We start from the raw sequence: 40,393 nt of genomic DNA on the forward strand, positions 1-40,393 counted from the left end.
GATAACCCCGCAGGACCGCCGCCCACGATCACGACGTCGTACTCCATGGATTCACGGGGACCGTACTGCTCGATGAGTGCTGCGTTATCCATTGTGTTTTATCGAAGGGCTATGTGATCTATCGCGACTGACACAAGCCGCGCACCCGGAGTTGGCATCGACGACCCGTTTCACGCAGACGGGAATTTTCGAGGTTACCGTCGAAACGATCAGGACACCGCACCTGAACCGTATTTGCCGACCAGCAACGCACCGCTCGCAAAACGATCGAGCGAGTACGGCGCGAGCGAGACGTCAGTAGTCTGTCCCAGCGCATGCTGCGCAAGAATTTTTCCGATCCCCGGTGACAGCTTGAAGCCATGCCCGGAAAAACCGAAGCCGACGGTCAGTCCTTCTATATCTCCAACTGGTCCGAGTACGGGATTCCAGTCCGGCGTGACGTCATACACGCCCGTCCACGATGAAGCGAGCCCCGCCATTTCGTAGGCGGAAAAGCGTTCGGCAACCTGCGCACCGACTTCACCAACATAGTCGAGCGAGATATCACCTTGCTCGGTTTCAGGAGCACTCAGCGTTTCTCCGACCACGCCTTCGGACACCAGCATCTGACTGCCGCCGTAGCTGCGGAAATAAAGCATGCCCGGCGAGCCGAGATCCTTGAAGGCGGGCATGCCGAATGTGTAGGGAGCACCGTCGCATTCCAGCGCGAGCACCGTATGCCGTTCCGGTTTGACGGGCAGCGGCACGCCAATCCACTCCGCGAGTTCCGGGGTCCAGATGTTCTGTGTGCTGATCAGCGTCCCGCAACTGAACGTGCCGGCCGACGTTTCGATGCCGGTCACCCGGCGGCCATTGCGTACGAGCCCGGTCACGGTTGTGTTCTCCATGATCTTCACGCCGCGCCGGCGAGCCGAGCGCGCGAAGCCGGTCGCGACCAGATAGGCATCGGCGAAACCCGCCTCGGGTTCGTAGCCGATCAAGGCGGCGTCGTCGAAGTGGGCAATCGGCAGCCGCTCGCGGGCTTCAGCCCTGGAGAGCAGTTGCACTTCGATACCCATGTTTTGCTGCGCGTCGAGCGAGGCTTGCAGCGGCGCGAGTTTGTCGCCTTCGGGCGCGCAGATCATATAACCGCACTTGACGAGACCGCACGAGGCTTCATCGTCGTCCACACAAGCGGCGAAGTTGTTGAACGCATGCCACGATGAACGCGCGAGCTCCACGTTCTGCCGCACGGAATAGTGCGTGCGCAAAAGTCCCGACGACTGCGAGGTCGTGCCGGCGCCGATCGTGCCGCGATCCACAACGAGCACGCTTTTCGCCCCGAGCGCCGCGAGATGATGGGCAACCGACGCGCCGATAACCCCGGCGCCGATCACGATGAAGTCGTAATGGCTCATGGCACTTCCTGAAAAAAGATCGATGAGCGGATTCTAAGGAGGCGACATGCTAAGCCGCTTTGCATTAGGCAAACTTATGCAGAGTGCACGGATCGCTGCAGACTTTTTTTGGCGGTGGTTCAAACGGCTGCGATGCAATCGATCTCTATGTCGAAATTTCCCGCCCATGCGGGCACGCAGACGAAGATCCGGGCAGGCGGGTCTTCGGGAAAATAGCGTACGTAGACCGCATTGATGGCCGCAAACTTCTCGACCGTCGTGCAATACACATTGCACTTCAAGACGTTCTCCAGTGACGACCCCGCCGTTTCGAGGCAAAGCTTCAGCTGCTCGAGAGCAAGCTCGGTCTGACGTTCAATCGATGCGTTGACGACCTCGCCCGTGTCGGGATCGAACGGGGGAAGGCCAGAAACATACAGGGTATCGCCATGTCGGGTCATGACGGAGGCGGGTGCGTTCCATCTTTCCAGATACGAGGAAAGGGGTTCGACGCGGATGATTTGTCTTTTCATTGGAACGCTCCTGCGGTGAGAGTCTCGGATGAATGCAGAGTACCCCTGACCTGGCGACCAACGTTTCAGCTTGTGATGAAATAAGCATGTTGCCGAGAGCGCGGACCCATCTCCCGACTCCCGCACGCTTTGCATAAGCGCTTGTGATGAACTTTATAAGCGGGCCACCCGGCAGTGTGCGTCGACGCACCAGGCAAGACAAACAGCGCACCGCCATAAGGCGGTCGCGTTTTCCATATGGCCGTGCGTGCCTTCTCCCATGCTCGCCAGATGGTTTCCTGCTATGAACTTTTAGTTCTCAAAGGGAAACGTGGCACGATCGTTGCATTGCTATATCGAAGAATGTCCGGAGTCTTTATTCGGCTGCAGCCGGCGGGTACAGGATGATCGACAGGAACTGGATGGGCATCTTGATGAGCTTCTCCGGACCGTGCGGAACATCGCCCTGGAACGTGAGGGTGTCGCCCGGATGCAGGACATAGGTTTGCTGGCCGTGCCGGTATTCAATCACGCCTTTCAGCATGTGAATGAATTCGGTGCCGGGATGCTCGAAGACCGGGAATCTCTCCGCTTCGTCATCCATCGTGATGAGGAACGGTTCGAAGAGTTTTTTGGGGCCCTGGTCATAGGCGAGCAGGTGGTAGGTATGACCGCGTTTGGTGCCCTTGCGGACCACCTCCATGCCTGCCCCCTTCTTGACGAACTGAGCGCCCCCGTCGGGAACGTCGTAGTTGCGAAATAGAGCTGACATTGACACGCCGAGGGCCTGGGCGATCCGGTTAAGCACGTCGAGTCCGGTCGAAGTCTGGGCATTTTCGATCTTCGACAGCATGCCGCGGCTGATGCCGGCCTGTTCGCAAACCTGCGCAATGGTCAGTCCATGGCGCTGGCGAAGTTCGCGGATGGTCGCACCAAGGTAATGCTCAAGCGGGTTCTTGCGGTCATCCTCGGTTTGCATTGCACGCCTCATGAGAAAACGGCAGGTTAGCAGATCAGTTGGGGTACGAACGCCGAGCTACGTTTGATGAGTTTCATGACATGAATTATTGTTGCATATCAATAAATTCATGAACATACTGCGAACTTGCTTGTGGATCGCCGCGATGGGTGACTTTCGAGTGGGTCGTAATCGGGCCATGCAAAAGGAGCATGGCTTTTTCAACCAACGATAGACGATGCAGGGAGTCACGATGAACCTGAACGATGGCAGCAACGCGCCGCTTACGGAGCTTGGCACGGAGTTCGGCACAGAGCTTGGTACGGTCCCGCGTTTTGAATCCGCGCGGGACGCGCAAAGCTGGCTCGTGCAGCAAGGCGTGAAATACGTGCTGGCGCAGTTCGTCGATATCCACGGCGTGGCCAAGGCCAAGTCGGTGCCGGTCGCGCACCTCGACAGCATTCTGACCGCGGGCGCCGGGTTCGCGGGTTTCGCGATCTGGGGCGTGGGCATCGAGCCGAACGGCCCGGACTTCATGGCGGTCGGCGATCTCTCCACCCTCACCACCGTGCCGTGGCAAAGCGGTACCGCGCGCATTGTCTGTGAAGGACATGTCAAGGGCGAACCCTGGGCCTACGACGCGCGCGTGACGCTAAAAAAGCAGATCACCCGCCTGACCGATCGCAAATGGACCTTGTTTACAGGGCTTGAACCGGAGTTCTCGCTGCTTAGGCGGTCGGTGACGGGCGTTATCGAGCCGTGCGACGCCAGCGATACGCTCGCCAAACCCTGCTACGACTACAAGGGTTTGTCGCGTACCCGCGCGTTCCTGGAAAAGCTCACCGAGTCCATGCGCGCGGCAGGTATCGACGTCTATCAGATCGATCATGAAGACGCGAACGGCCAGTTCGAAATCAACTATACGTACACGGATTGCCTGACTTCCTGCGATCACTTCGTGTTCTTCAAGATGGCGGCCTCCGAGATCGCGAACGAGATGGGCCTGATCTGCTCGTTCATGCCCAAGCCGTTCGCGAACCGCCCGGGCAATGGCATGCACATGCACATGTCGATTGGCGATGGCGCGAGCAATCTTTTCTCAGACAAAAGCGATCCGTCGGGCATGGGCCTGTCGAAGCTGGCCTATCAATTTACGGCCGGTCTGCTCGCTCACGCACCGGCGCTCACCGCGCTGTGCAACCCGACCGTGAACTCATACAAGCGGCTGGTGGTGGGCCGTTCGCTGACCGGCGCCACCTGGGCGCCCGCGTATATCAGCTACGGCGACAACAACCGCTCGACCATGGTGCGCGTGCCGGGCGAGCGCATTGAACTGCGTCTGCCCGACGGCGCGTGCAATCCGTATCTGGCGACGGCCGCCGTGATTGCGGCGGGTCTGGATGGCGTGGACCGCGAGTTGTCGCCCGGCGCTCCGGCTAATGAAAACCTCTACGAGTGGTCGCCGGCGAAGCTGCGGGAACATGGCATCGGCGTGTTGCCGCAGAACCTTGAGCATGCGCTGGACGCGCTCGAGAGCGACCGCCTGATCTGCGATGCGCTCGGTCCTGTCGCCGATGAGTTCCTCAAGCTCAAGCGCATGGAGTGGCTCGAATACATGCGGCATGTGTCGGATTGGGAAATGAAAAGCTATCTGGAATTTTTCTGAGGAGAAACACGATGTGCGGAATCGTAGGCTTGCTGGTGAAAACGCCGGCACTGCGCGAGCAGCTTGGCGCACTGATGGTGCCGATGCTGATCGGCATGACCGAGCGCGGCCCGGACTCGGCCGGCCTCGCGGTGTTTGGCGCGCCGCTGGACGCCGCCAGGCGAAAACTCAGCCTGTATTCGGGATTCACTCCTGAAGGCGACCGCTTCGACTGGAGCGGACTGACCGCCGCATTGAACGGCGCCATGAATGTGGACGCGCAGGTGGACGTGCAAGGCAATCACGCGATCCTGACCTTGCAGGGTGACCCGGAAGCCGTGAAGACCTGGCTGCGCGCTGCGTTCCCGAAGGTGTACCTGCTTTCCACGGGACGTTCGATCGATCTGTACAAGGACATCGGCACGCCGGCGCAAGTTGCCGCGCGCTATGACTTCGCGAACCTGAAAGGCTCGCATCTCGTGGGCCATACACGCATGGCCACCGAGTCGGCGGTCACGCCTGACCGGGCGCATCCGTTCACGGCCGGCGAGGATTTTTGCCTGGTGCATAACGGCTCGCTGTCGAACCCCTACGGCGTGCGCCGCATGCTCGAACCGCAAGGCATTCACTTCGATACCGACAACGACACCGAAGCCGCCTGCCGCTTTCTCGAGTGGCGGCTGCGCGAAGGCGATGAATTGCCGGTAGCGCTGCAAAAGGGCTTCGAGGAACTCGACGGTTTCTACACCTTCCTGATGGGCACATCGACGGAACTGGCGTTGATCCGCGATCCCTTCGCGTGCAAACCCGCGGTCGTGGCCGAGACCGATGACTATGTCGCAATCGCATCGGAATTCCGGTCGCTGGCGCACTTGCCCGATATCAAGCACGCCAAAGTGTTTGAGCCCGCACCCGAGGAGATGTACGTATGGAAAGCGTGATCTTTGACCTGGAGAAAGCGTCGGTCCGCGAGGTCAACCAGTTTCTTCATGGCGCGCCCGAGACGCTCGAAGGCCGCCACGTGACGGTCGTTTCGCCGAACGGTGCCCACAATCTGGCGGTCGGCGTGGATGCACCGGTGCAGGTGCTGATCGACGGGCATGCCGGCTATTACGCGGGCGGCATGAACAAACACGCGACGATCATCGTGGAAGGCAGTGCGGGCACGGGCGTCGCGGAAAACATGATGAGCGGCAAGGTTCACGTGAAAGGCTTCGCGTCGAATGGCGCGGGGGCATCGGCGCATGGCGGCCTGCTTGTGATCGACGGCGATGCCGGCCTGCGCTGCGGAATCTCGCTTAAAGGCGGCGACATTGTGGTCGGCGGATCGGTCGGCAGCTTCTCCGCGTTCATGGCGCAGGCGGGCCGCATGGTGATCTGCGGCGACGCAGGCGACGCGCTGGGCGACTCTCTCTACGAAGCCGTGCTGTATGTACGCGGGTCGGTGAAGTCGCTAGGCGCCGACGCCCAATACGAAGAGATGACCGACACCGATGTCTCGGTGGTTCGCGACCTGCTGAAAGCGGCGGGACTGAATCACGATCCGATGTCGTTCAAACGCATTGCTTCGGCGCGCACCCTCTACCACTGGAACGCCGGCGCGAACCAGGATTATTGACATCCCGTTCTTCTGAGAAGGTCCCCATGGAACCCAAACCGGTTCATTTCGCACGGCTGCAGCAAGAAGAGTCAGCAGGTTATGACCGCAGCACGATCGACTATATCCACGGCGCGGCACAGCGCGGACTGTACGAAATCCGCGGCCTCGGTGCGAAGCGCAAGGTGCCCCATTTCGACGACCTGCTGTTTCTCGGCGCGTCGCTCTCGCGTTATCCGCTTGAGGGCTATCGCGAGAAATGCGCGACAAGGACGGTGCTCGGTACACGCTTTGCAAAGAAACCCATCGTGCTGGATATCCCGATCACGATTGCAGGGATGAGTTTTGGCGCGCTTTCGGCCAACGTGAAAGAAGCGTTGGGGCAGGCCGCTACCGCGATGGGGACATCCACCACAACCGGCGACGGCGGCATGACGCAGGAAGAGCGCCGCTCGTCCAAGACGCTGGTGTATCAATGCCTGCCGTCACGCTATGGCTGGAATCCCGACGACGTGCGCCGCGCCGACGCAATTGAAGTGGTGATCGGGCAGGGCGCGAAGCCGGGCGGCGGCGGCATGTTGCTTGGGCAGAAGGTCAACCCGCGTGTGGCCGCCATGCGTACGCTTCCCGCCGGCATCGACCAGCGTTCGGCGAGCCGTCATCCGGACTGGACGGGTCCCGATGATCTCGCGATCAAGATCCAGGAGCTGCGCGAGATCACGGATTGGGAAAAGCCGATCTATGTGAAGGTCGGCGCAACGCGCACCTTTAACGACGTGAAGCTTGCCGTCCATGCAGGCGCTGACGTGGTCGTGATCGACGGGATGCAAGGCGGCACCGCCGCGACCCAGACGTGTTTTATCGAGAACGTCGGCATTCCAACGCTGGCGGCTGTCCGTCAGGCGGTGGATGCGCTCGAGGACCTGAACATGAAAGGGCAGGTGCAGTTGATCGTGTCGGGTGGGATTCGCACGGGTGCGGACATTGCAAAGGCGCTGGCGATGGGCGCGGATGCCGTGGCGATCGGACAAGGCATGTTGATGGCGCTCGGCTGCAACAGCGATACCTATTTCCAGAACGGTGGCCTGCATTCGGCTGCGGCTGACTATGCAGCGCTGGGCACATCGGCGGGTTTTTGCCATCACTGCCATACCGGCAAATGCCCGGTCGGCGTCACCACGCAAGACACGTTGCTGGAACAGCGCGTGCAGCCGGAAGAAGGCTCACGCCGGGTACGCAATTACCTGAAGACGCTGAACATGGAACTGACGACCATCGCGCGGGCTTGCGGCAAGCAGAATGTCCATCACCTGGAGCCTGAGGATCTGGTTGCGTTGACGGTCGAAGCGGCTGCGATGGCACGGGTGCCGCTCGCCGGTACTTCATGGATCCCGGGTTTGACCTGAGTAACAACGCCTGAGTAACAACGCCTGAGTAACAACGCCTGAGTAACAACGCCTGAGTAACAACGCCTGAGTAACAACGCCTGAGTAACAACGCCTGAGTAACAACGCCTGAGTAACAACGCCTGAGTAACAACACCTGAGTAGCAACACCTGAGTAGTAACATCAGTCCAGGCACGTTGGATCCTGAATCGCTGTGATCAGCAGTTCGAGAAGCGCGGCCACGGCCTTGGGCAGCGTACGCCCGGCCATGGTCTGAACCTGGAGTGTCCGCTGGTGCAGTTCAGTGTTGCTGATGGGCACGATCGCCAGGTTGTCCGGCTTGAGGCGGCTGCGCACGGTCAGGTAACCGACCAGCGTAACCGCCTTCGTTTGTTGCACGAAGCTCTGCAGTGCGCTGCCGTAGTTGCTTACGAACACGGGCTCGAAGCTCAGGCCTTCAAGGCTGCAGGCGATATCGAATAATTGTCTGACGGTCACGCCTTCGTCGAATATCGCCAGCGGCCAGGATTTCAAATCGGCTAACGAGACGGAGGACTGCTGCGCCAACGGATGGTCCTGGCCGACCAGTGCGAAGATGGGCGCCCGATGCGCGTAATGCACGCTGACGTCCTTTTCCGGCGCAACGCTGAAGCACACGGCAATGTCCGCGGTGCCGTCACGCACCCGCTGCGTGGCTTCGGTCGGCGTGTCCACATCGAGTTGAAAATGCGCCGCCGGCCAGGTCTTCAGGAAGTGGGCGAAAACTTGCGGCAGGAAATCCCGGGCAACGCCTTCGGAACTCGACACGCGAATCGTCGCGCGACGGTCCGTCGTCAAGCCGCGAATCTCTTCGGTGACCCGATCCTGCTCCATCAGGCTGCGATGCGCATGCGCGGCCAGGAGGCGTCCCGCCTCGCTCAGCACCATGCCTCGCGGCCGCCGCTCGAACAGCGGTACACCCATCTCGTCCTCCAGCTTTGCAATCTGCCGGCTCAGCGCCGACACGGCCACGAACAGACGCTCGGACGCCTTGCTTAGCGATCCGCTTCGGGCGACTTCCAGAAAATAACGCAGCGCGGTGGTTTGCATGACATGGCCTCATTGGAGCTTTGCCGTTTCGGCAACGCACTCTGCCAAATATTGTCATTGTCCATAAATATCGGCGGTATCAAGATCGCGTCATCGATTTCCCGGACCAGAAGACCCTACGCCTTTGGCGTGCTTCATCGGAGACCAGAAGTGACACGCGAGTCCGCTATTCAAGCTGCAGCCGGTCTGTACGATTCCGGCGTTTTTCTCGAAGACCTGCGTCGCCGCGTGGCAATGCGCACCGAAAGCCAGGAGCCGGAAAGCGGCCCCTTGCTGAGCGCGTATCTCAGCGAGGAGATCACGCCTCTCCTGGCCGAACTCGGTTTCACCTTCCGGCTCGTCGACAATCCCGCCAAGGGCGCAGGGCCGTTCCTGGTCGCTCATCGTCATGAAAGCGATGATGTGCCGACGGTCCTGACCTACGGGCATGGCGACGTCGTGCGGGGCTACGACGCGCAGTGGCGCGACGGCATGTCGCCGTGGCAGGTCACCGTTGCCGGCGATCACTGGTACGGACGCGGCACCGCCGACAACAAGGGCCAGCACAGCATCAACCTGGCCGCGCTCAAGGCCGTGCTCGGCGCGCGGGGCGGACGGCTCGGCTTCAACCTGAAGCTGCTGGTGGAAACCGGCGAAGAGGTCGGCTCGCCGGGCCTGCATGCGGTGTGCGAGATGCTTCGCGACGAATTGAGCGCCGACGTATTGATTGCCTCCGATGGCCCGCGCCTGGGCGCCGCGCACCCGACAGTCTTTCTCGGTTCCCGAGGCGTGGTGAATTTCAAGCTCGATGTGAACCTGCGTGAAGGCGGCCATCATTCGGGCAACTGGGGCGGCTTGCTGCGCAATCCGGCCGTGGTGCTGGCGAGCGCGATTGCGTCGATGGTCGATGCCAACGGGCGCATCCTGGTTGAAGGCCTCAGGCCGCCCGAAGTGCCGCAAGCGGTGCGGCGCGCGCTGGAGGGCATTACCGTCGGCGGCAATCCGGGCGAACCGGAAGTCGACACCGGTTATGGCGAACCCGGCCTCACGCCGGCTGAACGTGTATTCGGCTGGAACAACATGGAGGTGCTGGCGTTCCGGACCGGCAATCCCGAGAAGCCGGTCAATGCAATCCCGCCGCACGCATTCGCGTACATGCAGATCCGCTTCGTGGTCGGAACGGACTGGAAAAACCTCGAGCAGATCGTGCGTCGCCATCTGGATGAACGAGGCTTCGAGAGGGTCAGCGTCGAGGTCGACCGGGGTACGCCCGCCACGCGCGTGGACCCCGACAACGCCTGGGTGCAATGGGCCGTGCGCTCGCTTAAGCAGACCACCGGCCGGGCGCCCGTGCTCCTGCCGAACCTGGGAGGCACGCTGCCCAATGATGTCTTCTCGGACATCCTCGGCATGCCCACGCTATGGGTGCCGCATTCGTATCCAGGCTGCTCGCAGCACGCACCCAACGAGCATTTGCTTGGAAGTGTCGTGCGTGAGGGGCTGTGCATCATGGCCGGGCTGTTCTGGGACCTGGGCGAATCTGACCACCCCGGCTTCGTGCGGAGGAGCGCCCGATGAGCACCGACTCCGCCGCCGCCGTTTTGCCCACAACACGACGACATGCCAGCATTTACAAGCTGATTGTCGCGACATCCATTGGCAATGCGCTCGAGTTCTACGATCTCGTGGTCTATGGCTATTTTGCATCGACGTTATCGAAACTGTTCTTTCCGACCACCGATAAAACCGTGTCGCTGCTGCTGACGCTCGGCACCTTTGCGCTCTCATATCTTGCGCGCCCGGTCGGCGCGTTCGTGCTGGGATCGTACAGCGACCGCAAAGGCCGCAAGGCGTCACTAACGCTTTCCATCGCCATGATGACGCTCGGGACCGGCATGGTCGCGCTGATGCCCGGCTACGCGACCATTGGTCTCCTTGCGCCCATCGGCATCTTCGCGTCGAGGCTGTTGCAGGGATTTTCGGCGGGCGGCGAGTTCGGCAGTTCCACGGCTTTCCTCACCGAGCACGCGCCCGCGCGCAGCGGTTTCATGGCGAGCTGGCAGTTCGCGAGCCAGGGCGCGAGCGTACTGGTTGCATCGGCGTTCGGCGCGGTGCTGACGAGTACGCTTACACCGGCGCAACTCGAAGGCTGGGGCTGGCGTATTCCATTTTTGTTCGGCATCCTGATCGGTCCGGTGGGTTGGTATATCCGCCGTCATGTCGATGAAACCCCGGAGTTCGAACGCACGGAACGTTCCGCTTCGCCCATTCGCGAAGTGATGACCACGCAGAAGGAACGGATGCTGGTGTGTATCGGTTCACTCGTGCTGACGACCACGGCGAACTACATGCTGCTCTACATGCCGACGTACGCAAGCAGGCAGCTTGGGCTTGCGCCTTCGTATGGATTTATCGCGACGCTGGCGGCGGGTTTTATCGTGATGGTGCTGACGCCGATGGTCGGCCACTGGTCGGATAAAGTGGGCCGCACCCGTATCATGCTCGGCGCGGGCTCGGTATTCTTCGTGACCATTTATCCGGCGTTCATGTTCATGAATGCGCATCCGTCGCTGCTGACGTTGCTTGCCGCGGTCATCTGGGTCGCGGTACTGAAAGCCGTCTATTTCGCCCCCATTCCCGCGTTGATGTCGGACCTGTTTCCGGTTCGCACACGCACCACCGGCATGGCGGTCGGCTACAACGTGGGCACGACGGTCTTCGGCGGTTTCACGCCGCTTGCGGTGGCTTCGCTGATTGCGGTCACCGGCAATAACCTGGCGCCCGGCCTCTATCTGATGCTCGCGGCCATCATCAGTCTCTTCACGCTGCTGTGGGCGCGAACGCGCCTGAAAGTGCATTGAACCGTTGGATGAAATTTTCTGGACATGACCGATATGAAGGATTTGCAGCAAGCCATACAGTTCGCGATAGATCATGAATCGCTGTGGGACCGCAATGTCGACGGCGCCTGGGGCGTGCATGTGAACGACCCGCCGCCGTGGAACCGGCTGCTGGGCCCGGTGCACGATCGCGGTCCCGTTTCCGGTGCGATTTCCGTCGATGGCAAGGTGCTCACGACCTGGGGAGAACCGGATCGGGCCGACCTGACGTTCAGCATCGCCAAGACCTACCTTGCCTTGCTGGCGGGCGTGGCGTTCGACCGCGGCTTGCTGCCGGACGTGAGCGAGCCGGTGCATATACGCGTACCGGGTATTGGCTTCGATGATGAGCACAACGCCCGCATCACCTGGGCGCATCTGCTTCAGCAGACGAGCGAATGGCGAGGCGAGTGCTTTGGATTGTCAGACCAGGCGGACCATTTTCGTGCAGTGACCTTCGGCCGTGCGCCCGATGGCAAGAAGGGTGACCTGCGGCAAGTGCAGGCGCCCGGCACGTATTGGGAATACAACGACGTCCGCATCAACCTGTTCTCGCTGGCGCTGCTGCATTTGTTCGGCCGGCCGCTGCCGGAGGTGTTTCGCGAGGCAATCATGCAGCCGCTTGGCGCCAGTGAAGACTGGCAATGGGTGGGATATGACAATGCCTGGATCGAACTCAACGGGCAGCGCATGCAATCGGTGCCGGGCGGGACGCACTGGGGTGGCGGACTGTCGATCAGCGCGAACGATCAACTCAAGGTCGCGCGTCTTTTTATCGATGACGGGCTGGTGAACGGGCGCCGGATCATCTCGCGTGAATGGCTCGCGCGCATGCGAACGCCTTGCGCGCTTGCGCCGTACTACGGTTATCTCGTGTGGCTCAATCATGAGCGCCGCGTGTTTCCGAGCGTGCCGGCGTCGAGCTATTTTGCAATTGGCGCGGGCAGTTCGTTCACCTGGATCGAACCTGAACGAAAGATGGCGGTGGTGGTCCGCTGGCTGAATTCCGCTCACGCCGACGAGTTTTTCGGACTGGTGTTGAAAGGCGTGGATGAGGTCGTGGGGCGTTGAACAACTAGCGATCATGGCGAAGGGCAACGAGCGATCCGGGAAGATCGCCGTTGCTCCTTGCTTCAACTCAGCTCGCAACCCAGCTTATTTCAAGGCTTCGCGTCCTCTGCTGCTGGATCCTTGGGTGGAGCAAAGCGGCTCTGTATGGCGACAAGCTGGTCATCGGTAGTCGCCACCAGCCACAGACGTGCGTGCTGCACGATCAGGCGGTTGTGATCCTTCAACGGACCCATGGCGCTGGCAGCTTTCCATACCACCGGGCCAATCTTGCTTTTTCTGCCCGATGGCGCGCCTACCAGCAGGCAGTAAGGTCCCAGCGGAAGAGAGACGTAGGGAAGTCCCGGGTTGGTACGTGTGCGCCAGTCGATGAAAGGCGTCTCGCTGATCAGCAGCGGCGTGGGCAATCCGTACAGCACACTGAAATCGTATAGCGCCAGTTGTTCGCGCATGCCGACATAAATGCGCCGGATGTCGTCGACAACCGCCGCGCGGATTTCGTCGTCGAACATGGCCTCTTCTGCATAGCGCGCCGTTGCCTCGCGAGCCTCCAGTTGATATGCGCTGTAGAGGCCGAGTTCCACACAGTCCTGCACTGCGCGCTGGACCTCCGCGACGGAACCGGCGTCCTCCGGCGTGCCTGACTGCGCAGCCCGCAGAAACCGCGCAAGTCCCGCGTCAAGGATCGCCGGGCTCTCCGCAGACACACCGGTTTCAGCGTTCTTATCGAGGGGCACGTAGATATATTGCTCGGCTGCGAAATGCGATTTCTTGCCTTCGTCAAACTTGATTTCGCCATCAGTGCAGTCCAGATAGCGAGTCCCAATTCGACCATGTTCCCAAACCCAGTTCTTAAGGAACGGGCGGAGTGGATGCAGTTTGTCTTGTTCGGCCATTGAAACCTCCAGGGAGGCCAGTATAGTTCCAAGTCGCCGATTGTCCATCGAGAAGCCGGGTGGCCGGAGCGCTTGCCTGCCAATCAACAAAAGTGCAGGGCGGACTTATGCCGAAAGTCCGCCTGCATGTTCGGTGCACGGTTCGTCGCGCTGAGGGACAACGCAGGAATGACCCGCCGCACCCTCCCCAACGTTCGGCCATACCAGCACCTCGAATTGATCAGGCGCAACCGGTTCGGAATACAAGAAACCTTGGGCAAAATCACACCCCACGGAGATGAGGAAATCACGTTGCTCGATTGTCTCCACCCCTTCCGCAATGACCTGTAATCCCAGTTTGTGTGCGAGCACGACCATTGCTTCGCAAAGCGCCTGATTGTCCGCGTCGAAGGAGAGGTTCTGGACGAATGAACGGTCGATCTTGAGGTAGTCAATGTCGAAGCGCTTGAGATAGGCGAGGGACGAATAACCCGTCCCGAAGTCGTCGATCGAGATCCGGATCCCCGCATCGCGGAAGGTCAGGAGTTTCTCGTTCAATCCGGCGTCCAGTAACAAGCCCTCGGTTATTTCAACCGCAACACTCTCCCCGGGCATGCCTTCCCGAATGAGATAGTCGGACCATTGGGTGCAAACCATGCTGTCCTGACGAATCTGCACGGGAGACATGTTGACGCTGATCTGGAAAGACGGATGGAACCGGTTGCGCCATTGACGGACCTGATGCACGGCCTGCTTGAACACCCAGTCGCTGATTGGAACAATCAGCCCGGTGTCTTCAGCCAATGGAATGAACTCCACCGGGCTGATCGTGCCGCGTTCGGGGTGCTGCCAGCGGATCAGTGCCTCGGCTTTGTAAATGTCGCCGGTCGCCAGATGAGCGATGGGCTGGTAATGGACCTCGAACTGGTCGCCATGCAGGGCGGCACGCAGATCGTTCATGAGACGCCGGCGATTTTCCGCCGCCACTTGCAAGTCAGGCGTGAAGTAGCTGAAACGGTTGCGCCCGGCGTTTTTGGCGGCGTACATGGCCTGGTCGGCGTTCTTGAAAAGAACATCAAGTTCGCTTGCGTCGTTGGGGTAAAGCGTGACGCCGGCGCTGGCGGAAATGAACGCCTCATCCGGGCCGAGCTTGAAGGGTTCGGCCAGCGTCGTGATGATGGTCTTCGCGATTCGCTCAATACTTTCGGTGTCGTCCAGATTGGACAGGATGACGGTGAACTCGTCACCGCCAAGACGAGCGACGGTGTCGGATTCGCGCACGCATGAAGTGATGCGGCGGGCAGCCTCGATCAGCAGGATGTCCCCTGTGTCGTGTCCGAGGGAGTCATTGACCTCCTTGAAGCGATCCAGGTCGATCAGCATCAACGCCATGGACCGTCCGGAACCATGTGACATCCTGGCTTCATGGTCGAGACGCTCATGAAACATCTGACGGTTCGGAAGCTGGGTCAGCGCATCGAAATTGGCCTGTCTCCAGATGGTCGCCTCGAATGCCATCCGGTCCGATAAGTCACGACCGATAGCCAGCACGGAGTTCACCTTGCCCGACCGGTCAATCTCCGGTGTCAGGCGGATATGAGCGCATTGTTCCTGTCCATCCTTGCTGGACCATCTCAACTCGAATTGCCCGCTTTTTCCGCTTGAGATGGCTTCGCTTATCTTCTTCTCATAGGTGAGGGCATTGGCGCCGCCGGGGATCTCCGAGGGCCGCTTGCCGAGCGATTCGCCGAGGCTGCGCCCCACCGACGCACAGAAGGCGGGATTGGCGTAGATGCGGCGGAGGTCGCGGCCGTAGCGGGTGATCGTGTCCGGCGAGTTCTCGATCAACGTTCGCGACTCCTGCTCCCTCGCGACGAGTTCTGCCGTTCGATTGACGACAGTCTGCTCGAGGGAGGCATTGATCTCGTTGATCTTCTGGATCTTCTGCCTGATCGCCGCACTCATTCTTTCAAAACGCTGCGCCAGCCTGCCTAGTTCATCCTTACCGCCTGCATCGCCGTGCGCTTCTGCAAGCACCTCCGCCTCGGCTCCCGCGTCGTTACCTGTATCGTGCATCTTTCGCACGAGTTCTTTCAGCGGCGCCGATATGCTGTGTGAAATGAAGTAGGCCAGGAAGATGGAGAGCAGGAACCCCGAGATGCCGACCAGCACGATCTGGTTGCGCACGGACTGGGCTTCCGCCATCAGCTTCTTTTCCGGAACCGTGCTGACCACAAACCATGTCGTGCCGGGAATGCTGGTGTACGCGGCAAGATAACGCTCCCCGTGCTTGCCCTCGAAGTCGACGAAACCACCCGGCTCGTGTGGCGCGTTGCTTGCGATCTTTGCGATCAGGCCGGGTACGATTGTCCCGTCGGGGTTCGTGGAGGTGCCGTCGGCGCGGACAATCAGCTTCTTGTTGCTGGCATCGATAACACAGATTTCGGTTCCGCTCCCCAAGGCGACGTCATTGAAAATGGTCGAGAAATGTTCGGGGCGAATCACCAGGACCAGCGTGCCGATGCGCCGGTTGTTACTCTTGCCTATGATGGCACGCACCATGCCGAGGTTTTGCTGGCCAACGCCGTTGTCGTAACTGCCCCAGTAAGGGCGGCCGTTCCGATCGGGAGCCAGCTCCACCAGGCCCATCACACCCCGGGTCAGTTGCGCGAACGCCTGGGTGTCCAGGATGCGGTTGTTCTTGTCGAGCAGGTATTTCTGGTTGATGAAATCAACCGATCCGTAGTGCTCCAGGAGCAAGCGGGTCATATCCTGGTGCGCTTCGCTCTGTTCTTTTGCGCTGCCGTGCGCGACCCTTGTAAGTGCGCCCTGAACCTGATCGGAGAGTACAACCACGCTGCTTTCCGTCTCGATCTGCTCCATGAGCAACGAGATGTTCCTGGACACCTGCTTGACCATCTCCTTCGAGAATATCTCCGCCTTGTCCTTGATCGCTTCGGTCGACTCTGCATATGATATGTAGCCCGAAATAAGTATGGGTATCAGGGAAAGCAGAATGAATGCGGTGATCAGCCGGTAACGAATTTCGATCCGGCGCAGCAGATCCAGCGAGAGGTACGCGAACGCGCTTCTCAGCCTATTTAGCAACGCACCAATGAGTAAGCTCATTTGTAGTGCATCTTCGCTTCGTTCTTGACGGACTCGTCCAGGAGTTTGGCCGCCTGCCTGGGCGTGATCTTCTTGAACAGCACATCCTGCATCAACCGATGCACCCGCTCGATCGAGTTGGAGGGGAGAACCGAATAGTACGGGCTGGAGGTCACCGGATAGCGACTGACCCCGTTCGTGTAGTCAACAATCTTCTGGTCGCTCACAATCTCTCCCGGGACTTGCTTGAATGGGGGGATGTTCTGGCGTTTCCTTTGCAGGATCGAGAACCCCTTCCCGGCGATGAATTCGAGAAAACGCATTGCTGCGGCCTTGTTGGGAGTCTCGCACACCGCAAACCCGGTTTCACTGCCAATGACAGGTACCACCCGCTCGCCGGGCGCGTTCCAGGGCGGAATAAACACGCCGACGTTGAAAGGATTGCCGTGCAGCAACAGGCCGGCAGCCCAACTGCCGTGAAACGCCATCGCGACCTTGCCTTCCTTGAACAGCCGTATGCCTTCATCGTAATCCGTCGCCATGAATCCGTCCTGAACGTAACCACGGTCCGGCATCAGCAGGATCTTGGCAAAGATATCGGCAACCTGAGGCGTGTTCAGATCCAGCGTGCCGTCGCCCATTTTCCGCTTCCAGTCCGGCTCGCGCGTTACCATGTTGTTGGCAAAGCCAGAACTGAAGGGGCCGTTGCCGAGCATGTTCGGAAAACCTCCGTTCCACATGATTGGTGTAAAGCCCGCCCGTTTGAGCTGCTCGCAAATCGTCAGGAATTCGTGGAAATTGGTTGGCAGTTCCTTAATACCCGCCTTCGCGAACATGGCCTGGTTGTAATAGATCAGCGTCGTAGCCACGCCGCCGGATATTCCAAAACTCCTGGATTGGCGACTGGTCCAGTCTCCCTTGAGAGGATCCAGCATGTTGTTCCATGCCGCTGTCCCGCTGACGTCTGCCAGGATGTGTTGATCGGCCAATTCAGCCGAGTAGGCATTAGGGTTGACACTTAGCAGATCAGGCAAATTGCCGGAGGCGATCCGGGGCTTGATATTTTCTTCGACCGAATTGCCGATCATGAACTGCACATTCACGCTTATGTCCGGATTGAGCCTGGTGAATTCAGCGGCAATCTGGAGCATCTGCTCCGGCCAGTCCGGCGCCCATATCAACGCGGTAATAGTGGTCCTGGCCGGCGCGGTTGCACTGGAAGAAGAGGGGGCTTGCTGGTGACAACCGGACAACGACATGAGGATGAGGCTGACCAGACCAGACAGCAGGAGGGCAAACTCAATTCGTCGCACGTGAAGGGCCATTTTATGGTTTCGGGATAAATCGGCCCGGCTTCAGGAGGCACTTTGGACCCACCTGAAGCCAACCGTTGGAACTTGCGTGGCGAAAGAGCCAATGGCATGACCAGGGTGGCGTCTTTGCTGCGGTAACAATGCAACGGTCGGACGGATTGAATGGGGCAGTGTCTGGACTGCATATCGGCAATACGCGTCAATACTTTAACTAAGGGGACCCGGGATTTCCCCGGCCTGTCTCCTGTTCCAGCAGCTGAATCCAGAGTTTCTGTGCAACGGGCCCGTGAGCGGTGTCCCGACGGCGCGCTGCGTAGTGCTTGAGCGTGGCGCCGCGCAGATGCCTTCCTTCCAGCGACACCAGCCGATGTTCCCGGAGGTCGCCGGCCACAAGGTGAGACGGCATATGGCCCCACGCCAGCCCTTGCACAATCAGTTCACGCTTCATCAACTGGTCAGGCACGGTACAGGTCGGCGCGCCCTCGATCAGGTAGTAATTGGCGTCTGATGGCTGCGTGCTCGTGTCACGAATGACGCACTGCACATAGGGCCTCAAATCATCGGGCGTGAGCGATTCGTCAAGAGGCTGCTGGAGAAACCCAGGTGCTGCGACCGGCACCAGTTTCACTTCGAAAAGTTCGATGCTTTCGATCGCCGGCGACGGTTTGTCGAGGTGATGAAAGATCAGTTCGCAATCGCCATTGCGCAGCCGTTCCCACGGGCCGCTTATAGCCTCGAACAGCAACGTCAGGCGTGTGCCTGTATGGCTCTCAAAGAACCGTCTCAGCAGACCCAAGGTCTCCGGCAAAGGACACAGGTCACCCACGACCACACGCAACTCGGCCTCTTGCCCGGCAGCGAGCTGGGCGGCTTCTCGCCGCAGATTTTCATATTGACGAAGAAATACTGCCGCCCGCGAGCGAAACGCGGCGCCTTGCTCTGTGAGCGAGACCCGATACCCGGCCCTGTTCAGCAGCACCATGCCTACCTGCGCCTCCAGCGCCGTCACAGCCGCGTGGACGGTCGGATGCGTCCGGTTCAGACGCGCTGCGGCCGCGGCAAAGCTCCCCTCGGTCACTAAAGCCTCGAAGCATTGCAACTGTAAAAGCGTGGGTTCATTCATTGTAGGATCTGACTTCAATCTTTGTCGAAACATCGTAATTTATTTCGATGATGACCGATCCTACCATTCGTTCTCCCATTGAGGAGATCGACATGAAGGCAATTTCGAGGAAAGGATTTGGTGGTCCGGAAGTGATGGAAGTCGTCGATGTGCCGGAGCCTGCGGTGAGGCCGGGTTGTATCCTGATTCGCGTTCGTGCATTTGGCCTGAACCGGGCCGAACTCTATATGCGTCGCGGATTGTGGGGGGACGTGGCAGACATTGGCGGCATCGAATGTGTTGGGACCGTTGTTGCGGATGCGACGGGGGTTCTCCGAGAGGGCCAGACGGTCATGGCATTGATGGGCGGAATGGGACGAACGATCAACGGTAGTTATGCTGAGTACGTCGTGGTACCTGCCTCCAATGTCATAGCCGTTGAAACCACACTTGACTGGGGAATTCTCGCTGCACTGCCGGAAGCCTATGCGGTTGCCTGGACGTGCCTTCACCGGAACCTGGAATTGAAGGCCGGGCAGCGACTCGTCGTACGCGGGGGCACGTCGAGCCTGGGACAGGCGGCTATCGACATCGGTAGCCAGCTCGGTGCCGATGTGATTGCGACCACCCGTCGATCAGGCAGCGAAGCTTTGCTGCGTTCGCTTGGCGCTGCACATGCGGTGACGGCGCAGGAGGATTTGCTTGCGGCGCCGGGTTGGCCAGGCGGCAAGGCTGACGCGGTGCTCGATCTCATCGGAAACAGCACGGTTCTGGACTCATTGCGCGCAACGCGCCGGGGCGGTCGTGTCTGCCTCGCGGGGTTTCTTGGAGGGCTTGCCCCTCTCGCCGGGTTCAATCCGCCCGGTCAGATGGCAAGCGGTGTCCAGATGAGTTTTTTTGGAAGTTTTATCTTCGGGACTCCGGAATTTCCGCTGTCGGACGTACCAATGCAGCAGATCGTGGATTTCGCGGCGGGTGGTTTGTATCGAGGCCGGCCAACGCGTGTATTTGGCCTGACCGAGGTGCCGGGGGCTCACGAATTGATGGAGCGCAATGAGGCGAGAGGAAAGTTTGTTGTACTGATCTAGGAGGCTTCCGGGGAATCGCGACCGGCGGAACCGGGTTACGCCCACTTCAATGGCCGCTACGAGGCGCGCAGCACCTTGGCCAGCTCTGCCAGCCGGTAGGGTTTGGATATAAAAGTGAAGTCGCCGAGCTCACCATGATCCCGGCGCAGCGCCAACAGCGGAAAGCCGGAAGCCAACACGATTTTCACAGCAGGATAGTCCCGCCTCACAAGGGCTGCCAGCTCAATGCCGCTCATTCCATGCCCCATCACGACATCGCTGAAAAGGATATTGATGGCGGGGTTCTTTTTCAGTATTTCAACCGCATCCGATGCGTTACTGGCCACCAATACTTCATAGCCGATACTTTGGAACAACTCGGAGGCCGCGCCCAGCAAGTCGGGTTCGTCTTCGACCAGCAAGACGGTTTCGACCGACAAACGGCCGGCATACTCGATTGCGGCGTTTGCCTCGTCTTCGACTTTGGGCAGATAGAGCTCAATGGTCGTGCCTTCGCCCTCGACGCTTCTGATCACAATGTCGCCGCCCGACTGGGTGATGAATCCATATACCTGGCTCAAGCCGAGGCCTGTTCCGCGTCCGGGCTCCTTGGTAGTGAAAAACGGATCCAGAGCGCGCGACACCACAGCGGGTGACATGCCCGTTCCGGTGTCTGCGATAGAGATCCTGACGTACGCACCAGCGGGAAGCGTGCCGACCATGCCGTGCTGAAGTTCGACGATCTCCGTGCCGACTACGACTGTCCCGCCATCGGGCATTGCGTCGCGCGAATTCGCCACGAGATTGAGGAGCGCGGCCTCAAATCGCGGACCATCCAGCAGGACCGTTGGCTTTTCGGAAGCAAGCTTGACCTGACACCTGATCGACGCATTTCCGACACGCTGCAGCATGGGTTCGAACTCGCTGATCAGTGCATTGAGATTAACCTTCTCGATTTTCAGCGGTTGCTGGCGGGCGAACGAGAGAAGCTGCTGGGTGAGCGATGCGCCACGATCAATAGCGCGTTGCATCGTCTGGATCATCTTGACGTCCAGATGCGTTCGCGACTGGGCGGCGAGCACCTGTAAACCGTTCGACAACACGGCCAGCAAGTTGTTGAAATCGTGTGCCACCCCGCCCGTCACCTGACCGATGGCCTCCATCTTCTGTGCATGGGCAAGCGCCAGATTGGCCTGCTCCAACTCCGCCGCTGCCCGCCTGGGTTCGGTCACATCGCGAGTGATCTTTGCGAAGCCGACAAGCGTCCCGGATTCGTCCCGGATTGCATCGACGATCACGTGAGCCCAGAATTGGCTTCCGTCCTTGCGAACGCGCCAGCCTTCGAGTTCCACACGACCTTCCTTGGCTGAGATGGCCAGCGTCCGGGCAGGTGTCCCGGCCGCTCGGTCCTCCTCGGTATAAAAACGCGAGAAGTGCTTGCCGATGATTTCGGCCGCTCGATATCCCTTGATGCGCTCGGCGCCGGCGTTCCAGCTGATGACATCGCCTGCCGGAGACAGCATGTAGATTGCATAGTCCGTCACGCCCTGGACGAGGAGGCGGAACTGTTCTTCGCTCTGGCGCAACGACTCCTGCGCAACCTTGCGCTCAGAGATGTCGCGCGTTATTTTCGCAAACCCGACCAGGGTGCCCGTCGCGTCGCGAATCGGGTCAATGACGACATTCGCCCAGAAGCGCGAACCGTCCTTGCGCAAACGCCATCCTTCGGCCTCGAACGTTCCGCGTTCGGCGGACTTGTCCAAAGCCTTCTGAGGCAATCCCGATTGCTTGTCTTCGTCAGTGTAAAAAAGGGAGAAGTGCCTCCCGATGACCTCGCTCGCCGTGTAGCCCTTGAAGCGCTGCGCACCGGCGTTCCAACTGACGATAATGCCCTCGGTGTCCAGCATGTAGATGGCGTAGTCCTTCACGCTGGTGACGAGCAACTCGAATCGCTGCGCGTCGGAAAGTGCGGTCAGCGACCGGTCATGAGAATGGGTCATTGTCGGTGTGCGCAAGGATCAGTAGGTCGGGCATGACGTTCGAACCATTGTAACGTCAGCCGATGGTCGGGTCCGCAGGACCGGTTCGAGCTGCGGGTTCGACCCGATGGAGGCTTCGATCCAGTGAAACAACAGCACAGGATTCAGCATGACGGCGTGGCGTCGCGCCGAAGTGGCACTCCCCGGTTCACATCATGCCGCCGGTGGTGCTGCCGGCGCCGCCCGTGCTGGATGAAGGTGTTGACGTCGCCGTGAGTGGATGAGCGAGACCCGCCGCCGACAGCAGCGAGACAGCGGCGGGATCGGGCATGCCATTGGCGTCGATAGCGCCCGCTGCCGCCAGCGCGCCGAGATCACTGTCGACGCCTGCTTGCCCGACAAAAAACGGTGTCGTCAGAAATGCCGGCGCCGTCAGCGTGAGCGCATAGCGCTGCTGCAGATTCGTGACGGTTGCCGATTGCGCAGCCAGCACGTCGGCCTGGTTTGCGAGCACCTGCTGGAACTGTGAGTTGTTCGGGAAGCCCGTAATCAGGCTGGTCTCGTTCGTGCCGAGTTGCGACGCGAGGTAGACGAGCATCAGCTCGGTCTCAGGCGTCGTATTGAAAGTGCCGCCGGCAAATGCCACTGAATGCAGGGCCGTGCCGCCGGAAGTCACGGTGACGATGCAGGGAAGCGTGGCGTTAAACGTAATGCTGTAGTGTCCACCGCCGTCTGACAGGGTGGAGCCCGAGCCCTGGGCACAACTGAAGCTGACCGCCGCACTGGCGAGTGCCGTGCCGGTGGCGGCCGTGCCCGATATGGCGATGTTTGGCGCCACGCTGGCGCCGCCACAACCGTCCAGGCCGACACAGACACTTCCGCCGCACGCGGCGAGCGTAACCAGCGAAGTCACGCAAAGCGCAGCCAGCGCCGGGCGAAGGAAACACGCATTGTCAGTGCTCATGGTCAGGGTCGCCTGCCGTTGATAGAAAGGGATAGGACGACTGGCCCCACGCAAGGGGACCGGCGCCACTTGCAATTTTAAGCCCGATGTCCCGGGGCTGTTCGCCGCGCTAATCACCCACGCGAGTACAGACTCCTTCGGCGTATAGATCAGGCATTGGAGCAATTCCACGCACGTTGCAATGCAGCGAACGGCGAGGTTGAAGTTGTCATCTGCGTAAGGACTGAATCGAATTGCGAGTCCCATCTCTTCGGAGTGCAAGCGAATGTGTCGTCACAACGGCGGATCGGCGGATTAACCCTGCACTCTGGCTACAGTGAAAGGCTTTTTGTTCTACGCTATATAAGGGACCTGCAGCGCGTGCCGATGTCTGTCCCGCATCAAGGCTGGTGGGGAAAAGCTTCTGAACGAGTTGCGCCCGCAGAGGGTCCTCCCGCGCGATACGGTGCTAGCGGCTGGCGGGTGGTTTCAAGTCAGACCAATCACTTGACTCAACGCCCAAGGCAACCCGGGCGACGCGGCTCGGTCCGCGGCACGAGTACCTGCGGGCTCCCACACAATGGAGACTGATGATGTCGATTCGACTAGGAGAAGACGCACCCGATTTCACTGCCGAAACCACTGAAGGGACAATCCATTTTCACGAATGGATAGGCGACCAGTGGGCGATCCTGTTTTCGCATCCGAAGGATTTCACGCCTGTTTGCACCACGGAACTGGGGTACATGGCCGGCCTCAAGCCAGAATTCGATAAGCGCAATACAAAAATCATCGGGCTCAGCATCGATCCCGTCAGCGACCACGAGAAGTGGCTCAAGGATATTGCGGAGACACAGGGCCACGAGGTCAGCTACCCGCTGATCGGCGACCCGGACCTGACTGTCGCGAAGCTCTACGACATGATTCATCCGGAGGCGAGCGGCGGCGGCCCGCGCACCGCGGCAGACAACGCGACCGTACGTTCGGTGTTTCTCATCGGGCCGGACAAGAAGGTCAAAGCCATGCTCGTCTACCCAATGAGCGCAGGCCGCAATTTCGACGAAGTGCTGCGGCTGCTAGATGCGCTGCAGCTCAACGCGAAACACTCGGTGGCGACGCCGGTGAACTGGAAGCCGGGTGAAGACGTGATCATTCCCACATCCGTTTCCAACGATGCCGCGATGCAAAAATACCCGCAGGGTTTCAAGACCGTCAAGCCTTACCTGCGATACGTTGCGCAGCCGAAGTAAAACGCTCGTTGATTGGAGCGGCGAGCGCCTGACAGTCCCCAAGTCCGGCGCCGGATGTGAGTCCGGGCGCGTCCCTGTGCCCGGCCTTCTGAACGGGCGGCGCGTGATTCGATTGCTTGCAGGACAGGTTGGCGATGCGTCATGGGCAGCAATCCTTAAGTGCTCGCACAGGCGGGCCACGGAGCGAAATTGTGTTGACCTTCCGCCAGCTATTCGATCAGCAATCGTCAACCTACACGTATCTTCTGGCGGATAGCACAACACGCGAGGCTGTGCTGGTCGATCCGGTATTTGAACAGGTGCGCCGGGATACTGCCCTGATCGAAGAGCTTGGATTGCACCTGCTTTACACAATCGACACCCACGTCCACGCCGATCACGTGACCGGTGCATGGATGCTGAATCGTCGTACAGGTAGCCGGATTGCAATCTCGGCTGCGAGCGGCGCCGAAGGCGCGGACCGTTACCTGAGTCATGGAGACAGGGTCGAGTTCGGTACGCGGTACCTGGTAGTACGTGCGACACCGGGTCATACCGATGGCTGCATCACACTCGTACTCGACAACGAGACCATGGCGTTTACCGGCGATTGCCTGTTGATCAGGGGCACTGGCCGCACGGATTTCCAGCGCGGTGACGCGCACGTCATGTTTCGCGCGATCCACAACCACATTTTTACGCTGCCCGCCGCGTGCCTGCTTTATCCGGCTCACGACTATCGCGGCTTGACGGTCACCAGCGTGGCCGAGGAGCGGCGCTTCAATCCACGCCTTGGCGGTGAACTGTGTGAAGACGATTTCACCGGATACATGACGAACCTGCACCTGCCGCATCCGAAACAGATCGACGTAGCCATGCCCGCGAACCTGAAATGCGGTCTGGCGGCCAGCAACCCAGCGCAGATGACGGAGCCCGAGTGGGCGCCGCTGACATGCAGCTTTGCGGGCATCTGGGAGATCAATGCCCAGTGGCTCGAGGAAAATCTGCGTGCGGTCGAGATCGTCGACGTGCGCGAGCCCGACGAGTTCAACGGGCCGCTGGGGCGCATCCCCGCAGCCACGCATATTCCCTTGGGTGACCTGGCCGGGCGCGCCGCCGAACTCACGAAGGAACGCCCGATCGTGACTGTCTGCCGGGCCGGTGGACGCTCGGCACAAGCGACGATCATGCTGCGACAGGCCGGATTCGAGCGGGTCGCCAACCTTGCCGGCGGCATGCTCCGCTGGCGCGCAGAAGGCCGTGTCGTCGAAAACGGCAGCATGTGACGGTATCGTCATCCGGGCGGCGTCCGCGCTTCTGTTCCGCTTCGCTCACCGAAGTGGAGCAACGAGGGTGCGAAGAAGCAGCCCATGACTGCGGACAGGATGATGAAGATCGAGGCTGCATCGACCAGCAGTCCGAAACGTATGAAAATATAGAAGCAGCAAAAAAGATTCAGCAGATGAAGGAAGACACCCAGAATGGTGGAGCCCTTGGGGACGGCTCTTAGAAATACCGAAAACCTTGATTGGGTGCGGGGCACATACCAGATGATCAGTAACCCGAACGTCATGATGAAGGCGCTTTCTGCCCATTTAAGCCAGGTGGGGCGGCGCAGGAAACGCCCCTCGAAAATCGTCTCTATGACTTGCGCCTGAACTTCGATACCCGGCACCAGTTCCCCCAACGCGGTCGTGCGCATGTCGGTCACGCCGGTGCCGGTCAGTCCGACCAGCACCAATTTGTTCCGGAACCGTTCCGGATCGACTGTTCCCTGCAGGATGTCGCGTGCCGACACGTAGCGGTTCAGCGTCGAGCGGATGGAGGCGAAATGCAACCAGATGTCACCGCCGGGCTGCGTGGGCACCTGCGCATCCGCGACACCCACCGCCTGCACGCCCGACGCGTCGGCGAAGACATCGATTGCCGATGAACCCGTGGCGAGGCGGAACATTTCCATCGGCAAACCGGGGACCAGTTTCTCTCCCAAACCCATGACGAGGGGAATACGCCGGACCACGCCTTGTTCGAGCGCCACGCTCAGCATCGCCTGACCATGGGCCGCCTCCTGCAATTCGGGCAGGCTGGCGAGCACATAGTCGAACCGTTGCACGCGGGCGAGCGGGTCGGTGCCATGCACGAGGATCGGCGCGCTTCGCAGGTCAGTGCTGGCGGCGAAGGTGGGGTGATCGAGTGCCGCGGCACCCAGTATGGTCGGCGCTGCGCGCAACGACCTGGCGAGAATGGCTTCGTGACTGGGAAGCGCCCGCAAGCCGGCGGCGAGAGCCGCTGCCGTTGCCGGCAGGTTGCCGGCCACCTTGTCGGGAGAGGTCTGGTCCGGCTCCGGCATGTAGATGTCGAGACCGATAGCCAGCGGTTTCAGTGCCGCAATGGCATCGACCAGGCTCGCTAGTCTGTTTCGCGGCCATGGCCATTGACCGACGGTTGCCAGCGTCGCGTCGTCAATCTCGACAATGGTCACGGGCTGGGCCGCCGGAATTCGCGGGAAGCGGCGTTGATACTGGTCGAACAGAAGTTGCCGGGCTGTTTTAAAGGAATCAGGAAGCGTCTCGTCAAGCGCGGCCACAAAAGCCGGGCGCGGTATGTTGCTGGGCCACTCGCTGGACAGGTTGACCAGGCTCAGGCCGAGCAGGACCACCAGTGCCGCCGGACGCCCCTGGGCCGCCTTAAGCAGATCCCTGATCCTGGCCAGCCATAGGTCGTAGTAGCGTTTCATCAAGGGAAAGCCCGTTCACCGTCGATGACTGGCGCGGCTCATTGGATGGTGATGACTACGCGCCGGTTCATGTGATTGGGAGCGCCATCTGCCGTGTGGACCAGTGGCTCGCGCTTGCCTCGGGCAGCGGTCTCTATCTGTTGGGCGGGAATGCCTTGCTTGATCAGGAACGCTGCAACAGTCTGCGCTCGCCGCCTGGACAGGTTGTCATCGAAGTCCTGAGAGCCGGCCAGATCGGTGTGACCCACCACCACGAGCTTAGGCGCGGGCCAGGTAGCCAAGACGGTTTTTAATTGTTTGACCGTGGCAACTGACTCCGGAGCCAATTCGGTGGCGGAGTCAAAGAGGAAAAAAATCGTGAATGTCATGGGGCGGGGAGGCCGGGCCGCAAGCAGCTCGCCATATCGCGCCTGCACACTGGATTGGCTATCCATCGTTTTTTCGATGGCGCCGCCCTTGGCGACGTCCACGCCGGCGTACGCCTTGTTGATGGTCTGCTCCCCGGTGGCGCTGTGGACAATGACCGCTCCGACCTTGCCCTCGGGATCCGGCAATAAAATAATTCTGTCCGGGGGCGTGCTGCACCCGGAAAGGACAGCCAGCATGACAAATGCCGCTGCAGATGCCTGGCGGTGAGATCGCATGGAGGCCTTCAACGTGCACTCTCCCCGTTACCACCGACTTCGATGATGAATGACGTGCCGCGCACACCCAGCGTGGTGGTCGGCGTGCTGAAACGGACGGCATCCGGATTCGCCTTCGCCAGCTTGCCCGAAATCACTGCCAGGGAGCCGCGCTTGATCGTGGCATCGAGCAGCCCGTCATGGGTCGTGGTATTGAACGCGAATTTGTTGAGTTCAAGGATGGAATTGGCGCCGGCCGAGAGTTGGGTATTGTCACGCAGCGTGATACCCACGGAGGATTCCGGGCCGGTCACTATGCGATCGCTCCCATAAACCTCGCTGCCGATGGCCGCGCCCGAACTTGTTCCAGCGCGCTCGACCTGCACCGTGCCCTTGAGGGTCTTGACGACGCCGGCGGCATCGGCGGCAAGTGCATCGGCGGCCGCCGCGCACCCGCAGGCAAGAATCAAGGCATAGGTGATGGCTTGAAGACGCATCGGTGGCACCTGATTGCGTAAGCGCTGCTGTTCCGCGGGGTAGTCTGGCTCCCCCATGTCGACCCGGTGGGTGAGGGATCATTCCCCAACTGCTCGTAGAGCCGGGGCTTGTGAAGGACCTGCAGAAATACTGCTCGTGGAAGGCAGGTGGAGACGTTTCTGCGGTATCGAACAGGGTATGGCTCTGACCCGGATGACTCTGTGCGCTTCCGCTCATATCGCCGCCGGGCATTTCCCTGGCGGCCGGTTTGCGGCTGCAAACAACCCTGTTTCCCGGCGAGTGCCGCAACCCGCCGCAACCTGTCTCAACCCGCCGTGATCCTCAGCAGCCACGCGAGCAGCGGTTTCAGTTTCTCGCGATATTCATTACGCGGCGGATGCACGAGGTAATACCCCGAGCCCGTTTCAAGCACACGTTCGAACGGCGCCACCAGCGCGCCGCTCGTCAGGTTCTCCTGCACCAGGTTCAAGTCCCCTAACGCTACGCCATGACCGCGCACCGCCGCGCCAAACGCAAGGTCGAGCGTGTCGAACACCTGCTCGCGATACGTATGCGACGCGAGTTCATCGCTTTCCTGTTGCAGCCATAACATCCAGCCGCGCCTGCCAAAGCTCGAATGCAGCAACGTGTGATGTTTCAGATCCACCGGCTCCGCCAGCGGATGGGGCCCAAGTGCGGTCTGCGGCGAACACACGGGGGTCAATCGCTCACGCATCAGACAGGTCGCCTCCAGTCCCTCCCAGCGGCCATTGCCGAACAGGATGGCCGCATCCAGCGTGCCTTCGCCGAAATTGGTCGGCAGGAACCACGCGGTATCGATGTTCAATTGCGTGCCCGGCACGTCCGCATAGAAGTCGGGAAGGCGCGGCAGCAGCCAGCGCGCGGCCAGTGTTGGCGTGACGCGCAGCGTGATGGTCTGGCCGCCCGTGCTGATGATATGCATCGACCGGCGCGCGGTCGCCAGCAATTCTTCCACGATAGGCACAAGCCGCTGGCACTCGGCGGTCGGCACGACCATTCGCGTGTGCCGGACGAATAGCGCGCAGCCGAAATACTCCTCGATCTGCTGGATATGCCGGCTTACCGCGCTCTGGCTGAGGAACAACTGCTGCGATGCCGCCGTGAAATTACCGCATCGGGCTACAACGAGCAGCGACTGCAGCACGTTGAACGGCGGATAGCGTTCGATTTTCATTTATGCAAGTTGTGCATGGTAACCATGAGATTTTACCGTTTGTCGCTTAAAAATTGGCGTTTATAAAATCGCCTCGAAAGTTAAGGTTTTTTGCCCCTTGCCCCAAGCGCAGGACGCCTTGAACGAGCACGGCGCCGAACGGTATGCCACTTCAATGCCACGTCAATGCCGCCTCACATGCCCGCTTTCAAACCATCCACTTCCAGGGAGCTTTTGCATGACTCAACCTTCAGACCGGCTGTGGGGTGGACGCTTCAAGACAGGTCCTTCCGCCGCACTGACCGCGCTGTCGCGCTCGGACCCGAGCTTCTTCCGCCTTGCACCTTACGATCTCGCCGGCTCGCGCGCCCATGCGCAGGAACTGCGCCGCGCGGAAATCCTGACGGCTGACGAACTGCAGCAACTGCTGCGCGAGATGGACCGGCTGGAAGCGCAGTTCCTGGCGGGTGAAGCGGCGCCGACGCTCGACGATGAAGACGTGCATACCTTCCTCGAGCGCGAACTGACGCAACGCCTGGGCGCAATCGGCGGCAAATTGCGCGCCGGCCGTTCGCGCAACGACCAGGCGGCGAACGACTTGCGCCTCTTCCTGCGCGACAAGACGCGCACGCTGGCGCAAGCGGTCATCGATTTGCAGAATGCATTAATCGAACAGGCGAACGCGCACGTGCATAGCGTGAGCGCAGGGTTCACGCATTTGCAGCCGGCGCAGCCGATCGTGTTCGCGCATCACTTGCTCGCGCATGCTCAGTCCATTTATCGCGATGTCGATCGCCTGGTGGACTGGGATCGCCGCAGCGCACGTTCGCCGCTGGGCGCAGCGGCGCTGGCGGGATCGGCGATATGCCGGCGGCCGGAGTTGTCGGCGGCGGAACTCGGTTATGACGGCCCGTGTGAAAACTCCATCGATGCTGTCGCGTCGCGCGACCACGTTGCGGAGTTTGTGTTCATCACCAGCGTGCTCGCGGTGAACCTGTCGCGGCTCTCGGAAGAAGTCATTCTCTGGACCTCGCGCCAGTTCGGCTGGGTCGTGCTCGACGATGGTTACGCGACCGGCAGCTCGATCATGCCGCAGAAGAAAAACTCGGATATTGCGGAGCTGACGCGCGGCAAGGCGGGGAGGTTGATCGGCAACCTGAGCGGCTTGCTCGCGACACTCAAGTCGCTGCCGCTCGCGTATAACCGCGATCTCGCGGAAGACAAGATCGCCGCGTTCGACAGTATCGATACACTCGAACTCGTGCTGCCCGCCATGGCCGGCATGATCCGCACCATGCATGTGAACGTGGATGAAATGCGCCGCCAGGCGCCGCTCGGGTTCACGCTGGCAACCGAAGTTGCCGACTGGCTCGCGCTGCGCGGCGTGCCGTTCAGCGAAGCGCACGAGATCACCGGCGCGTTGGTGCGGGTTTGCGAACAGCAAGGCATCGAACTGGGCGACGTGTCCGTGGCAACCCTTGCAACGGTCGACGCCCGGCTTGAACCCGGCGTCCTCGATCACATCACGCTGGACGCGGCGGTGGCGGCGCGCAGCGGTTTCGGCGGCACCGCGCCGGTCCGTGTGGCCGAGCAGATCACGCGTTTGCAGACGGCGCTCAACAAGCAACTGGCATGGGCCACTTCATACGGTGGACCGACATGCTGAGCGTTTCCAAGGACGTAGCACCCGGCGACGCGATCGACGCCGGCACGGCCGACGCCACGCAACTGGAATACGTGCGCCGACGCCATTGGGGCCGATACATTGCGTCGGCCGTGATTCTGGCGATCGTGGTTTATATCGGCCTGGCGTTTGCGCATGGGCAGATCGAATGGCGTTATGTCGCGCGCTTCCTGACGGCGAAGTCGATCCTGACGGGCCTCGTCAACACCATCGTCATGACCGTGCTTGCGATGGCGCTGGGCGTGGCGCTGGGCGTCATCACCGCGATCATGCGGCTGTCGACCAACCCGGTGCTGCAGACGGTCGCGCAAGCCTACGTATGGCTGTTTCGCGGCACGCCGGTGATCCTGCAACTGCTGCTGTGGTTCAACCTCGCGCTGGTGTTTCCGTCGATAGGCATACCGGGTTTCTTCGAGTGGCGCACCGTCGACGTGATGACGCCGTTCCTCGCTGCATTGCTCGGGCTCGGTATCAACCAGGGGGCGTATACATCGGAAGTGGTGCGCGCCGGGTTGCTCTCTGTCGACACCGGCCAGTACGAAGCGGCGAAGTCGATCGGCATGCCGAGGCTGCAGGCGCTGCGCCGTGTGATCCTGCCGCAGGCCATGCGCGTGATCGTGCCGCCTATTGGCAATGAACTGGTGGGCATGGTGAAGCTCACGTCGCTCGCGAGCGTGATCCAGTACGCGGAGATGTTGCATAGCGCAGAGAACATCTACTACGCCAACGCCCGGGTGATCGAGCTGCTGATGGTCGCGGGCATCTGGTATCTCGTGGTGGTGACGGTGCTGTCGTTCATGCAGTCGCGCGTGGAGCGGTTTTACGCACGCGGCGCGGGTCGTCCGTCGGGCCGGCAATAGCCCCGGCGACTGAAAAGGAAAACCTGCCCATGAGTTCTATCGGTTCAAGCGGTTCAATCGTTCGTGCGGTCGACGTGCGCAAGTCCTATGGCGACTTCAAGGCGCTGCAAGGCATTACGCTCGACATTCCGAAAGGCGAAGTGCTATGCGTGATCGGACCGTCGGGTTCGGGCAAGAGCACGTTTCTTCGCTGCATCAACCAGCTCGAGGAGATCAACGACGGCGCCTTGTGGGTCAACGGCGAGCGCGTAGGCTACCGGCGCGTGGGCAACAAGCTGTATGCGTTGTCGGAGAAACAGGTCGCGCGCCAGCGGCTGGCGACTGGCATGGTGTTCCAGCGCTTCAACCTGTTTCCGCACAAGACCGTGCTGGAGAACGTGATTGAAGGGCCGGTGCAGGTGCTCAAGCGGCGCCGGCCGGAGGCGATTGAAGAAGCACGGTCGCTGCTCGAACGCGTGGGCCTGGCTCACAAGTGCGATGCGTTCCCGGTGGAATTATCGGGCGGGCAGCAGCAGCGTGTCGCCATTGCACGGGCGCTTGCCATGCATCCGCAACTCATGCTCTTCGACGAACCCACCTCAGCGCTCGATCCGGAACTGGTCGGCGAAGTGCTAGCCGTGATGCGCGATCTGGCCAAGAGCGGCATGACGATGATCGTCGTCACGCATGAGCTCGGATTCGCACGTGAAGTGGCCAATCGCATTGTGTTCATGGACCAGGGGCAGGTGGTGGAGAGCGGCACGCCGGAACAAGTTCTGTCGAATCCCCAGCACCGGCGCACGCGGGAGTTTATTTCCGCCGTACTGTCCTGATTTTTTATCCGTGGCTCCAGAGCTTCTGGAGCCACGGTCCGACCTTTATCTTCAGCGAGTTTCCATGAATGTTTCCCTTCGTCTGACGCGGTTTGCAGCGCTCGTAACCGGTACGGTCGCGTTGACCTTGTCCATCTCCCTCGCGCACGCCGGGACGGCTCCGTCGATTGGCAAAAGCACGCTGGTCGCGGCCATCGTGCCGAACTATCCGCCGTTCGAATACAAGGACCCGGCCACCGACAAGCTGATGGGCTTCGACGTGGACCTGGGCGAAGCGATTGCCGCGAAACTCGGCGTCAAGCTGCAATGGGAAGAAACCGGCTTCGACCAGATGATGAGCGCACTGACGACGAACCGCGTCGATGTGATTCTTTCAGGCATGACCGACCTGCCGTCACGCCGCGAGGCAGTGAACTTTCTCGACTACGTCACGGGCGGTCCGCAGTTCTACACCGTCAAGGCGCGTGCCGGCGAGTTCGCCAGCATTGACGCGCTCTGCGGCAAGACGGTGGGCGCGAGCCGCCGTACGTCTTGGCCCGATGACATAGCGAACTGGAGCAACGAGCATTGCGTGAAAGCGGGCAAGAAACCGGTCATCGTGAGCGGCACGAACGGGTCGGCGGATGCACGCGTGCAGCTGCGTCAGGGACGCATTGACGCTGCGGTGCAGGGTGGCGAAACGCTGCCGTACCAGAACTCGGTGGAGGAGAACGCGTACGTGCCTATCGACAAGCCGTTCCTGTCGCAGTACAACGGCATTGGCATGGCGAAGGGCAACACGGCGTTGAATGCGGGATTGACGGCTGCGCTCAACCAGCTCATTGCGGATGGCACATACCAGAAGATCCTCGTGAAATGGGGTCTGCAGGAACACGCGGTTCAAAAGGCGCTGATCGATGCCGGCAACTGACTTGAATCCGGGTGCTCCGCGCTGGCCTGAGGGGCAGCGCTCGTGCGTCGCGCTGGCTTTCGACCTTGACGGCCCGACGGGTGATGCCATGCTCGACGGCTCGATCTGGATCAACCCCTCGTACTTCACGCTGGGCAGCTATGGCCCGTGGCGTGCACTCGGGCGCCTGCTCGACATGCTTGACGAGCGTAAGGTGCCGGCCACGTTCTTTGTCCCTGCATGGGTGGTCGAGAACTGGCCGGAGCAGTGCGCGGCGATCGTGGCGCGCGGTCATGAAATTGGTTACCACGGCTATAAGCACGAGGCATTCTGGACACTCGACGCCGACGGCCAACGCGCGGTGATGGAGCGCTCGGCGCAAGTGTTCGACAAGTATCTCGGCATTCGCCCGGTCGGTTTTCGCACGCCCTCCGGCGACTGGGGTCCGCACACCATCCGCGTGCTGATGGAAGCGGGCGTGCGGTATTCGAGTTCCATGCGTGGCGACGACCGTCCGTATCTGCTGCACGCGCCGGGCATGGCCGAGCCTATGGTCGAGATTCCCGGCCGCTGGGAAATGGATGACTACGCGTCGCTCGCGTATCACCGCAATCCGAATTTTCCGGCGAGCCTGGACCGGATTGCGAGCTACGACACAACACTCGATAACTGGCGGCGCGAGTTCGATGGTTCACATCGCGACGGGCTGTGCCTGACGACGCTGTTTCATCCGAAGGTATCGGGCAAGCCGGGCAGGATCGCACTGCTGGAAAGCCTGATCGATCACATGCATGCACAGGGTGGCGTGTGGTTCGCCACGTGCCGCGACGTCGCTCAATGGTGGCGTGACAACTCCAGTTCACCGATTCCGCAGGAAGCTCCCAGATGAACTCTTTACGCTGGCCGCAGAACGCGCGATGCGCGGTCGTTGTCACAGTCGACTTCAACGACGAACACGGCATTCTGACGCAAGAACCGCGCATTGCGGGGCGCGAGAAATCGCTCTCCGTATGGCGTTACGGCGCGAAGCGCGGGGTGGATCGCGTGCTGGATGCGCTCGAAGAATTCGATGTGCGTTCAAGCTGGTTCGTGCCGGGTCGCGTTGCAGAAACGCACGTGGATCTGGTGCAGCGCATCGATGCGCAGAAGCATGAGGTTGGCAATAGCGGTTACGTCTGCGAAGACTTCGACACGCTCACGCTCGAGGCGCAAAAAGACGTATTCAGGAAAGGACAAGCCGCGCTTGCTCAAGCGCTCGGGCGGCGTGCGCAAGGGTTCCGTTCGTTCACCGGCAACTGGGCGCCGGGCTTCGCGGACTTCCTGCGCGATGAAGGCGTGACGTGGTCGTCATCGTGGCGCGGCGACGATCTGCCGTACTTCCATCTGCCGGATACGGATGCAGCGCTCGCAGCGCCTCGTCTGGTCGAGTTGCCGCTGCACTACGAACTGGAAGACGAGCCTTACTTCGCTTATAACCTTTCGCCGGCCGTTCCGGTCGGGCAACCGCGCATCCCTTCATATCGCGAAGTGCTGCGGAACTGGAAGCATGATTTCGCGGCGTTTCACCGCTTCGGACTGTGCTTCGTGCTGAGACTGCATCCGGAGATTATCGGCACGGCGGGGCGTATTGACGTGCTGCGCGAACTGCTCGCCGATATCCGCTTGCACGACGACGTGTGGTTCGCCACCGGGTCGGAGATGGCGGCATGGTGGAGTCAGAACGTTCAAGCCAACGAGCCGGGGCATCCGGTCGAAGTGTATGCACGGCATCGCCGGGAGGAAGCGTGAACGCGTCGTCTTTATCGCCGTCTTTATTCCCGTCTTTATCCTTATCTCAGCGCCTGGCTGCGTTCGTTGCGGAGACGCCCGCTGACGCGCTTCCCGCAACCGTCGTGCACAAGGCGAAGCGCCATATCCTCGATACCCTCGGCGCCTCGTTGGGCGGTGCGACCGCGGTGGAAGCACGCAGTGCCCGCGCCGTCATGCGCATGGGCAGCAGCGGTGGTGTAATCGCCTGGGGCACGTCACAGACGTTCAACGCCCGCGATGCGGCCTTTGTGAACGGCGTGGCGGCCCATGCGCTTGAACTCGATGACGCCGGCGGCTGCGATCACTCCGGCGCGGTCGTGCTGCCCGCCGCATTCGCGGCGCTTGCCTGCACAGAAAGGCCTGTAACGGGCCGCGAGTTCCTGATGGCGGTTGTTCTCGGCTACGACGCCGGCCGCCGTGTGCTGGAAGCGTGCGGCGGATATTCGCCGCATAACAATCACGGCTGGCATTCGACCATGACCTGCGGCGTGTTCGGTGCGGCGGCGGCCAGCGCGCGCCTGCTGGGTCTCGATGCCGCGCAGACCGCGGCGGCGTTTGGCCATGCCGCCAGTTTCAGCGGCGGGTTGTGGGGGTTTATCCACGACGCGTCACAGACCAAGCGCATGCATACGGGGCGCGCGGCTGAGGGCGGATTGCTCGCTGCGTTGCTCGCCCGGCAAGGCGTCAGTGGTCCGACACAGGTGTTCGAGGACGTGTGGGGCGGTTTCTTCAACGCGTTTGCACGAGACACGCAAACACCCGATGCACTGCTCGCGGACCTGGGCGTTGTCTGGAAACTCATGCGCTGCTCGATCAAACCGCATGCGGCGTGCCGCAGCACCCACGCAGCCGTGGATGCCACGCTCGAGTTGCTGCAGGGGCGAGCCGCGGACCTGGACAAGCTGGTTGGCGTGCACGTCAGCCTCAGTGCCTTCGTGAACCAGATGTGCGGCGGCCGTGATCTGAGCACGCTGGCTTCGTCGCAAATGAGCCTGCCTTACGGGATCGCCACGGTGCTGGTGAACGGCCATGCGGGGATAGGCGCTTATGTCGACACGCAGCGTCGCGACCCGCGCATTGCAGCCGCCATGGAACGTGTCACGCTCCAGATCGATCCGTCGATGTCCGATCTCGACGAGCCCGTCATCACGCTCGCACTGTCCGATGCCGAACCGCGTTCGCGGCAGGTCAACGTGCCGCTTGGCGACCCGCGCAATCCGATGTCCGACGCGGACCTTGCCGATAAATACCGCACGCTCGCTGCCATGACGATCCCTGAAGCGTCGGTGAAGGCGCTTGAAATCGCCGTGCTCGATCTGGAGAATCTCGCCGATGCGCGAACCCTGGCGCACTGGCTGCAAGGCGACGCTGACGCAAGACCTGTAGTGCGTTAATCGATATTCCGACTTTCAACAAGACCTTTATAAAGGTATGCCTTCCATGAACAAGCTGAACCCGATCCGTGCCGTTTCCAGCCTGATGGCACTGTGCCTGTCGACGTTTCTCTTCGCGAGCGGCGCGCATGCGCAAGCGTTGCCCGATGCTGTCGCCAAGTCGAAAGTGATCAAGGTCGCGGTGAACTCCATCTATCCGCCGATGGAATACAAGGACCCGGAAAGCGGCGACCTGGTCGGCTTTGATATCGACCTGGGCAATGCTATTGCCAAGGAGCTCGGCGTGAAAATGGACTGGCAGGAATCGGCGTTCGAGCAGTTGTTGCCGTCGCTGGCAACGGGCCGTGTCGATATGATCCTGAGCGGAATGAGCGATGTCCCGGGCCGCCGCGACACAGCCGATTTTCTCGACTACCTGAATTCGGGTGCGCAGTTCTATATCCTCGCGTCGCGTGCGAATGAGATCAGGCAAGCGCCGGATCTCTGCGGCAAGTCGGTCGGCACGAGCCGCAGCACGTCCTTCCCGGCGGACACGGCTGCATGGAGTGCGCAAAATTGCGAGGCCGCCGGCAAGCCTGCCGTTACGGTCTCCGGTACCGAAGATACGTCCGCTGCACGCATGCAGTTGAAGCAGGGGCGGATTGCAGCGGGCGTACAAGGCAGCGAGACGCTGCCCTATGCCATGAAGCTCGAACCGAATACGTACAAGCCGATCGGCGAGCCGTTCGCGACGTCGCCCGAAGGGATTGCGTTCGCGAAGTCCAATTCGAAGCTGCGCGACGCGGTGCACGGAGCGCTGAATAAATTGATCGCAAACGGGACCTATGCGGCGATTGTCGCCAAGTGGAACCTGCAATCGAGCGCGGTCAAACAAGTGACGCTGAACGCAGCGGCATCGAAGTAGTCAATTGCATTACCCAGTGCGGGCGGCATCGAAGCACCGGCTGAAGTTCGTGGTACGTTTGGCTCCTGTGCGATCCTGTCAGGAGCCAGGGTGTCCCGAACCACTCGTTTATTGACCTTGCTTGAGAGGCTTCGCGCGAAGCGTGTGCCGGTGACCGCGTCCGAACTCGCTTCGGACCTGGGCGTTTCCGAGCGCACGCTGTATCGCGACATCGCGACGCTGATTGAGCAGGGCGCACCGATACACGGCGAAGCAGGCATAGGGTACGTGCTTAAGCCGGGGTTGTTCCTGCCGCCGCTGATGTTGAGCGAAGACGAGATCGACGCCGTGGTGCTGGGCCTGCGGTACGTCGACCAGCGCGGCGATGACGTTTTACGCAAGGCCGCCGCTCAGGCGTTAGCCAAGATCGATGCTGTATTGAACGCGTCGGGCAAGGACGCCATGCGTGCCCCGACCGTCCATTCCGGCCCCCCGGTGCCGGACTTTCCTGTGAATGCCGTGCCGCTCACGAGCCTGCGCGCGGCCATTCGTGGCCAGTGCAAACTCCGGATCGCTTATCTGGACGCGCAAGGCGAGCCGTCGGATCGTGTTGTCTGGCCAGTCGTCCTGGGCTTTCTCGACAATGTCCGGATTCTTGGCGCGTGGTGCGAAAAGCGCCAGGATTTCCGCAGTTTTCGCACGGACAGGATCACGTCTGCCGATGAAACCGGCGATCGATATCCGGGGACGAGGGCGGTGCTGTTAAGCCGGTACCGGACGCATCTGGCGAAGTCGACGCCCTGGTAGCGGGTAGTCATGTTGCAACTTGCCCAAGCGCGAGCAGGGTGCAGGCCATCGATCACCTTCCCCCTGCGCTGATCGCTCGCACTACTTCGTCCGCGCTCTGCGCAACCTGCCCGAAATAGAGTCCGAAGTTCATCATGGCTGCATCGTGCATGGCCGGGATGCAATCGGCGCATGCGTCTGACACCAGCATGCAGCCGAAACCACGATCCGCGGCATCCCTCGCCGTGGTCTCCACACAGCAGCTTGTCACCACGCCCGCGAACACCAGACTCCGCAAGCCCGCACGGTCCAGCACGTTCTGGATCTCGCTGCCGTTAAACGCTCCCTGCGTTGTCTTGCGGATCACGGTTTCGCCTTCCAGCGGCGCGACCTCCTCGAGAAATGCGTAGTCGGGATTCCCGGTCCACCACAGGTCCTCGATACCCGCCGCCTGTTCGAGCCTGCGAGTCCAGTCGCGAAACCGCGGCGGGCAATCGCGCATGTCACGGTAAGCGGATCCGGTTGAAATATGCACGACAGGCATTCCGGCCGCACGGAATGCGTCGAGTAGCCGGCGAATGGAGGGGATCGTGGTCTGCTCCAGGCGCTCCAGGTAATAACGCATCGAACCGGGTTCCACGGCTTCACAGGCTTTCACCCAACCGCGGTCTGGCGCGGCATCGCTGTATTGAACGTCGACGACGACCAGCGCCGTCGCTTTGCGATCCGTCAGATCGACGGATGGAATGGTCGATGAAAGATCTTCGAAAGCGGCAGATGATTTCTCTTTGGGGTTCATGTTGGGCGTTTCCTTGGTCGGCGTTGACGTCTTGTCATTGTGAACAAGCGCGTCCCTGGCCATCAACAGCAAAGCGACACTCGCTTGCGTTCCGGCGACGCGTCCCGACGCACTCAATCATCGTTAGCGACAGGACTCGCGGCAAGATCCGCGACAAGACCCGCGCACCAGTGTCGCGAAAGATCAAGTGCGGGATTTATGACTCAGTAAATTGAATTGGCCGCGCTTGTGCAAACCGGCTCTGAAAGTCTGCCCGCCAGTCACCCCAACATCGATTTGCCTGGAGAAGAAACGATGAACGTCCCTGCACGCCTCGCCTGTTTGACATTGACTGCCTGTTGCAGCATGACCGTCCACGCGCAAGACCCGGAGGTGTGCCGGACCGTCCATTTCGCGGACATCGGCTGGACCGATATTGCGGCAACCACGGCTCTTGCATCGACCGTGTTCGACGGGCTTGGCTACAAGCCGGTGAAGACCGTGGCATCCATTCCCATCGCGCTGACCGGCATCAAGTCGAAGCAGATCGATGTCTTCCTCGGCGACTGGCAGCCTTCGATGGATCCGGTCGCCGATCCGTTCGTCAAGGCGGGCGCGGTGAAGGTCCTGAGCACGCCGAACCTGACCGGCGCCAAATATACGCTGGCTGTGCCGACCTATGAATACGATGCCGGCCTCAAGTCCTTCGCGGACATCGCCAAATTCAGCGACAGGTTGCAGCACAAGATCTATGGCATTGAACCGGGCAACGACGGCAACGCGCTGGTGAAGAAGATGATCGACAGCAACCAGTTCAACCTGAAGGATTTCAAGCTGATTGAATCGAGCGAAGCGGGCATGCTGGTCGAGGTGAATCGTGCGGTCAGGAGCCACGAATGGGTGGTCTTTCTCGGTTGGGACCCGCACCCGATGAACATCCAGCTGAAGATGACCTATCTCTCGGGCGGTGACGATGTGTTTGGGCCTAACTACGGCGAAGCGAAGGTCTACACCATGGTGCCGCCGGACTATCTGACGCGCTGTCCCAACGCGGGGCAAGTGGTGACGAACCTGAAGTTCACGCCGGGCATCGAGAACCAGGTCATGCAGTCGATCACCACGGACAAGAAGGAACCGAACGTCGCGGCGAAGCAATGGCTGAAGCAAAACCCGGGTGTGCTCACGCAATGGCTGGCGGGCGTGAAGACGTTTGACGGCAAGGATGCGTTACCCGCGATGAAGGCCTATCTTGCTGCACAGTAACAGGCAGATGCGAGTCAGCCAGGCAGCCGGTGGTTCATCCGGCTGCAGCAGGCGCCGCTACTCGCTGCCGCATCACCGGCGCCTCCCACGATTGCGAC

Annotated in this window: 35 protein-coding genes; 20 read left to right on the plus strand and 15 right to left on the minus strand. The window is 60.8% G+C overall.

Annotation, left to right across the window (positions count from 1 at the left end; genetic code table 11):
* Positions 1–209 precede the first annotated feature (209 nt).
* The 3 genes from AWB69_RS37945 to AWB69_RS37955 form a co-directional block, all read right to left on the minus strand.
* Positions 210–1,397 (minus strand): NAD(P)/FAD-dependent oxidoreductase, encoded by a 1,188-nt coding sequence (locus AWB69_RS37945; protein WP_062091920.1) that lies wholly within the window; start codon positions 1,395–1,397, stop codon positions 210–212.
* Between the two features lie 119 nt (positions 1,398–1,516).
* Positions 1,517–1,909 (minus strand): RidA family protein, encoded by a 393-nt coding sequence (locus AWB69_RS37950; protein ID WP_062091921.1) that lies wholly within the window; start codon positions 1,907–1,909, stop codon positions 1,517–1,519.
* Positions 1,910–2,264: 355 nt separating this feature from the next.
* Positions 2,265–2,867, minus strand: coding sequence for a helix-turn-helix domain-containing protein (locus AWB69_RS37955; protein WP_062091922.1), 603 nt, complete (start codon positions 2,865–2,867; stop codon positions 2,265–2,267).
* A gap of 232 nt (positions 2,868–3,099) precedes the next feature.
* Here AWB69_RS37955 and glnT point away from each other — a divergent pair, with 232 nt between their 5' ends.
* The 4 genes from glnT to AWB69_RS37975 are packed head-to-tail and all read left to right on the plus strand — an operon-like array spanning position 3,100 to position 7,494.
* Complete coding sequence (gene glnT / locus AWB69_RS37960) at positions 3,100–4,512, plus strand: type III glutamate--ammonia ligase (RefSeq protein WP_082913768.1); 1,413 nt, start codon at positions 3,100–3,102, stop codon at positions 4,510–4,512.
* Positions 4,513–4,523: 11 nt separating this feature from the next.
* Complete coding sequence (locus AWB69_RS37965; RefSeq protein ID WP_062091923.1) at positions 4,524–5,432, plus strand: class II glutamine amidotransferase domain-containing protein; 909 nt, start codon at positions 4,524–4,526, stop codon at positions 5,430–5,432.
* Positions 5,420–6,109, plus strand: a complete 690-nt coding sequence (locus tag AWB69_RS37970) for a GltB/FmdC/FwdC-like GXGXG domain-containing protein (protein WP_062091924.1) — start codon at positions 5,420–5,422, stop codon at positions 6,107–6,109. Before AWB69_RS37965 ends, AWB69_RS37970 begins: the two co-directional genes overlap by 13 nt.
* A gap of 26 nt (positions 6,110–6,135) precedes the next feature.
* Positions 6,136–7,494, plus strand: coding sequence for an FMN-binding glutamate synthase family protein (locus AWB69_RS37975; RefSeq protein ID WP_062091925.1), 1,359 nt, complete (start codon positions 6,136–6,138; stop codon positions 7,492–7,494).
* Between the two features lie 163 nt (positions 7,495–7,657).
* On the opposite strand, the gene AWB69_RS37980 is transcribed toward AWB69_RS37975, so the two are convergent.
* Entirely contained in the window at positions 7,658–8,563 is a 906-nt protein-coding gene (locus tag AWB69_RS37980; RefSeq protein WP_062091926.1) for a LysR family transcriptional regulator, read from the minus strand.
* A 150-nt stretch (positions 8,564–8,713) separates the two neighbouring features.
* Between AWB69_RS37980 and AWB69_RS37985 the strand changes: the two genes are divergently transcribed.
* The 3 genes from AWB69_RS37985 to AWB69_RS37995 are packed head-to-tail and all read left to right on the plus strand — an operon-like array spanning position 8,714 to position 12,492.
* On the plus strand, positions 8,714–10,120 hold the full coding sequence (locus AWB69_RS37985; protein ID WP_062091927.1) for a M20 family metallopeptidase: 1,407 nt from the start codon (positions 8,714–8,716) through the stop codon (positions 10,118–10,120).
* The gene (locus tag AWB69_RS37990; protein ID WP_062091928.1) at positions 10,117–11,403 is read left to right on the plus strand and encodes an MFS transporter; all 1,287 of its coding nucleotides are present in this window, start codon (positions 10,117–10,119) and stop codon (positions 11,401–11,403) included. Before AWB69_RS37985 ends, AWB69_RS37990 begins: the two co-directional genes overlap by 4 nt.
* A 24-nt stretch (positions 11,404–11,427) precedes the next feature.
* Positions 11,428–12,492: a serine hydrolase domain-containing protein gene (locus AWB69_RS37995; RefSeq protein WP_407923076.1), complete on the plus strand. Its 1,065-nt coding sequence runs from the start codon at positions 11,428–11,430 to the stop codon at positions 12,490–12,492.
* A gap of 89 nt (positions 12,493–12,581) precedes the next feature.
* Here AWB69_RS37995 and AWB69_RS38000 read toward each other — a convergent pair whose 3' ends face one another.
* The 4 genes from AWB69_RS38000 to AWB69_RS38015 form a co-directional block, all read right to left on the minus strand.
* Positions 12,582–13,385 (minus strand): hypothetical protein, encoded by an 804-nt coding sequence (locus AWB69_RS38000; RefSeq protein WP_062091929.1) that lies wholly within the window; start codon positions 13,383–13,385, stop codon positions 12,582–12,584.
* A 105-nt stretch (positions 13,386–13,490) separates the two neighbouring features.
* Positions 13,491–16,493, minus strand: coding sequence for a bifunctional diguanylate cyclase/phosphodiesterase (locus AWB69_RS38005; RefSeq protein ID WP_082913766.1), 3,003 nt, complete (start codon positions 16,491–16,493; stop codon positions 13,491–13,493).
* Positions 16,490–17,731, minus strand: a complete 1,242-nt coding sequence (locus AWB69_RS38010) for an ABC transporter substrate-binding protein (RefSeq protein WP_062091947.1) — start codon at positions 17,729–17,731, stop codon at positions 16,490–16,492. The genes AWB69_RS38005 and AWB69_RS38010 overlap by 4 nt, the downstream gene beginning before the upstream one ends.
* 265 nt (positions 17,732–17,996) lie before the next feature.
* Positions 17,997–18,908, minus strand: a complete 912-nt coding sequence (locus tag AWB69_RS38015; protein ID WP_062091930.1) for a LysR family transcriptional regulator — start codon at positions 18,906–18,908, stop codon at positions 17,997–17,999.
* 92 nt (positions 18,909–19,000) lie between these two features.
* Between AWB69_RS38015 and AWB69_RS38020 the strand changes: the two genes are divergently transcribed.
* Positions 19,001–19,975, plus strand: coding sequence for a zinc-binding dehydrogenase (locus AWB69_RS38020; protein ID WP_062091931.1), 975 nt, complete (start codon positions 19,001–19,003; stop codon positions 19,973–19,975).
* A 56-nt stretch (positions 19,976–20,031) separates the two neighbouring features.
* Here AWB69_RS38020 and AWB69_RS38025 read toward each other — a convergent pair whose 3' ends face one another.
* Together AWB69_RS38025 and AWB69_RS38030 are read right to left on the minus strand one after the other, a co-directional pair.
* Positions 20,032–21,954, minus strand: coding sequence for a hybrid sensor histidine kinase/response regulator (locus tag AWB69_RS38025; protein ID WP_075644065.1), 1,923 nt, complete (start codon positions 21,952–21,954; stop codon positions 20,032–20,034).
* A 187-nt stretch (positions 21,955–22,141) separates the two neighbouring features.
* Positions 22,142–22,897 (minus strand): hypothetical protein, encoded by a 756-nt coding sequence (locus tag AWB69_RS38030; RefSeq protein WP_062091949.1) that lies wholly within the window; start codon positions 22,895–22,897, stop codon positions 22,142–22,144.
* 572 nt (positions 22,898–23,469) lie between these two features.
* Here AWB69_RS38030 and AWB69_RS38035 point away from each other — a divergent pair.
* Together AWB69_RS38035 and AWB69_RS38040 are read left to right on the plus strand one after the other, a co-directional pair.
* Entirely contained in the window at positions 23,470–24,126 is a 657-nt protein-coding gene (locus tag AWB69_RS38035) for a peroxiredoxin (RefSeq protein ID WP_062091932.1), read from the plus strand.
* 194 nt (positions 24,127–24,320) lie between these two features.
* Positions 24,321–25,391, plus strand: coding sequence for a rhodanese-like domain-containing protein (locus tag AWB69_RS38040; protein WP_062091950.1), 1,071 nt, complete (start codon positions 24,321–24,323; stop codon positions 25,389–25,391).
* An 8-nt stretch (positions 25,392–25,399) separates the two neighbouring features.
* Here the strand turns inward: AWB69_RS38040 and AWB69_RS38045 are convergent, their stop codons facing one another.
* From AWB69_RS38045 to AWB69_RS38060, 4 genes are all read right to left on the minus strand, one after another.
* Positions 25,400–26,842, minus strand: a complete 1,443-nt coding sequence (locus tag AWB69_RS38045; protein WP_062091951.1) for a CHASE2 domain-containing protein — start codon at positions 26,840–26,842, stop codon at positions 25,400–25,402.
* 38 nt (positions 26,843–26,880) lie between these two features.
* On the minus strand, positions 26,881–27,498 hold the full coding sequence (locus AWB69_RS38050) for an OmpA family protein (protein WP_231937369.1): 618 nt from the start codon (positions 27,496–27,498) through the stop codon (positions 26,881–26,883).
* Entirely contained in the window at positions 27,495–27,962 is a 468-nt protein-coding gene (locus AWB69_RS38055) for a FecR family protein (protein ID WP_062091934.1), read from the minus strand. Before AWB69_RS38055 ends, AWB69_RS38050 begins: the two co-directional genes overlap by 4 nt.
* 305 nt (positions 27,963–28,267) lie before the next feature.
* Positions 28,268–29,158: a LysR substrate-binding domain-containing protein gene (locus AWB69_RS38060; RefSeq protein ID WP_062091935.1), complete on the minus strand. Its 891-nt coding sequence runs from the start codon at positions 29,156–29,158 to the stop codon at positions 28,268–28,270.
* Between the two features lie 217 nt (positions 29,159–29,375).
* On the opposite strand from AWB69_RS38060, the gene argH reads away from it, so the two are divergent.
* The 9 genes from argH (at position 29,376) to AWB69_RS38105 (ending at position 38,275) form a co-directional block, all read left to right on the plus strand.
* Positions 29,376–30,803 (plus strand): argininosuccinate lyase, encoded by a 1,428-nt coding sequence (gene argH / locus AWB69_RS38065; RefSeq protein WP_062091936.1) that lies wholly within the window; start codon positions 29,376–29,378, stop codon positions 30,801–30,803.
* Positions 30,797–31,681: an amino acid ABC transporter permease gene (locus AWB69_RS38070; protein WP_062091937.1), complete on the plus strand. Its 885-nt coding sequence runs from the start codon at positions 30,797–30,799 to the stop codon at positions 31,679–31,681. The genes argH and AWB69_RS38070 overlap by 7 nt, the downstream gene beginning before the upstream one ends.
* Positions 31,682–31,710: 29 nt before the next feature.
* Positions 31,711–32,493, plus strand: a complete 783-nt coding sequence (locus tag AWB69_RS38075) for an amino acid ABC transporter ATP-binding protein (protein ID WP_062091938.1) — start codon at positions 31,711–31,713, stop codon at positions 32,491–32,493.
* Positions 32,494–32,557: 64 nt separating this feature from the next.
* Positions 32,558–33,403, plus strand: a complete 846-nt coding sequence (locus AWB69_RS38080) for an ABC transporter substrate-binding protein (RefSeq protein ID WP_062091939.1) — start codon at positions 32,558–32,560, stop codon at positions 33,401–33,403.
* Positions 33,390–34,271, plus strand: coding sequence for a polysaccharide deacetylase family protein (locus tag AWB69_RS38085; protein WP_062091940.1), 882 nt, complete (start codon positions 33,390–33,392; stop codon positions 34,269–34,271). The genes AWB69_RS38080 and AWB69_RS38085 overlap by 14 nt, the downstream gene beginning before the upstream one ends.
* Complete coding sequence (locus AWB69_RS38090) at positions 34,268–35,170, plus strand: polysaccharide deacetylase family protein (RefSeq protein WP_062091941.1); 903 nt, start codon at positions 34,268–34,270, stop codon at positions 35,168–35,170. Before AWB69_RS38085 ends, AWB69_RS38090 begins: the two co-directional genes overlap by 4 nt.
* The gene (locus AWB69_RS38095; RefSeq protein ID WP_062091942.1) at positions 35,167–36,585 is read left to right on the plus strand and encodes an MmgE/PrpD family protein; all 1,419 of its coding nucleotides are present in this window, start codon (positions 35,167–35,169) and stop codon (positions 36,583–36,585) included. The genes AWB69_RS38090 and AWB69_RS38095 overlap by 4 nt, the downstream gene beginning before the upstream one ends.
* Before the next feature lie 46 nt (positions 36,586–36,631).
* Positions 36,632–37,489: an ABC transporter substrate-binding protein gene (locus AWB69_RS38100; protein WP_082913769.1), complete on the plus strand. Its 858-nt coding sequence runs from the start codon at positions 36,632–36,634 to the stop codon at positions 37,487–37,489.
* A 90-nt stretch (positions 37,490–37,579) separates the two neighbouring features.
* Complete coding sequence (locus AWB69_RS38105; RefSeq protein ID WP_062091943.1) at positions 37,580–38,275, plus strand: helix-turn-helix transcriptional regulator; 696 nt, start codon at positions 37,580–37,582, stop codon at positions 38,273–38,275.
* Between the two features lie 52 nt (positions 38,276–38,327).
* On the opposite strand, the gene AWB69_RS38110 is transcribed toward AWB69_RS38105, so the two are convergent.
* On the minus strand, positions 38,328–39,053 hold the full coding sequence (locus tag AWB69_RS38110) for a cysteine hydrolase family protein (protein WP_062091953.1): 726 nt from the start codon (positions 39,051–39,053) through the stop codon (positions 38,328–38,330).
* Positions 39,054–39,398: 345 nt separating this feature from the next.
* Here AWB69_RS38110 and AWB69_RS38115 point away from each other — a divergent pair, with 345 nt between their 5' ends.
* Positions 39,399–40,295 (plus strand): choline ABC transporter substrate-binding protein, encoded by an 897-nt coding sequence (locus tag AWB69_RS38115; RefSeq protein WP_231937370.1) that lies wholly within the window; start codon positions 39,399–39,401, stop codon positions 40,293–40,295.
* Positions 40,296–40,393 lie beyond the last annotated feature (98 nt).

This window comes from Caballeronia udeis (assembly GCF_001544555.2).
Lineage (GTDB): Bacteria > Pseudomonadota > Gammaproteobacteria > Burkholderiales > Burkholderiaceae > Caballeronia > Caballeronia udeis.

Bases quoted from the DNA above. Each gene is read 5' to 3' on its own strand.
- AWB69_RS38110 (WP_062091953.1), bottom strand. From the start codon at position 39,053: ATGAACCCCAAAGAGAAATCATCTGCCGCTTTCGAAGATCTTTCATCG.
- AWB69_RS38020 (WP_062091931.1), top strand. From the start codon at position 19,001: ATGAAGGCAATTTCGAGGAAAGGATTTGGTGGTCCGGAAGTGATGGAA.
- AWB69_RS38115 (WP_231937370.1), top strand. From the start codon at position 39,399: ATGACCGTCCACGCGCAAGACCCGGAGGTGTGCCGGACCGTCCATTTC.
- AWB69_RS37980 (WP_062091926.1), bottom strand. From the start codon at position 8,563: ATGCAAACCACCGCGCTGCGTTATTTTCTGGAAGTCGCCCGAAGCGGA.
- glnT (WP_082913768.1), top strand. From the start codon at position 3,100: ATGAACCTGAACGATGGCAGCAACGCGCCGCTTACGGAGCTTGGCACG.
- AWB69_RS37975 (WP_062091925.1), top strand. From the start codon at position 6,136: ATGGAACCCAAACCGGTTCATTTCGCACGGCTGCAGCAAGAAGAGTCA.
- AWB69_RS38015 (WP_062091930.1), bottom strand. From the start codon at position 18,908: ATGAATGAACCCACGCTTTTACAGTTGCAATGCTTCGAGGCTTTAGTG.
- AWB69_RS37955 (WP_062091922.1), bottom strand. From the start codon at position 2,867: ATGCAAACCGAGGATGACCGCAAGAACCCGCTTGAGCATTACCTTGGT.
- AWB69_RS37945 (WP_062091920.1), bottom strand. From the start codon at position 1,397: ATGAGCCATTACGACTTCATCGTGATCGGCGCCGGGGTTATCGGCGCG.
- AWB69_RS38100 (WP_082913769.1), top strand. From the start codon at position 36,632: ATGAACAAGCTGAACCCGATCCGTGCCGTTTCCAGCCTGATGGCACTG.
- AWB69_RS38025 (WP_075644065.1), bottom strand. From the start codon at position 21,954: ATGACCCATTCTCATGACCGGTCGCTGACCGCACTTTCCGACGCGCAG.
- AWB69_RS38080 (WP_062091939.1), top strand. From the start codon at position 32,558: ATGAATGTTTCCCTTCGTCTGACGCGGTTTGCAGCGCTCGTAACCGGT.
- AWB69_RS38070 (WP_062091937.1), top strand. From the start codon at position 30,797: ATGCTGAGCGTTTCCAAGGACGTAGCACCCGGCGACGCGATCGACGCC.
- AWB69_RS37990 (WP_062091928.1), top strand. From the start codon at position 10,117: ATGAGCACCGACTCCGCCGCCGCCGTTTTGCCCACAACACGACGACAT.
- AWB69_RS37950 (WP_062091921.1), bottom strand. From the start codon at position 1,909: ATGAAAAGACAAATCATCCGCGTCGAACCCCTTTCCTCGTATCTGGAA.
- AWB69_RS37970 (WP_062091924.1), top strand. From the start codon at position 5,420: ATGGAAAGCGTGATCTTTGACCTGGAGAAAGCGTCGGTCCGCGAGGTC.
- AWB69_RS37995 (WP_407923076.1), top strand. From the start codon at position 11,428: ATGACCGATATGAAGGATTTGCAGCAAGCCATACAGTTCGCGATAGAT.
- argH (WP_062091936.1), top strand. From the start codon at position 29,376: ATGACTCAACCTTCAGACCGGCTGTGGGGTGGACGCTTCAAGACAGGT.
- AWB69_RS38055 (WP_062091934.1), bottom strand. From the start codon at position 27,962: ATGCGTCTTCAAGCCATCACCTATGCCTTGATTCTTGCCTGCGGGTGC.
- AWB69_RS38035 (WP_062091932.1), top strand. From the start codon at position 23,470: ATGTCGATTCGACTAGGAGAAGACGCACCCGATTTCACTGCCGAAACC.
- AWB69_RS38090 (WP_062091941.1), top strand. From the start codon at position 34,268: ATGAACTCTTTACGCTGGCCGCAGAACGCGCGATGCGCGGTCGTTGTC.
- AWB69_RS38085 (WP_062091940.1), top strand. From the start codon at position 33,390: ATGCCGGCAACTGACTTGAATCCGGGTGCTCCGCGCTGGCCTGAGGGG.
- AWB69_RS38010 (WP_062091947.1), bottom strand. From the start codon at position 17,731: ATGTCGTTGTCCGGTTGTCACCAGCAAGCCCCCTCTTCTTCCAGTGCA.
- AWB69_RS37965 (WP_062091923.1), top strand. From the start codon at position 4,524: ATGTGCGGAATCGTAGGCTTGCTGGTGAAAACGCCGGCACTGCGCGAG.
- AWB69_RS38060 (WP_062091935.1), bottom strand. From the start codon at position 29,158: ATGAAAATCGAACGCTATCCGCCGTTCAACGTGCTGCAGTCGCTGCTC.
- AWB69_RS38075 (WP_062091938.1), top strand. From the start codon at position 31,711: ATGAGTTCTATCGGTTCAAGCGGTTCAATCGTTCGTGCGGTCGACGTG.
- AWB69_RS38005 (WP_082913766.1), bottom strand. From the start codon at position 16,493: ATGAGCTTACTCATTGGTGCGTTGCTAAATAGGCTGAGAAGCGCGTTC.
- AWB69_RS38045 (WP_062091951.1), bottom strand. From the start codon at position 26,842: ATGAAACGCTACTACGACCTATGGCTGGCCAGGATCAGGGATCTGCTT.
- AWB69_RS38000 (WP_062091929.1), bottom strand. From the start codon at position 13,385: ATGGCCGAACAAGACAAACTGCATCCACTCCGCCCGTTCCTTAAGAAC.
- AWB69_RS38030 (WP_062091949.1), bottom strand. From the start codon at position 22,897: ATGAGCACTGACAATGCGTGTTTCCTTCGCCCGGCGCTGGCTGCGCTT.